The sequence below is a fragment of the Roseateles sp. GW821-FHT03B02 genome, assembly GCF_059421025.1.
The window spans coordinates 220,055-275,032 of record NZ_JBWKUV010000003.1 but is presented as its reverse complement, the minus strand read 5'-3'; the positions used below and the strand labels follow the sequence as shown (position 1 = coordinate 275,032).

At 70.9% G+C, this 54,978-nt stretch carries 48 protein-coding genes, 1 pseudogene and 1 riboswitch (2 of these 50 only partly in view); of the genes and pseudogenes, 29 read left to right on the top strand and 20 right to left on the bottom strand.

What is annotated here, in order from left to right:
* The 3 genes in view from AC07VX_RS11025 to AC07VX_RS11015 are tightly spaced (at most 10 nt apart) and all read right to left on the bottom strand, a layout consistent with a single transcriptional unit that may run on beyond the window.
* Positions 1 to 1,389, bottom strand: the 5' portion of a protein-coding gene (locus AC07VX_RS11025) for a CoA-acylating methylmalonate-semialdehyde dehydrogenase (protein WP_493164769.1). The gene continues 111 nt to the left of window position 1, outside the view; 1,389 of the gene's 1,500 nt are visible here — the first part of the coding sequence; it begins with the start codon at positions 1,387 to 1,389; its stop codon lies off the left edge, out of view.
* 10 nt (positions 1,390 to 1,399) lie between these two features.
* Entirely contained in the window at positions 1,400 to 2,707 is a 1,308-nt protein-coding gene (preA, locus tag AC07VX_RS11020; RefSeq protein ID WP_493164768.1) for an NAD-dependent dihydropyrimidine dehydrogenase subunit PreA, read from the bottom strand.
* Positions 2,700 to 4,043: an NAD(P)-dependent oxidoreductase gene (locus AC07VX_RS11015; RefSeq protein ID WP_493164767.1), complete on the bottom strand. Its 1,344-nt coding sequence runs from the start codon at positions 4,041 to 4,043 to the stop codon at positions 2,700 to 2,702. Before AC07VX_RS11015 ends, preA begins: the two co-directional genes overlap by 8 nt.
* A gap of 106 nt (positions 4,044 to 4,149) precedes the next feature.
* Between AC07VX_RS11015 and AC07VX_RS11010 the strand changes: the two genes are divergently transcribed.
* Positions 4,150 to 4,785, top strand: coding sequence for a TetR/AcrR family transcriptional regulator (locus AC07VX_RS11010; protein WP_493164766.1), 636 nt, complete (start codon positions 4,150 to 4,152; stop codon positions 4,783 to 4,785).
* The gene (locus tag AC07VX_RS11005; RefSeq protein ID WP_493164765.1) at positions 4,782 to 5,228 is read left to right on the top strand and encodes a nuclear transport factor 2 family protein; all 447 of its coding nucleotides are present in this window, start codon (positions 4,782 to 4,784) and stop codon (positions 5,226 to 5,228) included. The genes AC07VX_RS11010 and AC07VX_RS11005 overlap by 4 nt, the downstream gene beginning before the upstream one ends.
* Here AC07VX_RS11005 and AC07VX_RS11000 read toward each other — a convergent pair whose 3' ends face one another.
* Complete coding sequence (locus AC07VX_RS11000) at positions 5,229 to 5,840, bottom strand: hypothetical protein (RefSeq protein WP_493164764.1); 612 nt, start codon at positions 5,838 to 5,840, stop codon at positions 5,229 to 5,231.
* Complete coding sequence (locus AC07VX_RS10995) at positions 5,837 to 6,334, bottom strand: RNA polymerase sigma factor (protein WP_493164763.1); 498 nt, start codon at positions 6,332 to 6,334, stop codon at positions 5,837 to 5,839. The genes AC07VX_RS11000 and AC07VX_RS10995 overlap by 4 nt, the downstream gene beginning before the upstream one ends.
* 69 nt (positions 6,335 to 6,403) lie before the next feature.
* On the opposite strand from AC07VX_RS10995, the gene AC07VX_RS10990 reads away from it, so the two are divergent.
* Together AC07VX_RS10990 and AC07VX_RS10985 are read left to right on the top strand one after the other, a co-directional pair.
* On the top strand, positions 6,404 to 7,699 hold the full coding sequence (locus tag AC07VX_RS10990) for a S8 family serine peptidase (RefSeq protein WP_493164762.1): 1,296 nt from the start codon (positions 6,404 to 6,406) through the stop codon (positions 7,697 to 7,699).
* A gap of 110 nt (positions 7,700 to 7,809) precedes the next feature.
* A complete protein-coding gene (locus tag AC07VX_RS10985) occupies positions 7,810 to 8,517 on the top strand; it encodes a hypothetical protein (protein WP_493164761.1) in 708 nt (235 codons plus the stop codon).
* Between the two features lie 81 nt (positions 8,518 to 8,598).
* Here AC07VX_RS10985 and AC07VX_RS10980 read toward each other — a convergent pair whose 3' ends face one another.
* Complete coding sequence (locus AC07VX_RS10980; RefSeq protein ID WP_493164760.1) at positions 8,599 to 9,801, bottom strand: HD-GYP domain-containing protein; 1,203 nt, start codon at positions 9,799 to 9,801, stop codon at positions 8,599 to 8,601.
* A gap of 85 nt (positions 9,802 to 9,886) precedes the next feature.
* Positions 9,887 to 9,952: riboswitch (S-adenosyl-L-homocysteine riboswitch) on the top strand.
* 20 nt (positions 9,953 to 9,972) lie between these two features.
* On the opposite strand from AC07VX_RS10980, the gene metH reads away from it, so the two are divergent.
* Positions 9,973 to 12,669, top strand: a complete 2,697-nt coding sequence (gene metH, locus AC07VX_RS10975) for a methionine synthase (RefSeq protein ID WP_493164759.1) — start codon at positions 9,973 to 9,975, stop codon at positions 12,667 to 12,669.
* A gap of 115 nt (positions 12,670 to 12,784) precedes the next feature.
* Positions 12,785 to 13,357: a glycine zipper 2TM domain-containing protein gene (locus tag AC07VX_RS10970; protein ID WP_493164758.1), complete on the top strand. Its 573-nt coding sequence runs from the start codon at positions 12,785 to 12,787 to the stop codon at positions 13,355 to 13,357.
* 11 nt (positions 13,358 to 13,368) lie between these two features.
* On the opposite strand, the pseudogene AC07VX_RS10965 reads toward AC07VX_RS10970, so the two are convergent.
* Positions 13,369 to 14,853, bottom strand: a pseudogene (locus tag AC07VX_RS10965) (YifB family Mg chelatase-like AAA ATPase).
* 258 nt (positions 14,854 to 15,111) lie between these two features.
* On the opposite strand from AC07VX_RS10965, the gene AC07VX_RS10960 reads away from it, so the two are divergent.
* From AC07VX_RS10960 to AC07VX_RS10935, 6 genes are all read left to right on the top strand, one after another.
* Entirely contained in the window at positions 15,112 to 15,840 is a 729-nt protein-coding gene (locus AC07VX_RS10960) for a TorF family putative porin (RefSeq protein ID WP_493164757.1), read from the top strand.
* A gap of 19 nt (positions 15,841 to 15,859) precedes the next feature.
* Positions 15,860 to 16,198 carry a P-II family nitrogen regulator gene (gene glnK, locus AC07VX_RS10955; protein ID WP_056192325.1) on the top strand — a complete coding sequence of 113 codons (339 nt, stop codon included), beginning with the start codon at positions 15,860 to 15,862 and terminating at the stop codon, positions 16,196 to 16,198.
* Positions 16,199 to 16,233: 35 nt separating this feature from the next.
* The gene (gene amt / locus AC07VX_RS10950) at positions 16,234 to 17,772 is read left to right on the top strand and encodes an ammonium transporter (protein WP_493164756.1); all 1,539 of its coding nucleotides are present in this window, start codon (positions 16,234 to 16,236) and stop codon (positions 17,770 to 17,772) included.
* Between the two features lie 86 nt (positions 17,773 to 17,858).
* Positions 17,859 to 18,983, top strand: a complete 1,125-nt coding sequence (locus tag AC07VX_RS10945; protein ID WP_493164755.1) for a GGDEF domain-containing protein — start codon at positions 17,859 to 17,861, stop codon at positions 18,981 to 18,983.
* A gap of 53 nt (positions 18,984 to 19,036) precedes the next feature.
* The gene (gshA, locus tag AC07VX_RS10940; RefSeq protein WP_493164754.1) at positions 19,037 to 20,302 is read left to right on the top strand and encodes a glutamate--cysteine ligase; all 1,266 of its coding nucleotides are present in this window, start codon (positions 19,037 to 19,039) and stop codon (positions 20,300 to 20,302) included.
* Positions 20,303 to 20,446: 144 nt separating this feature from the next.
* Positions 20,447 to 22,330 carry a potassium transporter Kup gene (locus tag AC07VX_RS10935; RefSeq protein ID WP_493164753.1) on the top strand — a complete coding sequence of 628 codons (1,884 nt, stop codon included), beginning with the start codon at positions 20,447 to 20,449 and terminating at the stop codon, positions 22,328 to 22,330.
* Between the two features lie 27 nt (positions 22,331 to 22,357).
* Here AC07VX_RS10935 and AC07VX_RS10930 read toward each other — a convergent pair whose 3' ends face one another.
* A complete protein-coding gene (locus AC07VX_RS10930; protein ID WP_493164752.1) occupies positions 22,358 to 23,125 on the bottom strand; it encodes a class II glutamine amidotransferase in 768 nt (255 codons plus the stop codon).
* A 172-nt stretch (positions 23,126 to 23,297) separates the two neighbouring features.
* On the opposite strand from AC07VX_RS10930, the gene AC07VX_RS10925 reads away from it, so the two are divergent.
* From AC07VX_RS10925 to AC07VX_RS10915, 3 genes are read left to right on the top strand one after another with little or no spacing between them, the layout of a single operon-like run.
* Entirely contained in the window at positions 23,298 to 24,476 is a 1,179-nt protein-coding gene (locus AC07VX_RS10925; RefSeq protein WP_493164751.1) for a benzoate/H(+) symporter BenE family transporter, read from the top strand.
* 57 nt (positions 24,477 to 24,533) lie between these two features.
* Positions 24,534 to 25,481, top strand: a complete 948-nt coding sequence (gene gshB, locus AC07VX_RS10920) for a glutathione synthase (protein ID WP_493164750.1) — start codon at positions 24,534 to 24,536, stop codon at positions 25,479 to 25,481.
* Positions 25,478 to 27,175, top strand: coding sequence for a DUF885 domain-containing protein (locus AC07VX_RS10915; protein ID WP_493164749.1), 1,698 nt, complete (start codon positions 25,478 to 25,480; stop codon positions 27,173 to 27,175). The genes gshB and AC07VX_RS10915 overlap by 4 nt, the downstream gene beginning before the upstream one ends.
* Here AC07VX_RS10915 and AC07VX_RS10910 read toward each other — a convergent pair whose 3' ends face one another.
* Complete coding sequence (locus AC07VX_RS10910; protein ID WP_493164748.1) at positions 27,176 to 28,390, bottom strand: flavin-dependent oxidoreductase; 1,215 nt, start codon at positions 28,388 to 28,390, stop codon at positions 27,176 to 27,178.
* Between the two features lie 54 nt (positions 28,391 to 28,444).
* On the opposite strand from AC07VX_RS10910, the gene AC07VX_RS10905 reads away from it, so the two are divergent.
* Genes AC07VX_RS10905 through AC07VX_RS10885 form a run of 5 tightly spaced genes read left to right on the top strand, consistent with a single transcriptional unit; the run spans position 28,445 to position 35,612 of the window.
* A complete protein-coding gene (locus AC07VX_RS10905; RefSeq protein ID WP_493164747.1) occupies positions 28,445 to 28,969 on the top strand; it encodes a MarR family winged helix-turn-helix transcriptional regulator in 525 nt (174 codons plus the stop codon).
* The gene (locus AC07VX_RS10900) at positions 28,966 to 29,928 is read left to right on the top strand and encodes a Bug family tripartite tricarboxylate transporter substrate binding protein (protein WP_493164746.1); all 963 of its coding nucleotides are present in this window, start codon (positions 28,966 to 28,968) and stop codon (positions 29,926 to 29,928) included. Before AC07VX_RS10905 ends, AC07VX_RS10900 begins: the two co-directional genes overlap by 4 nt.
* 28 nt (positions 29,929 to 29,956) lie before the next feature.
* The gene (locus AC07VX_RS10895) at positions 29,957 to 32,377 is read left to right on the top strand and encodes a tetratricopeptide repeat protein (protein WP_493164745.1); all 2,421 of its coding nucleotides are present in this window, start codon (positions 29,957 to 29,959) and stop codon (positions 32,375 to 32,377) included.
* Positions 32,374 to 34,509, top strand: coding sequence for an FUSC family protein (locus tag AC07VX_RS10890; RefSeq protein WP_493164744.1), 2,136 nt, complete (start codon positions 32,374 to 32,376; stop codon positions 34,507 to 34,509). Before AC07VX_RS10895 ends, AC07VX_RS10890 begins: the two co-directional genes overlap by 4 nt.
* A gap of 2 nt (positions 34,510 to 34,511) precedes the next feature.
* Positions 34,512 to 35,612, top strand: coding sequence for an S-(hydroxymethyl)glutathione dehydrogenase/class III alcohol dehydrogenase (locus AC07VX_RS10885; RefSeq protein WP_493165025.1), 1,101 nt, complete (start codon positions 34,512 to 34,514; stop codon positions 35,610 to 35,612).
* 76 nt (positions 35,613 to 35,688) lie between these two features.
* Here the strand turns inward: AC07VX_RS10885 and AC07VX_RS10880 are convergent, their stop codons facing one another.
* Together AC07VX_RS10880 and AC07VX_RS10875 are read right to left on the bottom strand one after the other, a co-directional pair.
* Positions 35,689 to 35,997: a DUF1272 domain-containing protein gene (locus tag AC07VX_RS10880; RefSeq protein WP_493164743.1), complete on the bottom strand. Its 309-nt coding sequence runs from the start codon at positions 35,995 to 35,997 to the stop codon at positions 35,689 to 35,691.
* Between the two features lie 2 nt (positions 35,998 to 35,999).
* Positions 36,000 to 36,680 carry a glutathione S-transferase gene (locus AC07VX_RS10875; RefSeq protein WP_493164742.1) on the bottom strand — a complete coding sequence of 227 codons (681 nt, stop codon included), beginning with the start codon at positions 36,678 to 36,680 and terminating at the stop codon, positions 36,000 to 36,002.
* 202 nt (positions 36,681 to 36,882) lie between these two features.
* Between AC07VX_RS10875 and AC07VX_RS10870 the strand changes: the two genes are divergently transcribed.
* On the top strand, positions 36,883 to 37,239 hold the full coding sequence (locus AC07VX_RS10870) for an energy transducer TonB (protein WP_493164741.1): 357 nt from the start codon (positions 36,883 to 36,885) through the stop codon (positions 37,237 to 37,239).
* A gap of 37 nt (positions 37,240 to 37,276) precedes the next feature.
* On the opposite strand, the gene AC07VX_RS10865 is transcribed toward AC07VX_RS10870, so the two are convergent.
* The 3 genes from AC07VX_RS10865 to AC07VX_RS10855 form a co-directional block, all read right to left on the bottom strand.
* A complete protein-coding gene (locus AC07VX_RS10865) occupies positions 37,277 to 38,230 on the bottom strand; it encodes a complex I NDUFA9 subunit family protein (protein WP_493164740.1) in 954 nt (317 codons plus the stop codon).
* Positions 38,227 to 40,251 (bottom strand): lytic transglycosylase domain-containing protein, encoded by a 2,025-nt coding sequence (locus tag AC07VX_RS10860; protein ID WP_493164739.1) that lies wholly within the window; start codon positions 40,249 to 40,251, stop codon positions 38,227 to 38,229. Before AC07VX_RS10860 ends, AC07VX_RS10865 begins: the two co-directional genes overlap by 4 nt.
* 75 nt (positions 40,252 to 40,326) lie before the next feature.
* The gene (locus AC07VX_RS10855; RefSeq protein WP_493164738.1) at positions 40,327 to 41,952 is read right to left on the bottom strand and encodes an esterase/lipase family protein; all 1,626 of its coding nucleotides are present in this window, start codon (positions 41,950 to 41,952) and stop codon (positions 40,327 to 40,329) included.
* Positions 41,953 to 42,077: 125 nt separating this feature from the next.
* Between AC07VX_RS10855 and AC07VX_RS10850 the strand changes: the two genes are divergently transcribed.
* A complete protein-coding gene (locus AC07VX_RS10850) occupies positions 42,078 to 42,620 on the top strand; it encodes a 5-formyltetrahydrofolate cyclo-ligase (protein WP_493164737.1) in 543 nt (180 codons plus the stop codon).
* Positions 42,621 to 42,627: 7 nt separating this feature from the next.
* On the top strand, positions 42,628 to 44,310 hold the full coding sequence (locus AC07VX_RS10845) for a cation:proton antiporter (RefSeq protein WP_493164736.1): 1,683 nt from the start codon (positions 42,628 to 42,630) through the stop codon (positions 44,308 to 44,310).
* A 34-nt stretch (positions 44,311 to 44,344) separates the two neighbouring features.
* Here AC07VX_RS10845 and AC07VX_RS10840 read toward each other — a convergent pair whose 3' ends face one another.
* A complete protein-coding gene (locus AC07VX_RS10840; RefSeq protein WP_493164735.1) occupies positions 44,345 to 45,280 on the bottom strand; it encodes a LysR substrate-binding domain-containing protein in 936 nt (311 codons plus the stop codon).
* 102 nt (positions 45,281 to 45,382) lie between these two features.
* Here AC07VX_RS10840 and AC07VX_RS10835 point away from each other — a divergent pair, with 102 nt between their 5' ends.
* Positions 45,383 to 45,694 (top strand): DUF2917 domain-containing protein, encoded by a 312-nt coding sequence (locus AC07VX_RS10835; protein ID WP_493164734.1) that lies wholly within the window; start codon positions 45,383 to 45,385, stop codon positions 45,692 to 45,694.
* On the opposite strand, the gene AC07VX_RS10830 is transcribed toward AC07VX_RS10835, so the two are convergent.
* Entirely contained in the window at positions 45,629 to 46,081 is a 453-nt protein-coding gene (locus tag AC07VX_RS10830) for a TfoX/Sxy family protein (RefSeq protein ID WP_493164733.1), read from the bottom strand. The two genes, AC07VX_RS10835 and AC07VX_RS10830, sit on opposite strands and share 66 nt — an antisense overlap.
* A 24-nt stretch (positions 46,082 to 46,105) precedes the next feature.
* Here AC07VX_RS10830 and AC07VX_RS10825 point away from each other — a divergent pair, with 24 nt between their 5' ends.
* Positions 46,106 to 46,675: a 5-formyltetrahydrofolate cyclo-ligase gene (locus tag AC07VX_RS10825; protein WP_493164732.1), complete on the top strand. Its 570-nt coding sequence runs from the start codon at positions 46,106 to 46,108 to the stop codon at positions 46,673 to 46,675.
* A 4-nt stretch (positions 46,676 to 46,679) separates the two neighbouring features.
* On the opposite strand, the gene AC07VX_RS10820 is transcribed toward AC07VX_RS10825, so the two are convergent.
* The gene (locus tag AC07VX_RS10820) at positions 46,680 to 47,411 is read right to left on the bottom strand and encodes an SIR2 family NAD-dependent protein deacylase (RefSeq protein WP_493164731.1); all 732 of its coding nucleotides are present in this window, start codon (positions 47,409 to 47,411) and stop codon (positions 46,680 to 46,682) included.
* Between the two features lie 87 nt (positions 47,412 to 47,498).
* Between AC07VX_RS10820 and AC07VX_RS10815 the strand changes: the two genes are divergently transcribed.
* On the top strand, positions 47,499 to 47,732 hold the full coding sequence (locus AC07VX_RS10815) for a DUF1161 domain-containing protein (RefSeq protein WP_493164730.1): 234 nt from the start codon (positions 47,499 to 47,501) through the stop codon (positions 47,730 to 47,732).
* A gap of 10 nt (positions 47,733 to 47,742) precedes the next feature.
* Positions 47,743 to 49,062, top strand: a complete 1,320-nt coding sequence (gene pepQ / locus AC07VX_RS10810; protein WP_493164729.1) for a Xaa-Pro dipeptidase — start codon at positions 47,743 to 47,745, stop codon at positions 49,060 to 49,062.
* On the opposite strand, the gene AC07VX_RS10805 is transcribed toward pepQ, so the two are convergent.
* Positions 49,052 to 51,307 carry a WD40/YVTN/BNR-like repeat-containing protein gene (locus AC07VX_RS10805; RefSeq protein WP_493164728.1) on the bottom strand — a complete coding sequence of 752 codons (2,256 nt, stop codon included), beginning with the start codon at positions 51,305 to 51,307 and terminating at the stop codon, positions 49,052 to 49,054. The two genes, pepQ and AC07VX_RS10805, sit on opposite strands and share 11 nt — an antisense overlap.
* A 211-nt stretch (positions 51,308 to 51,518) precedes the next feature.
* Between AC07VX_RS10805 and AC07VX_RS10800 the strand changes: the two genes are divergently transcribed.
* On the top strand, positions 51,519 to 52,481 hold the full coding sequence (locus AC07VX_RS10800; RefSeq protein ID WP_493164727.1) for a tripartite tricarboxylate transporter substrate binding protein: 963 nt from the start codon (positions 51,519 to 51,521) through the stop codon (positions 52,479 to 52,481).
* Between the two features lie 10 nt (positions 52,482 to 52,491).
* On the opposite strand, the gene AC07VX_RS10795 is transcribed toward AC07VX_RS10800, so the two are convergent.
* Positions 52,492 to 53,499: a LysR family transcriptional regulator gene (locus tag AC07VX_RS10795; protein ID WP_493164726.1), complete on the bottom strand. Its 1,008-nt coding sequence runs from the start codon at positions 53,497 to 53,499 to the stop codon at positions 52,492 to 52,494.
* Between the two features lie 23 nt (positions 53,500 to 53,522).
* Here AC07VX_RS10795 and AC07VX_RS10790 point away from each other — a divergent pair, with 23 nt between their 5' ends.
* Positions 53,523 to 54,563, top strand: coding sequence for a methyltransferase (locus AC07VX_RS10790; protein ID WP_493164725.1), 1,041 nt, complete (start codon positions 53,523 to 53,525; stop codon positions 54,561 to 54,563).
* A 7-nt stretch (positions 54,564 to 54,570) separates the two neighbouring features.
* Here AC07VX_RS10790 and AC07VX_RS10785 read toward each other — a convergent pair whose 3' ends face one another.
* Positions 54,571 to 54,978, bottom strand: the 3' portion of a protein-coding gene (locus AC07VX_RS10785) for a low molecular weight protein-tyrosine-phosphatase (RefSeq protein WP_493164724.1). It continues 54 nt past the right edge of the window; the window shows 408 of its 462 coding nt (coding positions 55-462); its start codon lies off the right edge, out of view; it ends in the stop codon at positions 54,571 to 54,573.

Below are 54,978 nucleotides of genomic sequence, written 5' to 3'. Positions count from 1 at the left end.
ATGGTGGTCGCCGAACAGGCTGCGCTTCCAGCCGCCGAAGCTGTTGAAGGCCATGGGCACCGGCAGGGGCACGTTCACGCCCACCATGCCGACCTGGATGTGGTGCACGAACTCGCGTGCCACGTGGCCGTCGCGGGTGAAGATGGCCACGCCGTTGGCGTACTCGTTGGCCTCGATCAGCGCGATGGCCGCAGCCAGGTCCGGCACGCGCACGACGCACAGCACGGGGCCGAAGATCTCCTCGGCGTAGCAGCTCATGTCGGCGCTGACGCCATCCAGGATGGTGCCGCCGACGAAGAAGCCGTCCTCATGACCCGGCACGCGCAGGCCGCGGCCGTCCACCACGGCGGTGGCACCGGCTTCCACGCCTTCGCCGATCAGCCGCTCCACGCGCTGCTGCGAGGCGCGCGTGATCAGCGGGCCCATCTCGGCGCCGGCCTGGTGGCCCTCACCGATCTTGAGGGCCTTGACCTTGGGCGCGAGCGCGGCGACGAGCTTGTCGCCCACGTCGCCCACCGCCACGGCCACCGAGATCGCCATGCAGCGTTCGCCGGCCGAGCCGTAGGCCGCGCCCATCAATGCGTCCACGGCGCCGTCGAGGTCGGCATCGGGCATGACGACCATGTGGTTCTTCGCGCCACCCAGCGCCTGCACGCGCTTGCCGTGGGCGCTGCCGACCTTGTAGATGTGCTCGGCCACCGGCGTGGAGCCGACGAAGCTGACCGCGGCGATGCCAGGGTGGGCCAGGATGGCGTCGACGATGTCCTTGTCGCCCTGGACGACGCTGAACACGCCGTCGGGCAGGCCGGCTTCCTTCAGCCAGGCGGCCATCAGCAGCGCGGCCGACGGATCGCGCTCGCTGGGCTTGAGGATGAAGGCATTGCCGCAGCCGATGGCGATGGGGTACATCCACATCGGAACCATGGCCGGGAAGTTGAACGGCGTGATGCCGGCCACCACGCCCAGCGGCTGGCGCATGCTCCAGGCGTCCATGCCACGGGCGATCTGCTCGGTGTACTCGCCCTTGAGCAGCTGCGGCATGGCGGTGGCGAACTCCACCACTTCGATGCCGCGCGCCACCTCGCCGACGGCGTCGGGCAGCGTCTTGCCATGCTCGCGCACGATGGCGTCGGCCAGCTGCTCGCGGCGCTCCTGCAGCAGCGTGAGGAACTTGAACAGCACGCGGGCGCGCGCCAGCGGCGGGGTCTGGCTCCAGGCCTTGGCGGCATGGGTCGCGCCGCCCACTGCGGCGTCCAAGTCGGCCACGCTGCCCAGCAGCAGGCGGCCCTGCACGGCGCCGGTGGCGGGGTTGTAGATATCCTGCTGGCGATCACCGCTGCCGCGCGTGGCAGCGCCGTTGATCCAGTGGCCGACTTCGTACTGACTCATCTCGATTCCTTCAGGCGCACCCGGCGCGCAGGGGGTTGTTGGGGTGCGTGGTCCAGCTGGCATGGCTGCCGTCGATGACGCGACCGGTGCGCGCATCGGTCTCGCCCGGCTGGAGGGCACGCATCGTGATGGTGCCAGGGACCGGGCAGATCGACACGCACAAGTTGCAGCCGACACACTCGGCTTCGTTGACGTGGAAGTGGCGCTTGCCGTCTTTCGTCGCAAAGATGGCCTGGTGCGAGGTGTCTTCGCAGACCACGTGGCAGCGGCCGCACTGGATGCAACTGTCCTGGTGGATGACGGCCTTCTCGACGTGGTTGAGGTTGAGCTGGTTCCAGTTCTTGACCGTGGGAACCGCCCGGCCCTGAAAGGACTTCAGGTTGGCGTAACCCTTTTCGTCCATGAAGTTGGCGAGGCCCGAGCACATGTCCTGCACGATCTTGAAGCCGTAGACCATGGCGGCCGTGCAGACCTGCACCGTGCCGCAGCCCATGGCAATGAATTCGGCCGCGTCGCGCCAGGTGGTGATGCCGCCGATGCCGCTGATGGGCAGGCCGGCGGTCGCCTGGTCACGCGCGATCTCGGCCACCATGTTCAGCGCGATGGGCTTCACCGCCTGGCCGCAGTAGCCGCCGTGCGAGCCCAGGCCGTCGGTGGACGGGCTCATGATCATCGTTTCCAGGTCCACGCCCATCACCGAGTTGATGGTGTTGATGAGGCTGACCGCATCCGCACCACCCGCCTTGGCCGCGCGGGCCGGGAAGCGCACATCGGTGATGTTGGGCGTGAGCTTCACGATGACGGGCATCTTCGTGTGCTTCTTGCACCACTCGGTGACCTGCTGGATGTACTCCGGCACCTGGCCCACGGCCGAGCCCATGCCGCGCTCGCTCATGCCGTGCGGGCAGCCGAAGTTCAGCTCCACGCCGTCGGCGCCGGTGTCGGCCACGCGCTCCAGGATGGCCTTCCAGCTCGCCTCGTTGACCGGCACCATCAGGCTCACCACCATGGCCCGGTCGGGGAAGTCGCGCTTCACGCGCTTGATCTCGTCGAGGTTGACCTGCAGCGGCCGGTCGGAGATCAGCTCGATGTTGTTGAAGCCGATGACGCGGCGGTCCTGGCTCCACAGTGTCGCGTAGCGGGGGCCGTTGACGTTGACCACCGGCGGGTCCTCGCCCAGCGTCTTCCACACCACGCCGCCCCAGCCGGCCTCGAAGGCGCGGCGCACGTTCACCTCCTTGTCGGTCGGCGGGGCCGACGCGAGCCAGAAGGGGTTGGGGCTCTTGATGCCCAGGAAATCGGTGCTCAGGTCAGCCATGGGCCACCCCCGTCAATGCTGCGTGAATGGACTCGGCGGCGCGCTTGCCGTGCTCGACGGCGTCCACCGTCAGATCGCGCCCGCCGTGGCGGCAGTCGCCGCCGGCCCAGACGCGGGCCAGGCTGGTGCGGAATTGCGCGTCGGTCTTGATGCGGCCACCCTGCAGCTCGATGCCGGCGCCAGCGGGGGCCGCCTCGTAGGTCTGGCCGATGGCGCGCAGCACCATGTCGGCTTCCAGGAAGAACTGCTCGCCCGTGTCCACCAGCTGGCCGCCTTCGAGCCGCGTGGCCGCGAAGCGCATGCCGCGCAGCGCACCGCCCTCGGCCTCGACGGCCAGCGGCCGCGCCCAGCAGCGGATCGTCACGCCATGCGTCTGCGCCCAGTGCTGCTCGTGCGTGGAGGCCGACAGCCCCTCGGGCCCACGGCGGTAGACCATGGTGACTGCTTCAGCGCCCAGCAGCCGGCTCTGCACGGCCGCGTCCACCGCCGTCATGCCGCCGCCGATGACGACCACCCTGCGGCCCACCGGCACGATCTCGGGCGCGCTCTGGCGCAACTCGGCGATGAAGTCCACCGCGTCGCGCAGGCCCGTGATCTGGGGCTCGGCAATGCCCAGCGCATTCACGCCCGCCAGGCCCAGGCCCAGGAAGACAGCGTCGTGCCCGGCCAGCAGGCCGTCCAGCGTGACGTCGCGGCCGAGGCGGCAGTTCGCCTTGGTCGTGATGCCGCCGATGCTCAGCAGCCAGTCGATCTCCTGCTGGGCAAAGCCGCCGGCGACCTTGTAGGTGGCCAGGCCGTATTCGTTGAGTCCGCCCAGCTTGCCATTGGCGTCGAACAGCGTCACCTCATGCCCGCGGCGTGCCAGGCCATGGGCCGCCGCCAGCCCCGCCGGGCCGGCGCCGACGACGGCAACGCGCTTGCCGGTCGCGACCGCACGCTCGAACAGCGGCCTGCCCGGCCGGGCCAGATGCCCTTCCACGGCGTAGCGCTGCAGCATGCCGATCTCCACCGGCTTGCTCTCGTTGGTGTTGCGCACGCAGGCCTGCTCGCACAGCACCTCGGTCGGGCAGACGCGGGCGCACATGCCGCCCAGCGGATTGGCCGTCAGGATGGCCTCGGCTGCGCCGCGCACGTTGTCCTGGGCCACGCGCTGGATGAAGCTCGGGATGTCGATGCCGGTCGGGCAGGCCGTCTGGCAGGGCGCATCGAAGCAGTAGTAGCAGCGCTCGGCCTCGATCAGCGCCTGCGTGCGGTTCAGCGGCGGATGGGCGTCGGCGAAATTGCGCTCGTAGTCGGACGGCGCCAGGCGCCCGGATTTCAGATCGGCAAGGTCCACGGGAGTCTCCCAGGCGAAAACAGGCAAACATTACTACCCTGTAAAACTTGACCGAAGCGTAAAAACCCGCAGGGCCGGCATGGTGCAGCCCGTCAAAATGCGGTGCATGACCGAGACCGCCACCGTGACGCGCATCCCGCGCGCCGCCACCCTGCGCAAGCAGGAGGCCATCCTTGCCGAGGCCGAGCGCCAGTTTGCGCGCTTCGGCTTCGAGGGCGTCAGCCTGGACAGCATCGCCGCGGTGCTGGACCTGTCGCGCCAGAACCTGCTCTACCACTGGCCCAGCAAGGAAGATCTCTACCGCGCCGTGCTGGACAGCGTCATGGGCGAATGGATGGCCAGCATGAACGCCATCACCGAGGCCGACGAGCCCGAGGCGGCCATCCAGAACTACGTGGCCGTCAAGCTGCGCTTCAGCCGCGAGCGGCCCAGCGGCAACGCGGTCTTCACGCGCGAGATCATGGCCGGCGCGCCGCGCTACCAGGACGTGCTCAAGGCCCAGGTCATGCCGCTGCTGCATGCCGACGTCGAGCGCTTCGAGCGCTGGGCGGCCGAGGGCCGCATCCAGCGCCTGGACTTCACGCACCTGATGTTCCTGATCTGGTCGTCCACCCAGGCCTACGCGGACCTGGCGCCGCAGTTCGCCCTCTACATGGGCAAGCCGCGCCTGGAGGAAGCCGACTTCGAGGCCGCGCGCGAGCTGATCACCAGCCTGATCTGGCGGAGTCTGAAGATCGGATGAGGCGAAGGCTTGCCCTCGCGGCACTGGCCTGGACGGGCTGGGCCGGCGCCGCGCCACCGGCCGACCCCGCCGCCCGGCTCAAGGCGCAACTGAAGGCCCAGGCCGACGCCTGGGACCGTGCCATCGTCGCCAGGGACCGCGCTGCCATCGAGGCCAACATGGCCGCCGACTTCCGCCAGATCGACGGCCGCGGCAACGTCGAGACCAAGGCCAGCTTCGTCGACGGCCTCGTCTCGCCCGACCTCGCCCTGGACCCCTACACCGTCGAGGACTTCGAGGTGCGTGTCTATGGCGACACGGCCCTGCTCAGCGGCCGCACCCACATGACGGGCAGCTACCAGGGCCAGGCCTTCAAGAGCCATTACCGCTACATCGATGTCTACGTGAAGCGCGGCGGCGCCTGGCGGATCGTCAGCGTGCAGATCAGCCCGGTCAAGGACTGATCAGGGCTTCTTCCAGCCCGCGTCGCGCGCCGCCTTCTCCTGCTCGGCGTTCAGCGCCTCGCCGGCCATGCTGGCGTCGACGGCGGCAAGCACCGAAGGCGGCAGCGCGCTGGCGGCCTGGCGCATGCCGGCGGCCGGCGCAGCGACCGCGGCCACCTGCTGCAAGGCCCACACGCCGTCGCCCTCGCGGCAGGCCAGGCCCGCCGTCGCGGCCGTCGAGAAGCTGCGGCACCAGCGGCCGTCCCGGGCCCTGAAGCTGATCTGCACGGCCACCGCGCCGGCGTCGTCGCGGGCCAGCTGGCGTTCCAGCGCCTTCGCGACGCTGCCGGTCGCCACCAGCCGGCCGCGGTCCAGCGCATCACCATCCGACGGCGCCAGCCGCGTGCCCAGCACGGTGCCCAGCACCAGCGTCGCCGCCATGCCGCCCCAGGCGGCCCAGCTCGACATGGCCCGGCGCTGTGAGCGCGCGGCGCCGAGGTCGACGACCTGCGCGGCCGGCTCGGCCAGCAGGGCCTTCAGCCGGTCCGGCACGGGCTCGTCCAGCACCGCACCGAAGGCGGCGGCCATGCGGCGGCGCTCGGCCTTCAGCAGTTCATCGTCATCGCGGCTCATGGCCACTCTCCCAACAGTTGCTGCAGCGCCTCGCGGGCGCGGGCGAGGCGGCTCGTCACGGTGCCCACCGGCACGCCCAGCGTCTCGGCGGCCTCCTGGTAGCTCAGGCCCTCCACGAGCACGAGGCCCACGACGACGCGGTGCTCTTCGCTCAGCCTGGCCACGGCTTTGCGAACGAGGGCGGCGTCGAGCTGCGAGCCCGCGGCCGTGCCGTCGCCGACCTGCTCGCCCGCTTCCTCGGGCAGGAAGGTCTGGCCGCGCCGCTCTCGGGCGCGCAGTTCGTCGATCCAGGCGTTCTGCATGATTCTGAACATCCAGCTGTCCAGACGCGTTCCAGGCGTCCACTGGTCGGTGCGGGTCAGCGCCTTCTCGATGGCGGCCTGCACGAGGTCGTCGGCGTCCTCGCGCGAGTGCGCCAGCGTGCGGCCGAAGCGGCGCAGCCGTGGCAGCAGCTCGGCGATGGCCTGGCGCAGGTCTGGAAGGGATTCGGGCATCGATGCAGAGACAACGGGCGAGACATGGATTTTCTTCCGGGCCTCGCTCGTTATCCTCGCAAAAGTCCCATGAAAGCCGTCTTCGCACTGTCCATCGCCACTGCGCTGAGCGCGCCGGCCCAGGCCCAGTTGCGCCTGCCGCAGCTGCCGGGCGTGTCGCGCCTGCCCGGTGTGGTGGACCGCGTCGTCGACCGCGTGGTGCAACCCCTGCCCGAGCTGCTGCCTGCCGGTACCCAGCTCGCGGACCTGCGGCTGACGACGGTGCGCGACCTGCTGCGCCGCCATCCGGACGTCATCGAGGCCGACCCGCGCGGCGAGCCGATCCGCCGGCGCGAGCTGGTGCTGCTGTCGCCCGGGGAGGCGGCGATGGCGGCGGCGACCGCTCTGGGCCTCGTCAAGCTGCGCGAGGAGGTCTGGCCCGAGCTGGCGCTGAGCGCGGTCGTGCTGCGCGTGCCGCCGGGCCTGGACACGGCCGAGGCGCTGGAGAAGCTGCGCGCCGCCCAGCCCGATCTGCAGGTCGATTTCAACCATCTGTATTCGCGCAGCGGCGAGGTGGCGGCGGGCGGCGCTGGGGCGTCCGCCCCGCCGCGAGGCGCGCTGCGCATCGGCCTCATCGACGGCGGCGTGGACCGCCGCCACGCGGCGCTGCGCCACGCGGCCGGCGCCAGCTTTGGCTGTGGCGGCAGCGCCCTGCCCAGCGAGCACGGCACGGCGGTCGCCTCGTTGCTCGTCGGCCGTGACCGCGGCTTTGCCGGCGCGGCCGTGAAGGCCGAACTCTTCGCGGCCGACGTCTATTGCGACCAGCCCTACGGCGGCTCGGCCGAGGAGGTCGTGCGCGCCCTGGCCTGGATGGCGCGCGAGCGCGTCGCCGTCGTCAACCTGAGCCTGGTCGGGCCGCACAACCGGCTGCTGGAGCAAGGCGTCGCGGCCCTGGTCAGGCGCGGGCATCTGCTGGTGGCGGCGGTGGGCAATGACGGGCCGGCCGCGCCGCCGCTGTTTCCGGCCGCCTACCCGGGCGTCGTCGGCGTGACGGGCGTGAACTCGTCGCGGCGCGCGCTGCCCGAGGCGGCCCAGGGTCCGCAGGTGCTGCTGGCGGCGCCCGGGGCGGAACTCGGCGTGGCGCGCAGTGGTGGGGGTTACGGCGTCGCTCGCGGCACCTCGTTCGCGGCACCGCTGGTGGCCGGGTTGCTGGCCGCGGATTTGCGCGAGCCTGATCCGGCGCGGGCTGCGGCCGCCGTCGAGCGCCTGGCGGCTTCGGCCGTCGATCTCGGCGCGCCCGGCCGCGATCCCGTCTACGGCCGCGGCCTCGTCGCCGAGGACCTGCGCGTCGTGCCCGAGCAATTGCAGGCCCGCCAGGCGCGCTGACACACAAAGCGTTGCATCTGGGCCGGGAAGGAAGTAGGGGCGGCGGGCGTTGTACTCGGTGAAAGGGCCGGAATGGCTGGCTCTTCCGCAACGACACCCGGAGATCCATCATGTTTGCAACCCGTCGCACCCCTGTTCTTCGCACCACGCTGCGCATCGCCGCCGTCGCCATCGGCCTGCTCGCCTCCCATGCCCATGCTCATGCCGGCCTGCTCGGTGGCGGCGCCGGGGGGCTGACCGGCGGACTCACCGGCGGCCTGAACGGCGCGCTGTCGCCGCGCCAGCTCGATGTCGGCGGCAAGGCCAACGGCTCGGCCAATGCGGAGGGTTCCCTCGTCAAGGGCTCGGTCGACAAGACCAAGGGCGCCGTCGGCGGCGTCAAGGACGCGGCGGCGGCCAAGGTCGGCGAGGTGAAGTCCACGGCGGCCGACAAGGGGGGTGAGCTGAAGACGGCCGGCGAGGGCGCCAAGGACTCGCTGGGCAATGCCTCGGGCAGCGCCGACGGCAGCGTCAGCGGCGCGCTGAAGCAAGGCGACAAGCCGGCAGCGGCGACGCCGGCCACCCCGGCCACCGCGCCGGCCACTCCTGCGGCGCCCACTGCGCCCACGGCTTCCATGACGCCCGCCAAGTCGGCTTCGCCACTTGCGCTTGGCGGCACCGCGAGCGGCAGCGCCAGCAAGCAGGACCTCGGCGGCAGCGCCGGCGGCCAGGCCAGCGGCCGCAATGGCCAGGTTGCCGGCAGCACCTCGGCCAAGGCCTCGCGCACCGACAACGGCGTCGCGCTGAACGCTGCGGCCGACGGCTCGGCCAAGCGCTGACCGGCGCGAGGGCCCGGGCGCCAGCAGCCATCCGCTGGCGACCCGTGGGCCGCCCGGCCTGATCGAGTGTTCAGCCTGTGCTCAGAGCTTGAGCAGCGCTTCCAGGTTGACGCGCAGCTTCAGCTCGGCTGGCGCGAGGCTGGCGGCGATGGCCTGCGAGGCCAGGCGGGTGTCACGCGGTACCGGATTGCTCAGTGGGCTGCCGCTCTTGCCGAGCAGCGCGGCCACCAGCGGTTCGTTGGCGCTGAAGCCGCGCTTGAAGACGATGCCGACCTCGCCGTTGGCCAGGCGCACGATGCTGCCTGGCGGGTAGAGGCCCACCACCTTGATTAGCGCCGCGCCGGCTTCGTCGGGCTGCTGGCGCTCGTCGAGGAAGACGGCGCGCGCCGCGGCGGCGCCGCTGAGGGCCTGGCGGCTGCGGCGCGGCGACAGGCGGGCGCCGAAGATGTCGATGCGCCGCAGCAGGCGGGCGAGCTTCTCGCCGTCGCTGCGGCCGGCGAGGGGGCCGGGGCCGGCCTCGTGGTGCAGGCGCACTGCGGTCAGCCAGGCCTCGTTCGCGATGCCGATCTGGGCCAGCCGTTGCGCCGCGCGGTCGCCGTGGGCGACCAGGGCCTGGCGCTGGGCGGACGTGGCGGCGTCGACCTGTGCCGCGAGGCGGTCGTGCACGGCGCCGGCGCCGTAGTTCATCGTCAGCGCGGCGCCCTGCAGGGGCTCGCGCAGCGCGGGCGGCAGCTGCAGCTGCTGGGCGACGAGGTCGGCCAGCAGCAGCGTCAGGAGCGCGTGGCGGGCGCTGTAGTCGCCGAACTCCTGGCTGCTCTCGAAGATCAGCAGCATCAGCGTCGCGTCGGGGTGGGCGTGCAGGCGCTTGAGCGCCGCGTCGCGCAGTCCGGCCAGGCGGCCGGCGAAGTCGACCGGCTCGGCCTCGCGCAGCAGGGTGTGGGTGCGCAGCAGCAGGTCCGACCAGGCCTCGCGCGGGCCCGGCTCGATCCGGGTTGCCGCGGGCTGGTCCAGGCGGAAGCTGGAGTCGGCCTTGGCGATGTCTGACAGGGGCACGTCCTGCATGACCAGGGTGTCGAGCCGGTGGGCCCGGGCGCGCTGGTACTCCATCGTGTCCTCGGAATTCACCCAGGCGCCGCCGTCGACGAGGCTGCGAACCAGCGGCGAGTCGCGCAGCACCTGGCCGCGCGCGAACAGCAGCTTGCCGCCGGCGTCGAATAGGTCGTAGGGCAGGGTCATGCCCAGACGCAGCGTGCGGGCAGGGAGGGGGATGAGGTCGGAGGCCATGGACCGCAGCATTCTGATGGGCCTTCGGCGGGAGCAAGCCAAACTTGAGCGACGGCGAAGGAGGCGCTGCGTAGAATTCCCGCCTTCATCCGAGGAGCGCTGCGAGGTTTTCCCCAGGCTCGGATCGTTTTTCCAACGGCGCTCATCGATCTCCCCGCGCGGACTGCCTCGATGACCCTCTCGCCTCCCCCTCTCAAGCTCTCCGGCCTCGAACCCGTCGCCATCGACGCCGACAGCCTGTTCGTCAACATCGGCGAGCGCACCAACGTCACCGGCTCCAAGGCCTTCGCCCGCATGATCCTGGCCGGCCAGTTCGAGGAGGCGCTGGCCGTGGCCCGCCAGCAGGTCGAGAACGGCGCCCAGGTCATCGACATCAACATGGACGAGGCCATGCTGGACAGCCAGGCGGCCATGGTGCGCTTCCTGAACCTGATCGCCGGCGAGCCCGAGATCGCCCGCGTGCCGATCATGATCGACTCGTCCAAGTGGAGCGTCATCGAGGCCGGCCTGAAGTGCATCCAGGGCAAGGGCATCGTCAACTCGATCTCGCTGAAGGAAGGCGAGGCGGAGTTCAAGCGCCAGGCCAGGCTGGTGAAGCGCTACGGCGCCGCGGCCGTAGTGATGGCCTTCGATGAACAAGGCCAGGCCGACACCTTCGCCCGCAAGACCGAGATCTGCGCGCGGGCCTACCGCATCCTGGTGGACGAGGTGGACTTCCCGGCCGAGGACATCATCTTCGATCCCAACATCTTCGCCATCGCCACGGGCATCGAGGAGCACGACAACTACGCGGTGGACTTCATCGAGGCCACGCGCTGGATCAAGACCAACCTGCCGGGCGCCAAGGTGTCGGGCGGCGTGAGCAACGTGTCGTTCAGCTTCCGCGGCAACGAGCCGGTGCGCGAGGCCATCCACACCGTGTTCCTGTACCACGCCATCCAGGCGGGCATGGACATGGGCATCGTCAACGCCGGCATGGTGGGCGTGTATGACGACCTCGACGCCGAACTGCGCGAGCGCGTGGAAGACGTGGTGCTGAACCGCCGCCCCGATGCCGGTGAACGCCTGATCGAGATCGCCGACCGCGCCAAGAGCGCCGGCAAGGACGACTCCGCCCGCCTGGCGTGGCGAGCAGGCGACGTGAACGCGCGGCTGTCGCACGCGCTGGTGCATGGCATCACCGACTTCATCACGGCCGACACCGAGGAGGCCTGGCAGGCCATCAGGGCCGCGGGCGGCCGGCCGCTGCACGTCATCGAAGGGCCGCTGATGGCGGGCATGAACGTCGTCGGCGACCTGTTCGGCGCCGGCAAGATGTTCCTGCCCCAGGTGGTGAAGAGCGCGCGTGTGATGAAGAGCGCCGTGGCCCACCTGCTGCCCTACATCGAGGAGGAGAAGCGCCTGCTGATCGAAGGCGGCGGCGACGCCAAGCCCAAGGGCAAGATTGTCATCGCCACCGTCAAGGGCGACGTGCACGACATCGGCAAGAACATCGTCACCGTCGTCCTGCAGTGCAACAACTACGAGGTCGTCAACATGGGCGTCATGGTGCCGGCCCAGGACATTCTCAGGAAGGCCAAGGAAGAAGGCGCGGACATCATCGGCCTGTCGGGCCTGATCACGCCCAGCCTCGAAGAGATGCAGCACGTGGCGGCCGAGATGCAGCGCGACGACTACTTCGCCTCGCGCAGGATGCCACTGCTGATCGGGGGTGCGACGACCAGCCGCGTGCACACGGCCGTCAAGATCTCGCCGCACTACGAAGGCCCGGTCGTCTACGTGCCGGACGCGTCGCGCGCCGTGGGCGTCTGCACCGAGCTGCTCAGCGACGAGCGCGCCGCGGCCTACGTCGCGGAGTTGAAGGCCGACATCGAGAAGACCCGCGCGCTGCATGCCGGCAAGAAGCAGACGCCGCTGGTCACGCTGGCCGAAGCGCGCGCCAACAAGGCGCCGCTTGATCTGGGCCGCGTCGCGCCGGCGCCCAAGTTCACAGGCCGCCGCGTGCTGAAGAACCTGGACCTCGCCGAGCTCGCCCGCTACATCGACTGGGGGCCTTTTTTCCAGACCTGGGACCTGGCCGGGCCTTACCCCGCCATCCTCGACGACGAGGTGGTCGGCTCGGAGGCGCGCAAGGTGTTCGCCGACGCCCAGGCCATGCTGAAGAAGATCATCGACGGCCGCTGGCTGCAGGCGCACGCCGTCTTCGGCCTCTACCCGGCCGCGCGCGTCAACGACGACGACATCGCAGTCCGCAGCGAGCCGCCGCTGACCTGGCACGGCCTGCGCATGCAGTCGGAGCGGCCGGTCGTTGACGGCGTGAAGCGGCCCAATCGCTGCCTGTCCGACTTCGTGGCGGAGCAGGGCGATCACGTCGGCCTGTTCGCCGTGACGGCGGGGCTCGGTGTGGACAAGAAGGAGGCCGAGTTCCTGGCCACGCACGACGACTACTCGGCCATCCTGCTCAAGGCCCTGGCCGACCGCCTGGCCGAAGCCGCCGCCGAATGGCTGCACGAGCGCGTGCGCCGCGAGTTCTGGGGCTATGCCGCGGCCGAGGGCCTCAGCAACGAAGAGCTGATCGCCGAGAAGTACCAGGGCATCCGCCCCGCGCCCGGCTACCCCGCCTGCCCGGACCACCTCGCCAAGCGTGACCTGTTCAAGGTGCTGGCGCCCGGGGAGATCGGCATGGGCCTGACCGACAGCATGGCCATGACGCCGGCCGCCAGCGTCAGCGGCTTCTACCTGGCCCATCCGGACGCGGCCTATTTCAATGTCGGTCGCATCGGCGACGACCAGCTCACCGACTGGGCTGCGCGCTGTGGCCTGAGCGACGCCGATGCGCGCCGCGCACTGGCGCCGCTGCTCGGCTGACACGAACGGATACAGATCCGGCCGTTCGGTCGCGCCGCGTTGCGGCCCTGTCCTACAGGGCGCCGCGAGGCGCGGCCGCATGCTTGTCCTATCTCTCAACAACATCGGAGGCCCCATGTCGACCCCCACGCTCCCCATCAAGTCCACTCAGATCGTTGCCGGCGTCGCCGTCGTGATCGCACTGCTGGGCGGTGCCTACGCGGTCGGGCGGTCGCAGGGCAGCGAGCCGGTTGCCGAGGCCGCGCCCCCGGCGGCCACCCAGCGGCTGGCCAGCGCCGACGCCGCGCGCGAGCCGGCGCGTGATGCCCACCGGGCACCGGTCGCCGAGCCGCAGCAGCAGGCCCAGCCAGCCCTGTGCCAGAGCTGCGGCCGCGTGACCGATGTGCACACCGAAGCCCGTCATGGCAAGGCCAGCGGCGTGGGTGCGGTGGGTGGCGCCGTCGTGGGCGGCCTGCTGGGCAACATGGTGGGCGGCGGCAATGGCCGCAAGCTCGCCACCGTGGCGGGTGCCGTTGGCGGCGGCTACGCCGGCAACGAGATCGAGAAGAACCAGAAGACCTACACCGTCTGGGTGGTGCAGGTGAAGGAAGCCGATGGCCGCCTGCGCCGTTTCGAGCGCAGCGCCGACCCGGGCCTGCGCGTCGGCGACGAAGTCCGCCTGACCGAAAACGGCTTCGCGCGCGTCTGACCTGACGGCGCTCAGGCGCCCACGGCCGCGGGCAGGCCGCGCCTGAGCTGGATGGCCTCGGCCACGTGGGCCGGCGCGATGACCTCGGCGCCGGCCAGGTCCGCCACCGTGCGGGCCACCCGCAGCGCGCGGTGGAAGCTGCGCGCGGACCAGCCCAGCTTCTCCGCCGAGCAGTCCAGCAAGGCCTTGGCCGCGGGCTCCAGCACCGCATGCGTCGCCAGATCCTGGGCCTGCAGCAGTGCATTTGACACGCCCTGCCGCTCATTGGCGCGGGCCCGCGCCGCGGCCATGCGGGCGGCGACCACTGCGCTGCTCTCGGCGGGTGCCAGCGCCTGCAGCTCGCGCGGCGGAATCACCGGCACCTCGATGAGCAGGTCCAGACTGTAAAGGAAGTGGCCGCTGAGCCGCCCCTGGTAGCGCGCCACCTGGTCGGGCGTGCAGCGGCAGGCCTTCAGCGGGTTGCCGAGATGGCCGCACGGGCAGGGGGTCATGGCCGCGACGAGTTGGAAGCGTGCCGGGAACTCGGCCTGGCGCGCGGCGCGCGAAATGAGGATGCGGCCGGTCTCCAGCGGCTCGCGCAGCGCTTCCAGGGCGGCACAGGGAAACTAGTGGTTCGTCCAGGAAGAGCACGCCATGCTGGGCCAGCGAGATTTCGCCCGGTCGCGGCGGTGAGCCGCCGCCGACGAGTGCCACGCTGGACGCCGAGTGGTGCGGCGAGCGCATCGGCCGCTGCCCCCAGCGCGCGATGTCGAACTGGCCGGCCAGGCTGAGCACGGCGGCGGACTCCGGCGCGGCGTCGTCGTCCAGTGGCTGCAGCAGCCCGGCCAGGCGCTGGGCCAGCATGGACTTGCCGGTGCCCGGCGGGCCGCTCATCAGCAGCGAATGACCGCCGGCCGCGGCGATCTCCAGCGCCCGCTTGGGCGCAGCCTGGCCCTTGATGTCGGCCAGGTCGTGCAGGCTGGCATGGCGTTCGCGCGGCAGGGCCTCGGCACGGGGCAGAGCCTCGCCTTCGGGCTGGAGTGCGGCGACGACGTCGAGCAGATGCCCGGCCTGGCGCACCACCAGGCCGTCGACAAGGGCCGCTTCGGCTGCGCTGGCCTGAGGCAGCAGCAGTTCGTGCCCAGCACCGGCCCGGCGCAGCGCCAGTGCCATGGCGAGGGCGCCACGCACCGGACGCAACTCGCCCGCCAGCGACAGTTCGCCCGCGCACTCGAAGCGCGAGGCGGCCCGCGTCGATCTGGCCGTTGGCGGCCAGCAGGCCTAAAGCCATGGGCAGGTCGGCCGGGGCCAGGTTCACCGTATAGCTTGTTGGCTGGAAACGAGAGCCCGCTGTTCTGCAGCGCCGCCCGTACCCGCTCGCGGGCTTCCTTGACCTCGGCGTCTGCGAGGCTCACGACGGTGAAGCTCGGCAGGCCGTTGGCCAGGCGGACCTCCACCGTGACCGGCGCGGCGGTGAGGCCGTCGAGGGCGCGGCTGTGGACGGTGGCGAGGCTCATAGGGGGACGGATGGCGGCTTGTGGGGCGGCGACGGGGCAGTCCAGCCCCCGGTTTCGCACGGCCCGGCGGTGCTTTTCCCGTGGACGCACGTTCAAGGTGCAATGCCGCGCCTGATCTGGTCCAGTTTGGTGCGTGAATCTGGGTTGTGGGCGTGTGCGGCCCAGATTTGTGCGGTCGGCCAAGGGGTGGCGCTTGGCACGGAAGCTGCAAATACCCGCCGGACTGCCTTTTCCCCAACCTGAATTAGGAGCCCCGCCATGAAGTTGTCCCCTTCGCTGCTCGTCCTGGCCATGTCCGCGGTCGTCCTGCCCGCGTTCGCCGATGAGCCGGCACCGGACCCGCTGTCGTTCAACGTCGGCGCGGTCACCGAGTACCGCTACCGCGGCATCTCCCAGACCCGCCTGAAGCCGGCCCTGCAGGGCGGCATCGACTACGCCGACCCGAGCGGCTTCTACGTCGGCACCTGGGCTTCGACGATCAAGTGGATCAAGGACGCGGGTGGCGATGCGGGCGTGGAGATCGACCTCTACGGCGGCTACAAGACCGAGGTGGCCAAGGGCCTGACGCTGGACGTCGGCCTGCTGCAGTACTACTACCCGAGCAACAAGCTCAACCCCAGCGCCAACACGCTGGAGGTCTATGGCGCGCTGAGTTTTGGCCCGGTGACGGCCAAGTACTCGCACAGCACGACCAACCTGTTCGGCTTCGCCGACAGCAAGGGCTCGGGCTATTTCGACGTGACGGCCAACTTCGACCTCGGCGACGGCATGACCCTGTCGCCCCACGTCGGCCACCAGACCGTCAAGCACCTGTCGGCCGCCTCGTACACCGACTACTCGCTGACGCTGGCCAAGGACTTCTCGGGCCTGGTGCTCAGCGGCGCCGTCATCGGCACGGACGCCAACAAGACGGCCTATGCCAGCCCGGTCAACGGCAAGTTCATGGGCAAGACCATGCTGGTCGTCGGCCTGAAGAAGACCTTCTAAGAACTCACTGGAGCGCGACATGAAACTGATCACTGCCGTCATCAAGCCCTTCAAGCTCGACGAGGTGCGTGAGGCCCTGAGCGCCATCGGCGTGCAGGGGCTGACGGTCACCGAGGTCAAGGGCTTCGGCCGCCAGAAGGGCCACACCGAGCTGTACCGCGGTGCCGAGTACGTCGTGGACTTCCTGCCCAAGGTGAAGATCGAGGCCGCCGTGAACGACGACGTCGTCGAACGCGTCATCGAGGCCATCGAGTCCTCCGCCCGCACCGGCAAGATCGGCGACGGCAAGATTTTCGTGTCGCCGCTGGATCAGGTCGTTCGCATCCGCACCGGCGAAACCGGCAACGACGCGCTCTGAAGCGCGCTCATAACAACCGTTTGGAGAACACTCAAATGAAGAAACTCCTCGCCGGCCTCGCGCTTGCCGCCGGCCTGCTCGCGCCAGCCGCCTGGGCTCAGGACCCGGCCTCGGCGCCCGCTTCCGCAGCCGTTGCGACGGCCACGGCGGCCACGGCGGCTCCGGCGGCCGATGCGGCCTCCGCTCCCGCCGCCGCTGCGGCCTCGGCGCCGGCCGATGCCGCCTCGGCCCCCGCACCCGTGCCCAACAAGGGCGACACTGCCTGGATGATGCTGTCCACGCTGCTAGTCATCCTGATGACGGTGCCGGGCCTGGCCCTGTTCTACGGTGGCCTGGTGCGCAGCAAGAACATGCTGTCGGTGCTGATGCAGGTGATGGTGGGCTTCTCGCTGATCGTCGTGCTGTGGTGCCTGTACGGCTACAGCTTCGCGTTCACCGAGGGCAACAAGTTCATCGGCGGTACGGATCGCCTGTTCATGAAGGGCCTGTGGGACAACGTCGCCGGCACCTTCGCCACCGGTGCCACCTTCAGCAAGGGTGTGCCGATGTACGAGATGGTGTTCGCCGCCTTCCAGGCCACCTTCGCCGGCATCACCGCCTGCTTGATCATTGGCGCCTTCGCCGAGCGCATCAAGTTCTCGGCCGTGCTCGCCTTCCTGACGCTGTGGTTCACGTTCAGCTACCTGCCGATCGCCCACATGGTCTGGTTCTGGGCCGGCCCGGATGCCTACACGGCCGCTGCCGTGGTGGATGAAACCAACGCCAAGGCCGGCATGATCTGGCAGTGGGGCGCGCTGGACTTCGCCGGCGGTACCGTGGTGCACATCAACGCCGCCGTTGCCGGCCTGGTGGGTGCCTTCATGGTCGGCAAACGTGTCGGCTACGGCAAGGAAGCCTTCACGCCGCACAGCCTGACGCTGACCATGGTCGGTGCCTCGCTGCTGTGGGTGGGCTGGTTCGGCTTCAACGCCGGCTCCGCACTGGAAGCCAACGGGTTCGCGGCTCTCGCCTTCATCAACACCTTCGCCGCCACGGCCGCCGCCGTGCTGGCCTGGTGCATCGGTGAGGCGCTGCTGAAGGGCAAGGCCTCCATGCTGGGCGCCGCCTCTGGCGCCGTCGCCGGCCTGGTGGCCATCACCCCGGCCGCCGGTAACGTCGGCATCGGTGGCGGCCTGGTCATCGGCTTCGTCGCCGGCTTCGCCTGCCTGTGGGGCGTGTCGGGCCTGAAGAAGATCCTCGGCGCGGACGACTCGCTGGACGTCTTCGGCGTCCACGGCGTGGGCGGCATTGTCGGTGCGCTGCTGACCGGCGTGTTCAACAGTCCCAACCTGGGCGGCCCGAGCGCCGTCGGCGACTGGGTCACCGCCGCGATGATCGCGCCGGACGCCTACTCCATCGCCAGCCAGGTCTGGGTGCAGACCAAGGCCGTGCTCGTGACCATCGTCTGGTCGGGCGTCGTCTCCATCGTCGCCTACAAGCTGGTGGACCTGACCATCGGCCTGCGCGTCACAGAAGAGGAAGAGCGCGAAGGCCTGGACATCTCGTCGCACGGCGAGACGGCCTACCACAAGTAAACCGCTGCCCCGCGCAGTGCCGAGCCGCCCTCAGGGGCGGCTCTTTCGTTCCGGGCGGGCTCAAGCCGCGGCTATGCTGCCCCGCCATGGACGTGATCACCCTGCTGGCCGCGGTGCTGGTGAATGCGCTGCTGATGATGCTGGCCTTGGCCGTCAGCGTCGGCATGCGCGTGCGCAGCGGCCTGCAGGCCTGGCAGTTCACGCTGCTGGGCCAGGCGGCCGGCTTCGGCCTGCTGATCGCGTCGACGCAGACGCTGCCGCGCCTGCTGGCGACGCTGGGCGTCATGGCGCTGAGCGGTTCGGCCTCGACCATGGTGCTGACGGCCGGGCGCTTCCTCGGCCTGCCGACGGCGCGGCCCGGCCTGCTGCTGCCGCCCCTGCTGCTCGGCGCCGTGCATGTCTTCATCTTCCAGGACCAGCGGCTGGCCACCGGGCTGACCAACCTGACCATCGGGCTGCAGATCGTCTGGGCCAGCGGGCTGCTGCTGGCCGGCGCGGGCCGCGTGCGCTGGCGCTGGCTGTGCGGCGTGGCCGCGGCGGCCAATGCGCTGTTCACGCTGGGGCGGGCGGTGCTGGTGCTGGGCTGGCCCGAGGTCTACCCGCGCTTCATCGCGCCGCACCCGCTGAACTTCGCGTCGCTGATGCTGCTCAATGCCAGCCTGGTGCTGGGCACGATGGGCTTCCTGCTCGCCCACCGCGACGCCGCCGAGCAGGCCCTGGTGCGACTGGCCTCGCTGGACCCCCTGACCGGCCTGCTGAACCGCCGCGAATGGATGCAGCGCGCCAGCCGGGCGCTGGGGGCGGCCGACGATGGCGCGGTGCTGCTGATGCTGGACCTGGACCATTTCAAGCGCGTCAACGACGAGCGCGGCCACCCGGTCGGCGACGAGGTGCTCAAGCTGGCCGGCGAGGTGCTGCGTGGCGAGCTGCGCGCCAGCGACCTCGTCGGCCGCTACGGCGGCGAGGAGTTTTGCCTGCTGCTGCGCCACTGCGAGCCCGAGGCCTTCGGCCGGCTGGACGCGCGCCTGCACCAGGCGCTGCGCCGGCGCTGCGAGGCCAGCCTGGGCTTCGTCGCCGACTTCAGCGCCGGCGCCGTGCGCGTGCAGGCGGGCGAGACCCTGGCTGCCGCCATCAAGCGGGCCGACGACCAGCTCTACCGTGCCAAGGCCGCCGGCCGCGGCCGCACCTGCTGCGACGACGGCGTCTTGTGATCCCGTCCGCTGCCCCCACGTGTGCCGCCCGCCGGTTCTGACATCATTCCGCCATGGTTCCCCATCTGATCACTGCCCTGAACGGCCCCATCAATGAGCTGGAGGCCCGCATCCTGGAATCCATGCCGGCGACGGAACGCTGGTTCAGGCTGGAATGGATGGAGCACACGCCCACCTTCTACGCGTCGGTGGACCTGCGCAATGCCGGCTTCAAGCTGGCGCCGGTGGACACCAACCTCTTCCCCGGCGGCTTCAACCACCTGACGGCGCAGATGCTGCCCCAGGCCGTGCAGGCGGCCATGGCGGCCATCGAGAAGATCTGCCCCGAGGCGCGCAACCTGCTGGTCATCCCCGAGACTGGCGCACGCTGCAGCTTCTACCTGGACAACCTCGCCACGCTGGCGCGCATCTTCACGCAGGCCGGCCTGAACGTGCGTTTCGGCACGCTGGACACGGCCATCACCGAGCCCACCGAGCTGAAGATCGCCAACGGCGGCAGCATCACCATCGAGCCCCTGGTGCGCAAGCGCGGCCGCCTCACGCTCAAGGGCTTCGACCCCTGCACCATCCTGCTCAACAACGACCTCTCCGCCGGCACGCCGCCGCAGCTGATGGGGCTGCACGAGCAATACCTGCTGCCGCCGCTGCACGCCGGCTGGAGCGTGCGGCGCAAGAGCCAGCACTTCCGCGCCTACGAGGAGGTGGCCAAGCGCTTCGGCAAGCTGCTGGGCATGGACCCCTGGCTGATCACGCCGATGTTCCAGGGCGTCGACATGCACGGCAAGAAGGGGCTGGAAGCGCTGCAGACCGCGGCCGACGCCCAGCTGACCAAGGTGCGCCGCAAGTACAAGGAATACGGCATCAACGAGAAGCCCTTCGTCATCATCAAGAGCGACGTGGGCAGCTATGGCCGCGGCGTGATGACGGTGCGCGACGCCAAGGACATCGAGACCCTGGCCGAACGCCTGCCCGAGAACCTGGGCCAGGAGGTCATCGTGCAGGAGGGCGTGCCCACGCACGAGCGCGTGCACGAGGCAGTCGCCGAGCCGGTCGTCTACACGATGGACCGCTACGTGGTGGGCGGCTACTACCGCGTGCATGCCCACCGCGGCATCGACGAGAACCTCAACGCGCCCGGCGCCAGCTATGTGCCGCTGGCCTTCGCCGACTCGCCCCACCTGCCGCGCCCGGGCGAGAAGCCGGGTGTCAGTGCGCCCAACCGCTTCTACATGTACGGCGTCATCGGTCGCCTGGCCATGCTGGCGGCCAGCTACGAGCTCGAAGCGACCGACCCGCAGGCGGAAGCCGAGGCCGCCTGACCGGCCCGGTCAATACGCCGCTGCCCCGGGGGCGTCAAGCCTCGTTTGTGCGGTTTTGCTGCACTGCACAAAACACCAAAAGCGAGCGCAGAATCCCCACTTTCGAACAAACGCCACCCGCCCCAAGCCGGTGGCCCTCGTGAAGTGAGTTCTTCCCACGCGGCTCGCAGCCCCTCGGCGCTGGCGGGCCTGACCCTCGGCGCCCTCGGGGTCGTCTACGGCGACATCGGCACCAGCCCGCTGTACGCCCTCAAAGAAGTCTTCCATGGCGGCCACGTCGTCACGACGCCGGACAACATCCTCGGCGTGCTCTCCCTGCTGTTCTGGACCCTGACCGTCGTTGTCTCGATCAAGTACGTGCTGCTGATCCTGCGCGCCGACAACAACGGCGAGGGCGGCCTCATCGCCATGCTGGCCCTGGCCACCAACGCGGTGAACGACAAGCCCGCGCTGCGCCGCTCGCTGATGCTGGTGGGCCTGTTCGGCACGGCCATCTTCTTTGGCGATGCCGTCATCACGCCGGCCATGACGGTGCTGGGTGCCGTCGAGGGCATCGACGTCTACGAGCCGCAGCTGCACGACGCCATCCTGCCGATCACCCTCATCGTCATGACCGGCCTGTTCGCCGTGCAGCGCTTCGGCACCGGCGGCATCGGCAAGGCCTTCGGGCCGGTCATGCTGGTGTGGTTCCTGGTGCTGGCCGCGCTGGGCCTGCCCCACATCTTCGAGAACCCCCATGTGCTGGCGGCCGTCAACCCGCTGTACGCGCTGCACTTCTGCCTGGAATACCGCTGGGTGGCCTTCGTGGCGCTGGGCGCCGTCGTGCTGGTGGTGACCGGCGGCGAAGCGCTGTATGCCGACCTCGGCCACTTCGGCAAGAAACCCATCCGCATCGCCTGGTACGGCGTCGTCATGCCGGCCCTGGTCATCAACTACTTCGGCCAGGGCGCCATGCTGCTGGACGACCCCAGCGGCGTGAAGAACCCCTTCTTCCTGCTGGCACCGTCCTGGGCCGAGATCCCGCTGTTCCTGCTGGCCACGCTGGCGGCCATCGTCGCGTCGCAGGCCCTCATCACGGCCGCCTTCTCGGTCACCAAGCAGGCCATCCAGCTCGGCATCCTGCCGCGCCTGCGCATCCTGCACACCAGCGTGCGCGACATCGGCCAGATCTACGTGCCCTTCGTGAACTGGGGCCTGTACGTGCTGGTCCTCGTGGCGGTGGTGTTCTTCGGCTCGTCGAGCAAGCTGGCCGGCGCCTACGGCGTGGCCGTCACCATCGACATGACCATCACGACGGTGATGACCTTCTTCGTCATCCGCTTCGGCTGGCGCTACCCGCTGGCGCTTTGCGTGGCGGCCACCGGCATCTTCTTCCTCATCGACGTGACATTCCTCGCGTCCAACCTGCTGAAGATCGCCGCCGGTGGCTGGTTCCCGCTGCTGATCGGCATCGGCATGTTCACGCTGATGCTGACCTGGAAGCAGGGCCGCAAGCAGCTCTCCGACAAGCTGCGCGAGGACGCCATCGAGCTGACCACCTTTCTCGAAGCCGTCTTCATCAACCCGCCCACGCGCGTGGCGGGCACGGCGGTCTTCCTGTCCGCCGAGAAGGGCTCCACGCCCAACGCGCTGCTGCACAACCTCAAGCACAACAAGGTGCTGCACGAGCAGAACGTGTTCGTCACCGTCAAGCACCACGAGGTGCCCTGGGTCAGCCGCGAGGAGCGCTGCGAGGTCGAGCCCCTGGGCAACCACTGCTGGCAGGTGGCGCTGCACTTCGGCTTCAAAAACGAGCCCGACGTGCCCTATGCGCTGGAGCTGCTGAAGAAGCATGGCGTCCAGCTGGAGGACATGGAGACCAGCTACTTCCTCAGCCGCGACATCGTCATCCCGACCATCGGCTCCGGAATGGCGCTGTGGCGCGAGAAGCTTTTCGCCAGCATGCACCGCAACGCGGCCGCGGCGGCTGACTTCCTGCACCTGCCGACCAACCGCATCGTCGAGCTGGGTAGCAAGGTCGAGATTTAGGGCCTGCTGCCGTCGTGTTAGCACGCCCTAACCCAGCGGGCGCCGCTCCAGGCGCCCGTCGTGCACGTGCACGACCTCGTTGCGGCACAGCGGCTGCCAGGACTCGGCGTCATCGCCCAGCGGCTCCGACGCGATCGCCCAGCCGCCTGGCTGGGGCTTGAGGTAGAGGCTGGGCGGTTTGTCGTCGCTGGCCCAGCGCACCGCCCAGAGCTGCTCGCCGTCGGCCAGCGCCGCCGAGAAGCGCAGCGGCGCCTTGATGCCGCGCACCTCCATCTCGTCCACCGTGTCCAGCAGCACCTGGCGCATCGCCGCCTCGACGGTGGCGCCGGCCGTCACGCGGGCCATGATCAGCAGGAAGAGCAGCTCCGAATCCGTCGCGCCGCGGCGCAGGTCGTAGAGCTCGTCGGGCAACTGGGCCTCCATGCCGCGACGCAGCCGCGAGAAGTCGCCGATCTGGCCGTTGTGGATGAAGAGGAAGCGCCCGAGGTGGAAGGGGTGGCAGTTCAGCCGCGACACGCCGCCGCCCGTGGCAGCCCGCACATGGGCCATGAAGAGATGCGAGCGCACGTTGGCGCACAGGGCCAGCAGGTTCTCGTCGCTCCAGGCCGGCATTACCTCGCGGTAGACGCCCGGCGTGTCGCGCTCGCCGTACCAGCCGATGCCGAAGCCGTCGCCGTTGGTGGCCGTCTTGGCCTCCGAGGCCTGCAGGCTCTGGCGCACCAGCGAATGGCGCGGCTTGCAGACCAAGTCCTCCAAAAAGATCGCGTCGCCCGAGTAGGCGAGAAAACGGCACATCGACAGATCTCCTTAGCTGCCCATCATGCCTCGCCTCGGGCCGAGCGCCGGCCCGCCTGCCGTGGCGTGCGGCCCGATGCCGCGCGCAGCGGCGTCCCCTCGGGGGACCGACCGGGCGCGCCCGCGTCCAGTGGCGCGGGCTTGGGCGAGGGGCTCAAAGTATGCTGGCCGCATGAGGCGCTTGCTGCAAGACTTTTCGCCGTCCACCGTCGTCGCCGGCTTCGTGGCGGTGCTGGTGGGCTACACCAGTTCGGTCGCCATCATCTTCCAGGCCACCGTGGCCCTCGGCGCCACACCGGCGCAGACGGCCTCCTGGCTTTGGGCGCTCGGCCTGGGCATGGGCCTGACCAGCCTGGCCTTGAGCCTTTGGACCCGCCAGCCGGTACTGACCGCCTGGTCCACGCCGGGCGCGGCCCTGCTGGCCTCCACCTCGGGCGTGGAGATGCCCGAGGCCATCGGCGCCTTCATCGTCTGCGGGCTGCTGATCGCCTGGGCCGGCGCCAGCGGCTGGTTCGAACGTCTGATGGACCGCATTCCCGTGGCCATCGCCTCGGCGCTGCTGGCCGGCGTGCTGGCGCGCTTCGGGCTTGACGCGGTCGGCAGTGTGAAGACCGCGCCGGGCCTCGTGCTGGCGATGGCTGCGGCCTTCCTGCTCGGGCGGCGCCTGTGGCCGCGCTATGCCGTGCCGGGCGTGCTCGTCGCCGGCATCGCCGTCGCGGTGGCGCAGGGGCGGCTCAGCTTCCTGGGCATCGACACATCGCAGGTCTTCGCGCTGCCGGTCTGGACGGCGCCCCATTTCACCTGGCATGCCGCCGTCGGCGTGGCGCTGCCCCTCTTCATCGTCACGATGGCCTCGCAGAACCTGCCCGGCGTCGCGGCCCAGCGTGCCAGCGGCTATGCAACGCCGGTGTCCGCTTCCATCGCCGTGACCGGCGCGGCCACCACGCTGCTGGCGCCCTTCGGCGGCTATGCCCTCAACCTCGCCGCCATCACGGCCGCCATCTGCATGGGCCGCGAGGCGCACGAAGACCCGGCGCGGCGCTACACGGCCAGCGTCGCCGCAGGGCTGTTCTATGTCCTCGTCGGCCTGGCCGGCGGTGCCGTGGCGATGGTGCTGGCGGCCTTCCCGCGCGAGCTCGTCGCGGCGATCGCCGGCCTGGCCCTGCTCGGCACCATCGCCGGCGCGCTGGCCACGGCGCTGAAGGACGAGGGCCACCGCGACGCGGCCATCCTGACCTTCCTGGTCTGCCTGTCCGGCATCAGCCTGTTCGGCATCGGCGCGGCCTTCTGGGGCGTCGTGGCGGGCGGAGTCGCGACCGTCGTGGTCGGCCTGCGGCGCCCTCAGCCCTAGGCAGGGCAGGGGCGGCGGCCCTGTGCAACACTGGCCGGATTGCATAGGCGCCCCATCATGAAGCTGCTCTTCGTTGCCGACCCCCTCGACACCTTCAAGACCTACAAGGATTCCACCTTCGCCATGATGCGCGAGGCCGCCCGGCGCGGCCACAGCCTCATCGCCTGCGAGGTGAACCAGCTCGTCTGGCAGCGCGGCGGTCGCGTGACGGCGCGGGCGGCGCGTCACATCCGGCTGACGGGCGACGCTCACGACTGGTTCCAGGTCGAGGCCACGGCCGATGTGGCGCTCGCCGATGTCGACGCCGTGCTGATGCGCAAGGACCCGCCCTTCGACTCCGAGTTCTTCTACGCCACCCACCTGCTCAGCCAGGCCGAGCGCGAGGGCGCCCGAGTCTTCAACAAGGCCAGCGCGCTGCGCGAGCACCCCGAGAAGCTCGCCATTCTCGAGTTTCCGCAGTTCATCTCGCCGACCCTCGTCACGCGTGACCCGGCCGAGATCCGCGCCTTCCACGCCGAGCAGCGCGACATCATCTTGAAGCCCCTGGACGGCATGGGCGGCATGGGCATCTTCCGCGTCAGGGACGACGGCCTCAACCTCGGCGCCATCATCGAGACGCTGAACAAGGACGGCGCGCAGACGGTCATGGTGCAGCGCTTCATTCCGGCCATCGCCGAGGGCGACAAGCGCATCCTCATCATCGGCGGCAAGCCGGTGCCGCACTGCCTGGCCCGCATCCCGCAGGGCGGCGAGGTGCGTGGCAACCTGGCGGCCGGCGGCAAGGGCGTGGCCCGCCCGCTCACCGCGCGCGATCGGGAGATCGCCGAATACCTCGGCCCCATCCTGGCCGCCCGCGGCCTGCTGCTGGTGGGCCTGGACGTCATCGGCGAGAACGTCACCGAGATCAACGTGACCAGCCCGACCTGCTTCCAGGAGATCACCGACCAGAGCGGCTTCGACGTGGCGAAGATGTTCGTCGACGCTCTGGAAGAGGCCCTGGCATGAAGCGTCGCGACTTTGCGGCCCTCGGTCTTGCCAGCCTCGGCCTGCCCGCACTGGCCAAGGACGACTCCTTCGTCGGCCTGATGAGCGACAGCTTCCTCGAAGCCCTGTGGAAACTTGATCCCGATGCCGCCGTCGCGGCCGGTCGTTTCGAGTTCGCCGGCCGCATGACGCTGCCCAGCGACGCCCAGCGCCAGCGCATGCGCGCTTTCCTGAAAGACAGGCTGAACGTCTTCGAATGCCTGCCGGCGGATCGCCTGACCACGAGCGATCGCATCGACTGCGCGCTGCTCACGGCCAAGATCAAGAGCGACCTCTGGCGGCTGGACGTGCTACGCGAATGGTCGTGGAACCCGGCCGAGCACAACCCCGCCGCGCCGCTGGACCTGCTGCTCAACACCGACTACGCGTCGCTGCCGGCACGGCTCAAGGCCCTCAGGCCGCGCATCGCCGCGCTGCCGGCCTACTACCGCGCGGCGCAGGCCAGCCTGGCTGGCGTCACGCGTGAGCACACCGAGCTGGCCATCCAGCAGGCGCCCGGCGTGCTGGGCGTGCTGGACGACATCGCCAAGCGCGCCGCCGAGGGCCGCGTGGATCTCGCCAAGCCGCTGGCCCAGGCCCGTGCCGCGGTGAACGGCTACGTCGCCCATCTGAAGCGCCTCAAGCCCGCGCGCAGCTTCCGCCTCGGCGCCGAGCTCTACGAGCCCAAGTTCGCGCACGACATCCAGTCCGCCCGCAGCGCCAGGGAAACCTACGAGCTGGCGCAGCAGCGCCGCGAGGAAGTGCTGGCCAGCATGCAGACCCAGGCCGCCGCGCTGTGGCCGACCGTCATCGGCAGCGAGACGCCGCCCGCTGACCGCTTCGCGCTGATCGGCCGCGTCATCGCCAAGCTCAGCGAGAGGCATGTGAAGCGCGAACGCTTCGTCGACGAGATCCGCGCCCAGATTCCCCAGCTCGAAGCCTGGGTGCGCGACCACGACCTGCTCAGCCAGGACGCCAGCAAGCCCCTGGCCGTGCGCGAGACGCCCGAGTACCAGCGCGGCGTGGCCGGTGCCAGCATCGAGGCGCCGGGCGTTTACCGCCCCCAGGACAAGACCTACTACAACGTCACGCCGCTGGACGACCTGACGCCCGAGCAGGCCGAGAGCAGCCTGCGCGAATACAACCACTGGATCCTGCAGATCCTCAACATCCACGAGGCCATCCCCGGGCACTACACCCAGCTCGTGCACGCCAACCGCGCACCGAGCAAAGTCAAGGCCCTGTTCGGCAACGGCGCGATGGTGGAAGGCTGGGCTGTGTACGGCGAGCGCATGATGATCGAGAGCGGCTATGGCGCCCAGAACGGGGAAGGCGCGGAGATGACGCTCATGTACGGCAAGTGGCATCTGCGCTCGGTCACCAACACCGTGCTCGACTACAGCGTCCATGTGCTGGGCATGGCCGAGGCCGACGCCATCGACCTGCTGGTGCGCCAGGCCTTCCAGACCGAACGCGAGGCCAGGGAAAAATGGCGCCGCGTGCAGCTCACCTCGGTACAGCTGACCAGCTACTTCAGCGGCTACAGCGAGATCTTCGCGTTGCGCGAGGCGCTCAAGTCACGCCCCGGCTTCAACCTCAAGGCCTTCCACGAGCAGTTCCTCAGCTACGGCAACGCGCCGGTGCGGCTGATCGCTGCGGAGATGCTCAAGGCCTGATCAGGGCCCGCGCGTGCGGTGGCCGGCGGCGGCCTTGTAGCTGTTGATCTCGCGCGCCACTTCGGCCGGGTCGATGACGTCGGCGAGATTGGCGAAGCCCTGCGGCGCCAGCGCCTCGACACGGTCCAGGATGGCGTCCAGCCCCTCGCGCCGGTTCATCTCGACGATGCGGGCGCACAGCGGGCGGCGTTCGTCCTCGTAGGCCGCGAGCGCCCTGTCCAGGTCCGCATGGTTGGACAGCGCTTCGGCCAGCGCCTGCGCGTCCATGATGGCCTGCGTCGCGCCGTTGGAGCCTATCGGGTACATCGGGTGCGCCGCATCGCCCAGCAGCGTCGTGGGCCCCAGCCGCCAGCATGGCAGCGGGTCGCGGTCCACCATGGGCCATTCCAGCATCTGCTCGGCGCGGGTGATGAGGCCGGGCACGTCCAGCCAGTCGAAGCGCCAGCCGCCGAAGGTGGGCAACAGGTCGTCGAGCCTGCCAGCGCGGCTCCAGTCGGCGCGGTCGGGGGCGGTCAGGCCGGGCACGGGCTCGCGCACGCGGCGGTCGGCAATCCAGTTGATCAACTGCAGGCCGTTGGCGCGCGGCGCGCTGATCGGGTAGACGACGAACTTGGCCTGGCTGTAGCCGGCCTGCACCATGGTGCGGCCGTCCAGGAAGGGCGGCGCCCAGGTCGTGCCGCGCCACATCATGACGCCGCGCCAGCAGGGCGCTCCCTCGTCGGGCGCGAGCCGGCGCCGCAGCGCGGAGTGGATGCCCTCGGCGCCGACGATGAGGTCGGCCGCCAGCTCGCGCGGGCCGTCGGGCGTCTCGATCAGCGCGACGTTGCCGTCGCGCACGCCAACGACGCGCTGGCCGCCCAGCACCGTGACCCGGGCCGAGGCCTCGCGCCACAGCCGCATCTGCAGCTCGCCGCGGTGGATGCTGAACTGCGGATGGCTGTAGCCGCCGTCCAGGCCGCGCGGGTCGCGGTAGATGGGCTGGCCGTGGCGGTTGGCGAACACCAGGGCCGAAGTCTCGACGGCCATCTCGCGCAGTGCCGGCAGCAGGCCCAGGCCCTCCAGAACACCCACCGCATGCGGCAGCAGGTTGATGCCCACGCCGAGCGGCCTGGGTTCGAGCACGGCTTCGAGCACGGTGACGCGATGGCCGCGCGCGTGCAGCGCGAGCGCCGCCGTCAACCCACCGATGCCGCCGCCTGCAATGATGATCTGCATCAACTCAGGGTATGCGAGATTGTTGCAGTAAGCAACCAAAACTAACCTGGATCGGTGACCAAGACCGACAGCCCCGATCCCGAAGGCCTGATGCTGCCCGTGCCGGGCGTGGACTACGGTCCGCTGGACGGCCTGCTGGGCTATGCGCTGCGCCGCGCGCAGAACGCCCTCTATCTCGACTTCTACCGGGCGACGGCCGAATGGGACGTCAGCCCGCAGCGCTTCGCGGCCCTGGTGCTGATCGCGCGCAACCCCGGCCTGCGCCAGGGCCTGCTGGGCCAGGCCATGGGCCTGCACCGCAGCGGCGCGCTGCGGCTGACCGACTGGCTCACCGCCAACGGCTGGGCCGAGCGTCGCGACGCGCCCGACGACGCCCGCGCCTGGGGCCTGTACCTGACGGCGGCCGGCAGGCGCCGGCTGGTCAAGCTGGAAGCAACCGTCGCGGCACATGACCGCGCCCTGATCGCCGCCCTGGGCGAGCAGGGTGCCACCCTCAAGGCCGGGCTGGAGCGCCTGGCCTGGGTGGCCACCGCACAGAGCACCGCCCCCGACAACAAGCCCAGGAGACCTCAGCCATGATCCAGCGTCGCCATGCCCTGTTAACCCTTGCCGCCTTGCCGCTCGCCGCGCGCGCCCAGGGCCAGCCGCCACGCGTTCTCGTCGGCTTCCCGGCCGGCGGCTCGGTGGACACCACCGCACGCCGCTTCGCCGAGTTCGCCCGCGGCAAGCTGGCCGAGACGGTCATCGTCGAGCAGAAGGTCGGCGCCGGCGGCCGCATCGCCATCGCCGGGCTGAAGGACGCCGCACCCGACGGCCAGACGCTGCTGATCAGCCCGTCGTCCATGTTCACCATCTACCCGCATGCCTACCGCAAGCTGGCCTATAACCCGGCGACCGATGCCATCCCCGTCGCGCCGCTGGCGCTTTCCACCTGCGGCTTCGGCGTTGGCCCCATGGTGCCGGCCACGGTGAAGACGCTGGCCCAGTTCGCCGACTGGGCCAAGGCCAACCCCGACAAGGCCGCCTACGCCTCGCCGGCCGCAGGTGCCATGCCGCACTTCCTGGGCAACCAGTTCGAGCATGCCTCCGGCCTCAAGCTCACACACGCGCCCTATCGCGGTGCCGCGCCGGGCATGCAGGACCTGATGGGCGGCCAGATCGCCTCGGGCTGCTTCTCCATCGGCGACTTCCTGCCCCATCTGCCCACCGGCCGCGTGCGCCTGCTGGGCGTGACCGACAAGGCCCGCTCGCGCTTCGCGCCCGACGTGCCCACCTTCGAGGAGCAGGGCTTCAAGGGCATCGTCGGCGTGGAGAGCTACGGCCTCTTCGTGCCGGCCAAGACACCGCAGGCCGTGGTCGACAAGCTGGCCGACATCGCCCGCGCCGCGGTGCGCGATCCGGCCGTCGTCGAGGCGCTGGCCAAGCTCGGCTTCGAGCCGCTGAACCTGCCGCCTTCCGACTACGCGAAGCGCCTGGCTTCGGAACGCGACTACTGGGGGCCGGTCGTCAAGGCCTCGGGCTTCTCCTCGGACGATTAGCATGCCGGCTCCACCACATGGAGCCTGAATGCCCTGGCGTCGACTGGCCCTTCACCTCGCGGCGGCCCTCGCTGTTGGCCTGACCCCGAGCGCCGCGAACGCGGCCACCGACACCGCTCGGCTGCGCACCCTGCTGGTCGAGCAGCAGTACGCGGCCGCGCGTGCGGACCTCGACGCGCTGCTTCGCGCCGGGCGGCCAGACGCCGCTGCGCGCGAGCTCATCTATCAATGGCTGTTCGCCCGCGACGATGGCGCCGCCATCGAGCGCCGCACGCGCGGCGCGTTGGCGGATGGCAGCGCCGAGGCCGTCGACCTGCTCGCCGCAGGGCGCCTGGCGCTGGACCGGCGCGACTTCGATCGCGCCAGGGCCTGCTTCGAGCGCGCGCTGGTGCTGGCCGCGCGGCCGGTCGACAAGGCCCAGGCGCTGCGCGGCCTGGGCCAGCGCCACTACCAGCTGCGCGAGTTCGACGCCTCGCTGGCCCGGCTCGAACAAGGCCTCGCGGCCGAGCGCACCGCCGATGGCCTGTCAGCCCTGGCGGACACGCTGATCCGCCTCGGCCGCACTGAGGACGCCATCGCCGCGGCCGAAGGCGCCGTCGCGCTGAACCCGCACCACGAGGCGGCGCACTACCTGCTCGGCAACGGCTATGTGCGCGAGAACTACAGCCAGCTCGCGGTCCGGCTGGGCGATGGCTTCGCGCCGCTGATGGTCGACGTGAGGCGCGCGTCCGACGCCTTCGAGCGGGGCGACTTCGACGCCGCCCTCGCGATCAGCTTCGCCGTGCTGCAGCGCTGTCCGCAGCTGGGCCGCGCGCACGCCATCGCGGCCAAGGCGCTGGAGTCGCAGCGCTTGCGGCTGGACGTGCACCGTGCCGACTACGAGCGCCGCTTCCAGGCCCTGCCCATGCCCGTGGTACCCGGCATCGAGCGCTATGTGCTGAACTGGAAAGACCTCTCGCCCCGCCACCGCAAGCGCGTGGCGCTGTCGGTCGCGCCGTGGAAGGCCTTCATCCCCGTGCTTGTGGAGGGCGGCGCGACGCACTTCATCAAGCCGATGTGGATGCGCCTGTCCGAGACGCCGCAGGCCCACGCGCTGAAGGACGCGCGCATCGACTACGACTCGCGGCTGTGGGACGACGTGCGCGGCATGGGCGGGCACTTCACCGTCACCGGCATCGAGGACGTCGAGCGCAGCATCTTCGACAAATACAACACCGTGCTGCACGAGCTGACGCACCAGGTCCACGGCGTGCTGACGGCCGACCAGGCCCGCGCCATCGAGGCGCTGTACCAGCAGGCCAAGGCGCGCGACGCGAAGACGCGCCAGGGCTTCCTGTCGCGCTATGCCGGCGGCTCGGTGTGGGAGTACTTCGCCGAGGCCGCCAATGCCGAGGCCTCGCCCCGGCGCGATGCGTTCGACGGCCGCGAGATCGTGCGCGAGCGGCTGATCCGGCTCGACCCCGCGCTGCGCGCCGCCGTCCGCGGCTTCTTCGCCCAGCGCGACACGCGCGCCAGCCTGCCGGTGGCCCTGGTCAATGCCGGCAACCAGAAGCTGGAGGACGGCCAGCTGGCCGCGGCCCGGCCGCTGTTCGCGCGCGCCTTGAAGCTCGCGCCCGGCGACGAGCGCGCGCTGACGGCGCAACTGAATGCGCTTGCCATAGAGGGCGACGGCGCCGCCATCGACGAGCTGGCGGCGCGGGCCCTGCCGGCCCACCCCGGCAGCGGCGCACTGCGCGTGGGCGTGGCCGACGCCCGCTGGCACGGCGGCCGACCGCTGGCCGCCGAGGTCGTGCCCGGCCTGGCCCGCGACGTGGATGCGCTGAAGGGCGAGGACCGCTTTCGCGTCGACCTTGCGCTGGCGGACCACCACCGCCGCCTCGGCGACACCGCTGCCGCGCTCGCGGCCTATGACGCCGTGCTGGCCTACCAGGGCGACCAGCCCGAGGCCTTGTGGGGCCGCGCCGCCACGCTGGCGCTGGCCGGCCGCTGGGACGAGGCCTTCACGCAGTACGAGGCCGTGCTGCGCCTGCGCACGGGCCTGGTGCCGCTGCGCCGCGACTACGCGCTGGACCTGCTGCGCGCCGGTCGCACCGAGCCCGCGCGGGCCCAGGTCAAGGAGGCACTGATCCTCGACCCCGCCGACCCCGACACCTTGGCACTCAAGGCCTGGCTGGCGCTGATCGACGGTGATGCCAACGCCGCACGCCGCGGCGCCGGCGAGGCCCTGGCGCTCGGGCCGTGGAGCGACCTGGCCCTCGTCGTGCAGGCCGCCGCGCTGCAGCAGCTGGGCCAGCCCGACGCCGCGCAGGCCGCGCTGGCGCCGCTGAAGCAGCGCATCGCGGCCGGTGCGCCGCCGCAATACGTCTACCGGCCGGAGAAGTCCGGCTGGTTCTCGGTGCACGAGCTGCCGGCCAGCGAGCGCCGCGTCATGGAGATGCTCGTCAAGTGAAGTTCTTCAAGCGGCTGGAGGCCGCCCACCTCAACGGCCTGAGCGTCGCACTGGGCGTGTCTGCCACGCACCTCGTCATCGGCGCGCTGTTCGGCGAGACGGCCGGCCTGGCCGCCGTGGGCGGCGCCGTCTGCGCCAGCCTGCCCGATCTGCCCAACCCGCCGCAGCGCGTGCTGCGCCGCGTGCTGCCGGCGGCCGGGGCGGCAGCCCTTGTGACGCTGCTGGTGGGCCTCGCGGACGGCTCGCTGGCGCTGACCGTGGCCCTGGTCGCCGTCGTCAGCTTCCTGTCGCTGATGACGCTGGCCTGGGGCCTGCGCGCCGGGCCGCTCTCCTTCACGCCGGTGCTGGCCATGGTCTTCGCGATGGCCTGGGACCGCACGGCCGGCGCGGCCACGCCCGTCGAGCATGCGCTGTGGGTGGGCCTGGGCGGCTGCGTCTATGCGGGCTGGGCGCGCGCCAGCGCGGTCGTGCTGCGCCACCGGCTGCGCGAGCTGGCGCTTGCCAGCGCACTGCGCGCCACCGAGCGCCGCGTGCGCTCGCGTGCGCAGCGCATCGCACTGGCGGTGAATGCCGACGAGGCCCGCATCCGCGCCTCCATCGCCGACGACGTTGTGCTGGCCGAAGCGCTGCAGGCCGCGCGCGATCAGGTCTTCGCTGCGCGCCGCTCGCCGCGCAGCCGCCGCCAGACCGACCTGGTGCTCGGGTTGATCGAGCTGCGCGATCTGCTGCTGGCCAGCCGGCTGGACACCGAGCTGCTGGGCCAGGATTTCCCGGGCCGCCGGTGGCGCGCGGCGTTGGCCGACACGCTGCGCCACCTGGCCGACACGCTGGCCGCGCTGGCCGACACGCTGGCCTACGGCACGCCGCTGCCCGAGGTGTCGGCTGACGCCTGGGCAAAGCAGCTGGCCGCCCGGCTGGCCGAGGTCGTTGCGCCGGCCGGCGACTCGCGCACCCACCTCGTGTCGGCGCTGCAGTCGCGCCTGGGGCACATGCTGGGCGACGTGGCTGCCATGGTGGCCCGCCAGGCGCGGCCCGATGAGCTGGACGATGCCGACAGCCCCTGGACACCCGAGCGCCTGGCGCCCTTTGTGTCGCCGGAGGGCTGGCCTTTTGCCGCGCTCAAGCCCCACCTGACGCTACAGTCCGGCGTCATGCGCCACGCGCTGCGCTCGGCGCTGGCCCTGTCGCTAGCCTACGCGCTGGGCGCCTTCCTGCCCTGGGCGGCCCACCCGTTCTGGCTGATGCTCAGCGTGGCCGTGGTGCTGCGCGGCAACCTTGAGCAGACGCTGTCGCGCCGCAACGAACGCATCATCGGCACCGTGCAGGGCTGCTTGCTGGTGCTGCTGCTGGCCCATGTGCATTGGGTGCCGTTGCTGAGCCTGTGCTTCATCGCGGCCGTGGGCACTGCCCATGCCTACGTCAACCGACGCTACCGCGTGGCCGCCACGGCCGCCACGCTGATGGCCCTGCTGCAGCCGCTGATGCTGGCGCCGGGTAGCGACCCGGCCATCGTCGAGCGCCTGGCCGACACCGTCATCGGCGCCGGCCTGGCCTGGCTGTTCAGCTTCGTGCTGCCGTCCTGGGAGCGCGCGGCCGTGCCGCGCTTGGCCGTGCAGCTGCGCGGCGCGCTGGCCCGGCATGCAGCCAACATGCTGCGCTGGATGCCGGGCGCCGACGAGCAGCTGGCCCAGCGCCTGAGCCGCCAGCAGGCCTACGCCGCCCTGGCGGCGCTCGCCGCCGCGGCCCAGCGCACGCGCGTGGAGCCGGAGAGCGTGCGCCTGCCCGAGGCGGTCATCGAGTCGGCGTTGAGCCACGGCTACCGGCTGATGGCCCTGCTGGGCGCCGTGCAGCACCAGGTGCAGCGCCGCACCGAGCGTCTGGACGCCGCCCAGGCCGAGCCCACGCTGGCGCAAACGCGCGAGGTCTGCGTCGCCGCGCTCAAGGGCGAGCCCGCCGCGGGCAGCGACGGCGCCGAGCTCCCCGACGCCGATGCCGGCGCCTGGCCCGAGCACCTCGGCCAGCAGGACCTGACGCCCTGGCTGCTGCGCCGCCTGCGGCTGTGCCGCCACGAGGCGCGCGAATTCGCCGCCGCGCTGAACCAACTTCAACCCTCTGCAGGAGAACCGAAATGAGCATCCAGACCCGAGCCGCCGTTGCCTGGAAGGCCGGCGCGCCGCTGACCATCGAGACGCTGGACCTGGAAGGCCCCAAGGACGGCGAGGTGCTCGTCGAGGTCAAGGCCACCGGCATCTGCCACACCGATGACTTCACGCTGTCGGGCGCCGACCCCGAAGGCCTCTTCCCCGCCGTGCTGGGCCACGAGGGCGCGGGCGTCGTGCTGGAGAGCAAGGTGCCCTGGCTCAAGCCCGGCGACCACGTCATTCCGCTCTACACGCCCGAGTGCCGCGAGTGCAAGTTCTGCCTTAGCCGCAAGACCAACCTGTGCCAGGCCATCCGCGCCACCCAGGGCAAGGGGCTGATGCCCAACGGCACCTCGCGCTTCTCGCTGAACGGCGAGCCCATCTTCCACTACATGGGCACCAGCACCTTCGCCAACCACATCGTCGTGCCCGGCATCGCGCTGGCCAAGATCCGGCCCGACGCGCCCTTCGACAAGGTCTGCTACATCGGCTGCGGCGTGACGACGGGCGTGGGCGCCGTGCTGTTCACGGCCAAGGTGGAGGCAGGGGCCAACGTCGTGGTCTTCGGCTTGGGCGGCATCGGTCTGAACGTCATCCAGGGCGCCAGGATGGTGGGTGCCAACAAGATCATCGGCGTGGACATCAACCCCGCGCGCGAGGCGATGGCGCGGCGCTTCGGCATGACGGACTTCGTGAACCCGAGGGACGTGGGCAATGTGGTGGACCACCTCGTGCAGATGACCGACGGCGGCGCCGACTACTCGTTCGAGTGCGTCGGCAACGTGCAGCTGATGCGCCAGGCGCTGGAATGCACGCACAAGGGCTGGGGGCGCAGCATCATCATCGGTGTGGCGCCGGCCGGGGCCGAGATCTCGACGCGGCCGTTCCAGCTGGTGACGGGGCGCAAGTGGGAAGGCTCGGCCTTCGGCGGCGCGAGGGGCCGCACCGACGTGCCCAAGATCGTCGACTGGTACATGGACGGCAAGGTCAGGATCGACGAGCTGATCACGCACAAGCTGAAGCTGGAGCAGATCAACGAGGGGTTCGAGCTGATGCGGCGGGGGGAATCGATCCGGTCGGTGGTGGAGTTTTAAAGGGCGCTTTGCTGCTGTCCTTCTGGACCCGGTGCCGAGTTGCCGGAGTCCGTAAGACACCAGCACCTCGAAAACGCTACCGCTGCTCAGGCGGCAGGCCCTTCAAAGAAGCAACCAACGCCGCATGGCCTTCCAGGTCCACCGGTCTCAATTTGGGCACCGGCCGCGCCGGATGGTCGCCGAGGTAGTTGCCGCCCTTCCAGTTCCGCGCCGGCCGCACCGGCCGCGGCACGAAGCCGCCGCCGCAGTTGGGGCAGACATTGCTCAGCAGGCCCTCCGCGCAATCCACGCAGAAGGTGCACTCAAAGCTGCAGATGCGCGCGGCCAGGGACTCCGGCGGCAGCGCCACCGCGCAATGCTCGCAGCTGGGGCGAAGCTCCAACATGATCAGCGGCTCTTCCGGTACGGCTCGTCCTCGACGATGAAGTCCTGCTCGCGCATCGCGTCGGCGATCCAGTCCTCCACGGCCGGGTGCGCCAGCAGGGCATCGCGGTAGGCCGCGGCGGCCTCCGACACCGGCAGCCCGAAGCGGCTCAGCCGCACGGCCACGGGCGCGAAGTAGGCGTCCGCCGCGCTGAAGGCCCCGAACAGGAAGGGGCCGCCGCTACCCGCCAGCGCCTCGCACCAGGCCGCGTCCAGGCGTGCCACGTCGGCGCGCAGGGCCTCGTCCTCGGCCCAGAGGCTGGCGCCGATGTCGGCGAAGAACACCTCGATGTTCATCGGGCAGACCGTGCGCAGCCGCATGAAGCCGGCGTGCATCTCGGCGCAGAGGCTGCGCGCCCGGGCGCGGGCCCTGGCGTCGCGCGGCCAGACGGCATGCTCGGGGTGGCGGTCGGCGACGTACTCGGCGATGGCCAGCGTGTCCCACACCGCGAAGCCGTCGTCCTCGACGATGACTGGCACGCGCTTGGTTGGCGTGATGCCGGCGATGACGCGGCTCCACTCCGAACCCTCGCTGAAGTCGAAGCGCAGCTTGACCTCCTCGAAGGGAATGCCGAAGGCCGTCAGCAGCACGCCGCTGCGCATGGACCAGGACGAGTAGTTCTTGTTGCCGATGTAGAGCTTCATTGGGGGCTGCCGTCAAAACGGACAGCTTATGAGCCCTGGGCCCGCGGCGGGATGAGCAATGTGCAAGGGATTGATGCCTGCTGAGCGCTTTTACCCCAGAGGGGCGAAGGCCGAACAGGCTTCGATACTCGATGTCCGACGGAGGCAACGCGAGGGCGAGTCAGGCCTGCGCGATTGCCGGGTTTTGCCAAAAGGGAGTGTCATGCGTCTTCTGATTCTTGCGGCCCTTGGGCTGCCGATGCTTGGTGTGGGTTGCGCCACCGCGCCGGCCCGTTTGCCTGTGGCGCCCGAACCTGCTCTGGTGCTTCAGAGCGTCGAGTGCGCGGAGCTGGGAGAGGTTGATCTCAGTTCCTTCGGAAAACTGAAGTTCGACCGCGTGCCGTATGGCTGGGCGCAGGTTCGTGTTGATGTTGAGCGCGGCGTTGTCGTCAATGCTGAAGTTCTGGACTCCAGTCCCAAAGGGGTGTTCGACGCCGAAACGGTTGCTCTCATCAACAGCATGCGCCATCTTTCACCGGCTTCTGCACGTGGATGCGTCTGGAGCCACAGATGGGACTGAGCTGGACGGCCCCTTCATCGGGGATGCAAGCTTGCCGCTACCGCCTGGCGCGCCAGGCATCCAGCCGCGCGACACCCATGCCGGGCGCGAGCCAGGTGGGCAGCACGGCCTCCAGCGAGGCCGGCGCAATGCCCAGCTCGGCCAGGCCGGGCAGCTGGCCGCCCGGCACGTTGGGCACCGTCAGCGAGGCGAGGTTGTCGCGCGACAGCAGGGGCTCGCCGGGCAGGGATTCCATGGCCAGGGCCTGCAGCGAGGCCAGCATGGCCGGCAGGGGCAGCACGGGGCGCTCGTGGCCACACGCGCGGCCGGCCAGCCGCACCAGCTCGCCCAGCGTCAGCTCGCGCGGGCCGGCGATTTCGTAGGTCTGGCCCACGGCCTCGCGGCGCAGCAGCACCTCCACCAGCGCGCGCGCCAGGTCCTGCACCCAGACCGGCTGCAGCCGCGCCTGCGCGCCGCCCAGTGGCATCAGCGGGAAGAGGCGCTGCAGCCGCGCGAACAGGTTGACGCTGGCGTCGCCCGCGCCGAAGACGAGGGAGGGGCGCACCAGCGTCAGCTCCAGCCCGTGCGTCTGTGCTGCAACCTGCAGCACGGCCTCGCCGGCTGCCTTGCTGCGCAGGTAGCGCGACGGCGCGTGCTCGGCCACGCCCAGGGCGCTGACGTGCACGAGGCGGCGCACGCCCGCGGCATCCATCGCATGGGCGATGCGCCGGGGCAGCTCCACGTGCACATGCTCGAAGGCGGCCGCGCTGCCCTGCAGGATGGCGACGAGGTTGACGACGGCGTCATGGCCTGGCACGAGGCGCGGCAGGTCATGGAAGACATCGGCCTGCACGACCGTGACGCCGGGCAGGCTCTGCACGGCCTGGGCATGCGGCAGGCGGCGCGTCGGCACGGTGATGCGCGCGTCGGCGCCGAGGCGGCGCGTCAGCTGCTCGCACAGCGCGCGGCCGACGAAACCGCTGCCCCCGAGCACCAGGACCGAAAAGCTCATGACTTGGACTCCCCAGCCGCCGCCGGCGGCACATCGCTGACATCCGCGGCGCGCGCGCCGGCCGGGCCGACGCTGGGCCCCAGGCGCTCGCGCAGCGAGGTGGCCGGCAGGCCCATCACCTGGGCATAGATGGCGCCGCCGAGCAGCACCTTGCGGACATAGTCGCGCGTCTCGTTGAAGGGGATGTTCTCGGCCCAGATGGCGGCGTCGATCACCGGGCCGTCGCGCCAGCGCGCGGGCCGGCTGGGGCCGGCGTTGTAGGCCGCGGCGGCCAGGGCCTGGGCGCCGTCGAAGCGGTCCAGCACCAGCTTGAGGTACTGGGTGCCGATGCGCAGGTTGAAGTCGCGATCGTGCATGCGCTCGGCGTTGTAGTCGAGCCCCACCTTCTTGGCCGTCCACTTCGCCGTGGCGGGCATGACCTGCATCAGCCCGGCGGCGCCGACGTGGGAGCGGGCATCCAGCACGAATCGCGATTCCTGGCGGATCAGGCCGTAGACGTAAGCGGCGTCGACGCCGGCGGCCTGGGCCTCGCGCTGCAGCTCGGCGCGGTGGGGCAGGGGGTAGCGCTGGGCGATGTCGATCTCGGCCTTGGTGCGCTCGCTGGTGTTGATGCAGCGGTCCCACACCTCGCGGTCGCAGGCCTCCTGCGCGGCGGCGAGCAGGGCGCGGTCGCCGCGCTGCGAGATCTCGCGCAGCGAGAAGTTCCACTCGCGCACGCCCTCGCTGCGCAGGCCGAGGTCGATGAGCTGCAGCGCGCGCTGCAGGCCCGCGTGGCTGCGCGCGGCGCGGCGTTCCTCGGGTGTCAGCGGCGCCGGCGCGGGCGGCAGCGGCGTGGGCAGGCCGAGGTCTTCGGCGGCGAGGCGACCGAAGTAGTTCAGCGGCCCGGACTGGGACGCCGACGCCAGCGCGGCGAGCTGGGCGCGGGCGGCGGCCTGGTCGCCCTGCTGGCGGATGGCGCGGGCGCGCCAGTAGACCCAGGCGGGGTCACGCTGCTCGGCGGCGCTCATGCGCTCGATGGCGGCCAGGGCAGCAGCCGGCGCCTTGGCGCGCAGCGCGGCACGGGCGTGCCAGGCCAGCGCGTCGTCGCTCCAGTCCAGGTCGGGGGCGAGCTTGCGGGCACGCTCGAAGGACGCGAGGGCATCGTCCTGCAGGCGCAGCGCCTGCTGGCGGCCGATCTGTACGCCCAGCCAGGCCTGCAGGTCGTCGGGCAGCCGGCTCCACTTGTCGCGCAGCAGGTCCGCGGCCTGGCCAGGGTCGCTGCCGGCCACGCGGGCCAGGGCCAGGGCCGTCAGCTCGGCCTCGGGCCGGGGCGAGTGGCGGGCCTTGCGCGTGAGGTAGCGGCCGGCGTTGTCCTGCAGTTCGGCGAGCTTCTGGTCCAGCAGCTTGCTGCCCAGCAGGGCGACGGCCTGGCGGGCCGCGCGCGGGCGGCTCTGCTCCAGGCCCAGGCGGGCCTTGGCCCACAGCGTGTCGGCCTTGAAGCTGCCGGCGTCGACCATGGCGCTGGCGAGTTGCTGACAGCCGTCGTCGCCGTCCTTCTGCGCCATCCACGCCGCTCGCGCGGTGTCGGCGGCGACCTTCGCTCCGGCGAGGTGGTCGGCCAGCAGGGCGTAGCAGGCGACCTCACGGTCGTCGCGCATCACGTAGCTCGCGTGGTCGCGGCGGAAATTGGCCCAGTCGCGGCGCCGGCCCAGCTCCAGCAGCCAGTCGTTGCGCAGCCGGTCCTCGACGTAGCTGCCGGGGTAGCGTGCGTAGAAGGCGTCCATCTCTGGCTGGCGCACTTCGGCCAGCCGCGCGTTCAGCTCGAAGTACTCGACCCAGCCGGCGAGCGCGTGGTTCTGGCTACGTGCCGCGTCGGCGAGGCCGGCCAGGCGCTTGCGGTCGCGCTTGGCCCAGGCCTCGCGGGCCTGCACGGCGAGGTCGTTGCCGGGCAACGGCGGGGTCTGGGCGGCCGCGCCAAGCGCCGCGCCTGTCAGGGCCCACACCAGACCCTGCCGCAGGAACCACCCCATCACCGCCGTCATGCCAACTACCTCTCGCGTCCGGCGACTCACGCCCACCGGATGAATTTAACCCAGGCAGGCGCCGGGCGAGGGGGCTTACAGGTTCCAGCCCTCGATCTCGAAGCGCAGCCGGCCGCGGATGCCGGGGTTGGTGGGCTTCATCTTGCCGTTGGCGCCGACGGCGCTGCTGTCGAAGGGCACGCTGACCTCGATGCGCCCGGACTTCAGCTGCGTCGCCGCGATCTCGGTGTCGGCCATGGACACGCCGGCGTCCTGCCAGGCGTACTTGACCTTCCAGGCCTCGCCGTCCTTGGCCGGCGGCACCATCTCCAGGATCAGCGCGTTGCGGAACAGGTAGCCGCCCTCGAAGTGCTCGTTGAGCCACAGCCGCTTCTCGATCTCGTAGTCGGGCACGCGAATGCCCAGCGTCATGCCGTAGGCCAGCGAGCGGCGCTGCTTGTTGACCTTTGCCCAGTTGGCGAGGAAGACGGTGCTGAGGTATTGGCTGGCGTCCTTCTTCCAGTTGGCCTGGGTCACGCAGGCGACCGAGTCTTCCTCCGAGGTACGTCGCGTCAGATACCAGAGCTTGCCGCGCGGCGAGGCCAGCACCTCGATCTGGTACAGCGCGTTGACGGCGCGGCCGGCGTCGGCCTCCTGCTGCACGCGGTCGGGCAGGCGGATGTCCTCGATCTCCAGCCACAGGTCCACGCGCACGTCGCCGAACAGGAAGCGCGCCAGGTTCTGGAAGCCCTCCTCGCTGTTGACGATGCCGAAATAGCCCGAGTGCGCGCGGTAGACGAAGGCCTTGGCGCATTGCCCGGTGATGTTGTTCTTGGCGTCCAGGCCGCACAGCGTGGCGTTCTCGATCTTGACGAGGCCGTCGCTGCCGTGGCCGACGAAGGCGCGCGACATGCCGGCCGCGGCCTCGTAGTCCAGCCGGTTGCTGCCCACCAGCGTGAACACGCGCCGCGACGGGAAGCGCGCCTCTGGGATGAGGTCCACGCGCTTGTGCTTCTTGGCCGCGGCCGCCAGGTCCAGGTAGGCCGGCATGCGCTTGTCGCGGTCGAAGTTGGAGATGTCGTTCAGGCTCAGCCAGGAGGGGATGTTCTGGCCCAGCACGTCGATGCCGTTGTGCGGCGTGGCGTAGGTGAAGAACTTGTCGACATGCTGGACGACCTGCTCGGTGTCCAGCGCCGCGTTCTGCAGGAAGGCCCGGCAGACCAGTCCGCCCATGGAATGCGCGACGAGGTAGCAGCGGAAGTCGGCCGGGGCGATCTTGTTGTCGGGGTTCTTGCAGACCAGATCGCGCACGCGGGCGACGAGCTTGGACAGGCCGCGCGCGAAGTCCTCGATCTCCGGCGTCTTGCCGCTGCCCAGCGTGGAGGAGGCGGCGTCGTAGTAGCGGTAGATGACGATGCTGCGGCTGCCGAGCTTGTTGTTGGTCGGCTTGCCCAGGGAGTCGGCCTCCCACTCGGGGTCGACGATGTCGTAGCCGTCCTCGTAGACATCCTGGTAGCCGTACTCCGAGGCCAGGCGCACCACCGGCGACTCGAACACGTATTTGCGCGGGCGCTCGTCCTTGTTCGGCACGGCGCGGTACATGGTCGAGCCGAGGTTGAAGCCGCAGAAGGGGTCGGCCGCGGTCTCGTCGATCTCGCCGCGCGACATCGCGTAGCCGCGCACGTAGATGATGGGATGGAAGGGGGCGTCGGGCGTGGGCATGGCGGCTTCCCGTGGGGTGGAGACGATAGCGACCATAGCCCCGGCCGGGCCTCGGCTGCCATCCCGTCGATGGCGCATATCCCCAGGGCTGAGGAACGACGCAGGCCCTGGGTTTTAATAGGGCGATGACCTCAGCCCACCCCGACCGCCCCGCCCTGCGCCGCGAGTTGCTGGCCGCGCGCCGCGCCTTTGCCGCCGGCCCGGCCTTCCAGACCGCGCAGGCCGCGCTGGCGGCGCCGTTGCGCGGGCTGCTGGACCAGTTGGAGCCCGAGCTGCTGGGCGTGTACTGGCCGCTGGCCGGCGAGTTCGACCTGGACGAGTTGCCCTGGCCGCGTGCCCTGCCGTTCGCGCGGCGCGATCCGGCCGAGATGGTGTTCCGCCGCTGGGATGGCGGCACGCCGACGGCCCAGGACGAATGCGGCATCGCCACGGCCACCGGCGCCGTCGCCGTGCCCGACGTCGTGCTGGTGCCCTGCGTGGGCTTCACGCGCGAAGGCTTTCGCCTCGGCTACGGCGGTGGCTACTTCGACCGCTGGCTGGCCCTGCACCCCGGCGTGACGACCATCGGCTTGGCCTGGTCGGGCGCCGAGACCCATTTCCCCGTCGAGGCGCACGACCGCGCGCTCACTTTGATCCTCACCGAGCGCGAGCTCATTGCACCGGAGTAGTTGGCTGATGCACGACGGCATGACCCTGATCTCGACGCTGGCCGCCGCCTTCGGCCTGGCCCTGGTGCTGGGCCTGCTCGCGCAGTGGGCGCGGCTGCCGGCCCTGGTGGGCTATCTGCTGGCCGGTGTGCTGATCGGGCCGCACACGCCGGGCTTCGTCGGCGACGTGCACCTGGCTCAGCAGCTGTCGGAGGTGGGCGTCATGCTGCTGATGTTCGGCGTGGGTCTGCATTTCTCGGTGCACGATCTGGTGTCGGTGAAGGGCATCGCCCTGCCCGGGGCGCTGGTGCAGATGGGCGCCGCGACGGCCATGGGCGCCGGGCTGGCGCATTTCTGGTGGGGCTGGGATATGGCGGCGTCCCTCGTGTTCGGCCTGGCCCTGTCGGTGGCGAGCACGGTGGTGCTGCTGCGGGCACTGGAGTCGCGCGAGCTGCTGCACACGGGCAATGGCCGCATCGCGGTCGGCTGGCTGGTGGTCGAGGACCTGGCCATGGTGCTGGCCCTGGTGTTGATGCCCGTGCTCAGCGGCCCCGGCGAAGGCGGCAGCGCCTTGTGGCTGACTATCGGCAAGACGCTGCTCGCCGTCGCGGCCTTCATCGCCGTGATGCTCATCGGCGGCCGGCGTCTGCTGCCGTGGCTGCTGTGGCAGGTCAACCGCACCGGCTCGCGCGAGCTGTTCACGCTGGCGACCGTGGCCGCGGCAGTCGGGCTGGCGGTGGGCGCGGCGGCGCTGTTCGGCGTCAGCGTGGCGTTGGGTGCCTTCTTCGCCGGCCTGGTGCTGCGCGAGTCGGCCTTCAGCGAACGCGCGGCGCACGAGAGCCTGCCGCTGCGCGACGCCTTCGCGGTGCTGTTCTTCGTCGCGGTCGGCATGCTGTTCGACCCGCGCATCCTCATCGAGCAGCCGCTGGCTGTGCTGGCCACGGTGGCCGTCATCCTCGTCGGCAAGACGCTCGCGGCCGGGGCGCTGGTGCTGCTGCTGCGCTATCCGCTGAGCACGGCGCTGACGGTGGCCGTGAGCCTGGCGCAGATCGGCGAGTTCAGCTTCATCCTGCTCGGCCTGGGCCAGAGCCTCAACCTCGTGCCGGCCGAGGCGACCAGCCTGGTGGTCGCTGGCGCCATCGTGTCCATCGCATTGAACCCCCTGCTGTTCTCGGGCGTGGAGCCCGTGAGGCGTTGGGTGCTGGCACGCTCGGCCTGGGCGCGCCGGCTGGAGGCGCGCGACGACCCGCTCGCCGAACTGCCGGCCGACACGCCCGAGAGCGCGCTGGCCGGCCAGATCGTGCTGGTGGGCCACGGCTCGCTGGGCACGGCCCTGCACGACGAGCTGGGCAGCCGGCCGCTGGTGGTCATCGACCATGACCGCAACGTCGTCGAGAAGCTGCGTGCGGCCGGCCAGGCGGCAGTGCTCGGCGAGGCGGCCGAAGCGATGACGCTGGTACAGGCTCACATCGCCCAGGCGGCCTGGCTGGTCATCGCCGTCAGCGACGTGCGCGGCGTGCCCGCCATGCTGGCGACGGCCCGCCAGATCAACCCCGGCCTGCGCTGCGCCGTCGTGGCGCACACGCCGGAAGAGGCGCAGTGGCTGGGCGATGCCGGGGTCAACATGGTGCTGCGCTCGCAGCAGGCGCTGGCGCAGGCCCTGGCCAAGGTGGTCGGCGAGCCCGTGGCGGCAGCAAGCTCGGCGCACTGAACCGGGATGAGGGCGGCGCCTGCGAGGCCGCCGCTCATACCCCCGCCAGCTGCTCCCGCGTGATGGCCGCCTGGGCCCGTACCCAGTCCGCGAACTGCTGGACCTCCGGCCGCCGTGCGGCGTTGGGCCCGGTGATCAGCCAGTAGCTGAACGGGCTGCCCAGCCGCCCCTGCTTGCCGAAGGGCTCCACCAGTTCGCCGCGCGTCAGGTGCTCGTGCACCAGCGGCAGCCGTGCCAGCGCCACGCCCTGGCCGGTCAGTGCGGCCTGCACCTGCTGGTAGGTGAAGTTGAGGTAGAGCCAGCGGCGCGGCTGCAGGTCGGGCTCGCCCATCTCGGTCAGCCAGCGCCGCCAGCTCAGGTATTCGGCGCTGGGGCGGGGGTCGTCTTCCTCAGCGAGTGCATGGCCGGCGAGGTCGGCGGGGCGCTTCAAGGGGGCCGGCGGGTTCTGCAGGTACCAGGGGCTGACGCAGGGGGACAGCAACTCCTCGAACAGCTGCTCCGCGTCCGCCGGCACCGACGGGCGGTCGTCGTAGCGCAGCGCCAGGTCGCTTTCGCCGTCTTCCAGGTCCACCTTGCGGTCGTAGGCCGACACGCGGATGTCGATGTCGGCATGCTCGCGCTGGAAGGCCTCCATGCGCGGGATCAGCCACAGCGATGCGAACGACGCGAAGGTGCTGACGTTGACGACGCGCCGGCCGCGCGTGCGGCGGATCTGGCGCACGGCTTGGTCCAGCTTGGACAGCACCGCCACGGCCGTGGGCAGCAACTGGGCGCCGTCGCTGGACAGCTCCACCTTGCGCGTGCCGCGCAGGAACAGCGTGCAGCCGATCTCTTCTTCCAGGGACTGGATCTGCCGGCTGATGGCCGACTGCGTGAGGCTCAGCTCCTCCGCCGCGGCGCGGAAGGACAGCAGCCGGGCCACGGCCTCGAAGGCGCGCAGCGGGCCGACCGAGAGAGGGCGTTGTCGCATCGGCTGATTCATGAGCGAATGGTATCAATCACTGCGGTGCATTCATTGGACTGCCATGGGTGATCTAAGCAGAATCCCTGACATCAACTCAGGAGAGACATCATGAGCGATGCGCAATCAACATGGCATCTGGACGGTGGCCGGGCCCTGACCCTGGCCGGTGGCGCCGAGGCGCGCCGCCTGGCGGTGGCCCGCGGCCGCGTCTGGCTGACGCTGTCGGGCACGGCCAACGAGCCGGCCGAGGATCAGTGGCTGGAGGCCGGCGAGGCCGTGGCGCTGGCCCCGGGCCAGACGGCGGTGCTTGAGGGCTGGCCGGCGGCCGACTTCGAGCTGCTGGTGCCGCCCGCTTCAGGTGCGGCGAGCCGCGGTTTTCTTGGCCGTCGGTTTTTTGGCGGCAGGTCGGTCGGCTTCTGACTTGGCCGCCCGCTTCGCGAAGGGCGCTGACTTTTTGGCCGCTGGCTTCCTGACCTTGGCGTTCGCTGCGCGCAGCGCCGCTTCCAGGGCCAGCCTGGCCCACGGCAGCATCAGCGGCGGCGACTCCAGCGCGTCTTCGGGCGGGCGGCGGTAGCTCGTCACCACCGGCTCGCCGTCCTTGTTCGGGAAGGTGAAGTGGATGCAGCCGGCCGCGTCGAAACGCTCGCGTGTGATGTCGTCGGCCTTCAGGAAGAGCTGGCCGTCGTCGATGATGGCCATGAAGAGGTCGTCCACGTAGAGGCCCTGGCCGCCGAACATGCGGCGCACGCGCACCGGCCCCAGGGGCGACAGCATCTCGACGCAGAGCTCGGTGAAGGGATCGGCCATGCCGCGAATGTAAGCTCGCGCTTCATGGATGCGAACGACCGCGCCGCGATCCGGCACAAGCTGATCGAACAACGCTTGGCCCTGCCCAACCGGCTGGCGCTTGCCGCCGACCTGCAGGAGGTGCTGCGCGTCTGGCTGCTGCGGCGCCGCGAGACGACGATCGGCGCCTACTGGCCCATCAAGGGCGAGTTCGACCCGCTGCCGGCGCTGTACCGCTGGAGCGAGGACCATCCGGAACGCCGCATCGGCCTGCCGGTGGTGGACAAGGTGCACCGCACGCTGCGTTTTCACGTCTGGTACCCCGGCTGCCCGATGGAGGAAGACGCCTTTCACATTCCCAAGCCCAAGGACACGGAAGAGTTCCGGCCTCAGCTGATGCTGGTGCCCTGCCTGGGCTTCGGGCCCTGCGGCCTGCGGCTGGGCTACGGCGGCGGCTTCATGGACAAGACGCTGGCCGAGATGCAGCCGCGGCCCGCGTCGGTGGGCATTGGCTATGCGCATGGCTTCCTGCCGCTGCTCAAGCCCAGCGCGCTCGATGTGCCGCTGGACGCGATGCTGACGGAGGAAGGCGTGGTGTGGGACCGCGAGGGCTGAGGGCTCAGGCCGCCACGCCCAGCAGTCCCGGCAGCAGTTCGCCCGCGCGGCCCAGCAGCGTCTCCTGGAAAGCCGGGTTGGGCGGCGCCATGGGCTCCAGGTTCACGTAGACCGTGCGTGCGCCGGCGTACTCGGCCGAGCGCGCGAAGTTGGACGCCGGCGCCACACTGCCCGACGTGCCGATGGCGATGAACAGGTCGCAGTCGCGCAGCGCGCGCTTGGCCTCCCACATCGCCCGCGCCGGCATCTCCTCGTCGAACAGCACGGCGTCGGGCCGCAGCGCCGCGCCGCAGCTCGGGCAGCTGGGCACGGTGTCCTGGTGGACCTGCTCGTCGTCGAAGGGCGGGAGCTGGCAGGCCGGGTCGCTGCAACGTGTTCTGCCCAGCGTGCCGTGCAGGTCCACGACCCGGCGGCTGCCGGCGCGCTGGTGCAGGCCGTCAACGTTCTGCGTGACGATGAGGAAGTTCTGATCGGACCGCAGCCTGGACTCGGCCCGGGCCAGCGCCAGGTGAGCCGCGTTGGGCTGGGCGCGGCGGATGTCGGCGCGCAGGCCGCCGAACAGCTGCCAGGTCTTGGCGGGGTTCTCGGCCAGTGCGCGGGCATTTCCGTACTCGGCGACCCGGTGTTCGTCCCACACGCCGCCCGGGCCGCGGTAGGTGCGCAGGCCGGACTCGGCCGAGATGCCGGCGCCGGTCAGGATGACGATGTGCTGGTAGCGGGACAGGTCGATCTGCATGGGCGCGCATGATGGCCCGTGCCGAGGGCGGACGGGCCGTGTTGGCCGGCAAAATGACCGCTCTTCTGCCACAAGCAAGCCAACGCCATGTCCAAGCCCTCCCTGCTGATCCTTGCCGCCACCGCAGCGCTCCTCACCCAGGCCGCGCAAGCCGCGCCCAAGCCCTGCGACGAGCTCAAGGCCGAGATCGCCGCCAGGCTCGACGAGAAGGGCGTCAAGGGCTACGAGATCACGGCCGTGGAGAACGACAAGGTGGGCGACGCCAAGGTCATCGGCAGCTGCGACGGCGGCACGAAGAAGCTGACCTACGTGCGCAAGTGAGGCCGCGACGATGAGCCTCTACCTCGACCACCTCGCCATGCTGCAGCGCCAGGCCGAAGCCGCGCTGGAGCGCACCGGGCACGACACGCTGCTGATCGCCGCAGGCATCGAGAAGTACGCCTTCCTCGACGACCGGCCCTATCTCTTCCAGGCCAACCCGCATTTCAAGCACTGGCTGCCGCTGACCAACCACCCGCACTCGTGGATTGCCGTGCGGCCGGGGCGCGAGCCGCGCGTCGTCTACTACCAGCCCGACGACTACTGGCATGTGCCGCCCAGCGCGCCGAGCGGCGAGTGGGTGGAGGCTGTCGAGCTGGTCGTCATCCGCGAGCCCGAAGAAGCCGCCAAGGCCCTGGCCGATTGCGTCACGCCGCGCACCGCCATCCTCGGAGAAGCGGACGCCGCACTGCCAGGGCTGACGCCCAACAACCCCGAGCCGCTGCTCAACCTGCTGCAATGGGCCCGCGGCGTGAAGAGCCCTTACGAGCTCGAACAGATGCGTGCCGCCCAGCGCCGCGCCGTGCCGGGGCACAACGCCGCGCGCGCCGCCTTCCTGCGTGGCGAGAGCGAGGCGGGCATCCACCGCGCCTACCTGCTCGCCACCGGCCACACCGACCGCGACCTGCCCTACACCAACATCGTCGGCCTCAACGAACACGCGGCGGTGCTGCACTACCAGTACCAGGACGAAGTCCCGCCGGTCGAATCGCGCAGCTTCCTCATCGATGCCGGCGCCCAGGTCAACGGCTACGCCAGCGACATCACCCGCACCTGGGTCGCGCCGGGCCACGACGAGTTCGCTGCACTGATCGCGGCGATGGAGCGCGAGCAGCTGGGCCTGGTGGCCGAGGTGCGCGAGGGCGTGGACTACCGCGACATTCACCTCGGCACCCACCACCGCGTGGCCCGCGTGCTGCGCGAGGCCAGCATCGTGCAGATGAGCGACGAGGCCATGGTGGCCGAGGGCGTGACCAAGCCCTTCTTCCCGCACGGCATCGGCCATCTGCTGGGCCTGCAGGTGCACGACGTGGGCGGCTTCATGGCCAGCGAAACTGGTGGCGTGGCGGACAAGCCCGAGGGCCACCGCTACCTGCGCCTCACGCGCCCGCTGCAAGCCGGCATGGTGGTCACCATCGAGCCGGGGCTGTACTTCATCCCGATGCTGTTGCGCGAGCTGCGGGCGTCGAAGAACGCAGCCCAGGTGGACTGGGCAGCCGTGGAGCGCCTGTCGCGCTACGGCGGCATCCGCATCGAGGACGACGTGGCCTGCCGCGCGGGCGGCGCGGCGCCAGAGAACCTCACGCGCGATGCGTTCGCGGCTACGGCCTGACGGCCGGGTCGCCGTACAGCACGCCGCGGCCGTGCGTGCCGACGTAGACGCGGCCCAACACTTTCGGGTCGCCGCTGACCTGCAGGATCAGGCCCCACTGGTGGGCGTCGTCGTTGATGCGCCGCCAGCTCGCGGCGCCGTCGGTGGAGCGGAACAGGCCGTAGCGGCCTGAGACGGTGCCGACCAGGTAGAGGGCCGGGTCGCTGGCGCCGGGCGCGGCGCGGCCGAAGCCGAAGGCGTGGATCTCTCCGACGGCGGGCAGGCGTCGGAAGGCTTGGCCGTCGCCCTTGCGGTACAGGCCGTGGAAGGCCGCCAGCCACAGCGCGCCCTCGCGGCCGGGCGTGGCGTAGAGGCGGTCCTGGCCGCCGCGGTCGTCGCCGCGGTTGCTGTGGTTGTTGCTGCCGGCCGCGGCGCGGGTGACGGCGCCCTCGGGCAGTGCCAGCGGGCGGGCGCTGAAGGTCCTGCCGCCGTCGTCACTGCTGAACAGCTGGTCGTCGAACAGCGCCATCGCATGGAAGCGCCGCGGGTTCACGCGGTCGGCGACGACGCGGGTGCCGGCGGGCAGGCCCTGCACCGGCGTCCAGGTGTCGCCGCGGTCATGGCTGACGTGGGGCAGGCCGCCCTTCGGTGTCCAGACCCAGGCCTTGCCGTCGGCCGACACGGCGATGAAGCCGTCGCCCGTCTTCACGGGCGGGGTGGTCTTGGGTTCATGCCAGGTAGTGCCGCCGTCGAGCGAGTAGCCGAGGTTCTTGCCGCCGTCGCGCGCATGGCCGATGCGCACGATGACCTCGGGCGCGGCTTCAGCGCCCGTCACGTCGTGGGTGTTGCCGAAGAACGGCGGCTTGGGGTTGCCGGGCGCGGGGCGGTCGAGGTCGGCGTGCACGAAGCCCGAGTAGTCGCCGATGGCCGTCACCAGCGGCACGCCCTGCGTCGGGCTGTGCAGGGCCAGGGCCACGGTCTCCTCGATGCCGGTACTCATGACCTGCCAGTGCGTGGGCCTGGCGGCGTCGGCCTGGGTCAGGTCGCGCGTCTCCCAGCCGCCGTAGCCGGTGGTGAAGAGGGCGTGGTCGGGATCGGCGGGGTTGATCTTGACGTCGTAGAGCCAGTGCAGATGGGTATCGGCGACGTAGGGTGCGCCGGCGGCGTCGAACTTCGCGGTGGTGAACAGCGGGGTCCAGGTGGTGCCGCCGTCGGTGCTGCGGAACAGCTCGTCGCCCTTGCCGCGGCCGGCGGTGCTGGCGAGCAGGCGCTGGGGATGATTGGGGTCAACCGCGACAGTGGCATAGCCGAAGGGCTGCGCGGCGCTGGGGCGCTCGGGCGTGATGTCAGCCCAGGTGCCGCGCGGCGGGTCCAGGCGCCACACCGAGCCGTCGGTCATGCGGTGCGGACCGGGCTCGCTCGCATACGCGATGTAGAGCCGGCCGTCGCCGGCCAGCGCGGCGCGCATGGGGCGGTGCTGCGTGGGGCCGCCTGGCACGGGCTGCCAGCTCGTGCCGGCATCGCGGCTGACCCACAGGCTGGGGCGGCCGACGACGGACACGCCCGCGTAGATCGTGCGGCTGGGCTGGCCGCGGGTGCCGCTGGCCGGGTCGAAGAGGATGAAGTTGATCGTGGCCTTGCCGTCGCTGCCGCCCCAACTGGGGGGCGGGCCGTCGGAGGCGTCGCGGCGCCAGGCCGCGTCGGGGAAGGTGTCGACGCGTTGGAAGCTGGCGGCGGCATCCGCGCTGCGCCACAGGCCGGCGAGGCGGCTGCCCAGGTAGAGCACGCGGCCGTCGTTGGGGTCCACGGCCAGCCGCTCGCCGTTGCCTCGCCCACCCTCGTTGCCGCCCAGCTTGAAGGGTAAATCGGTGCGCTGCCAGCTGCGGCCGCGGTCGTGCGAGCGCAGCAGGGCGCCGTTCGGCACGGCGGGGTTGGTGTAGGTGCCGCAGGCGAGGTAGATCGCGTCGGGATCGTTCGGGTCCACCGCCAGGCTCTCGACGCCCATCAGGTTCACGTCTGCCAGCGGCAGGTGGTCCAGCAGCGGCTGCCAGGGGCCGGTGGCGCTGTCGCGGCGGTAGGCGCCGCCCATGTCGGTGCGGGCATAGGCCAGGCCGGGCACGGCGGGGTGGAAGGCGATGCCGTCGACGAAGCCGCCGCCGATGATGGCAACCGGGCGCCAGGTGTATGGCGCGTCCGCGGGCGGCGCGGCCAGCGCCGACGCGGCGGCCAGCGCGAGCGCGCCCAGCCAGGGTTTGATGGAGGTCATGTCTCCGGCTCTTCTTGTTGACAGCGTTGGACATCGTAGTTTGTTCATCGGGCGAACAAATAGAGGCTGACCCGTGGAAACCGGATGTGGCGCGTCGGGCGGGCGTGTGCGACTGAACCGCAGGTTCAGGCCAGCCACAACAGGCCCGGCCTTCCGACGGGCCTCGCCTCCCGTCAGACTGCGCCTCATTCGTTCAGCCAGGAGAACCGACATGATTCGTTTGAACACAGCCCTCGTCGTCGGCGCGCTGGCGCTGCTGGCGGACTCGGCGGCGGCGCAGCCCGCCTACCCGAGCCGGCCGATCCGGCTGGTCGTGCCGATTGCCGCCGGCGGCCCGAGCGATGCCGCGGCGCGCGCGCTGGCCAAGGGCCTGACGGCCGGTCTCGGCCAGGAGGTGCTGGTGGACAACCGCCCGGGCGGCAACACCGGCATCGGCGCGGGCGCCGTGCTGAACGCCGCCCCCGACGGCTACACCCTGCTGTTCGCGCTGGCGTCCAACGCCGGGCTGCCGCACCTCAGCAAGATGTCGCCCTACAAGTCGCTCGTCGAGTTCTCGCCGGTGTCGGCCATCGGCGGCAACACGCAATGCCTGGTGGTGCCATCGAGCGTGCCGGCCAGGACGCTGGCCGAGTTCGCCAGCTACGCCAAGGCCAGTGCGCTGCCGCTGATGCGCGGCGCCAACAACGTCTCGGAGGACATGGTGGCCGGCCAGATCACCAGCGCGCTCGGCTTCACGCTCGAGCGCGTGCCCTACAAGGGCGTGCCCCAGCTGCTGCCGGACCTGCTGGAGAGCCGCGTGCAGGCGGCAGTGCTGCCGGTGGGTGCCAGCGCCCCGCACGTGCGCTCAGGGCGGCTGGTGATGCTCGGCTGCAGCACCGGCGAGCGCATCGCTGCACTGCCCGCGGTGCCCACGCTGGGCGAGGCCGGCGTGGCCGCAGCGCCGCTGATCACGGCGCACTTCGTGCTCGGGCCGCCGCGGCTGCCGGCGGAGATCGTCGAGCGCCTGGCTGCGGCGGTGCGCCAGGCTGCGGCGACTGACGACTTCAAGCAGGCGATGGAGCGGCTGCTGATCGTCGGCGCCGTGCGCTCGCCGGCCCAGACCCGCGAGCTGATGCTGCAGGCGGAGGCTCAGTACGTGCAGTACGTCCGCGAGACGGGCGCCAGCATCGACTGACCCGAGGAGCTCAGCGATGGGTCAGCCAACTCGACGCCCGCCGGCTGCTGCCGTGGTGCCATGCCGGCCGGCCGTCGACGCTGGACTGTCCCTTGGCGCTAGTCAGCCGGGCCTGCTCGGCGCAGCAGGCGGCGACGAAATCCGCGAAGACGCGCAGGCGCAGCGTGCGACGCAGCTCCGGCCGGAAGTACAGCGCCAGCGGCGGCGGGTCCATCACCTCCCAGTCGAGCAGGGCCGGCACCAGGCGGCCGCTCGCCAGATGGGGCTGCTCGTTGGTCTGGAAGACCCGCACCACGCCGCCGTCCCCGAGCGCCAGTTCGAGCAGGTTGTCGCGGTGGTTGGAATGGAGCCAGCCGCGCACGACCACCTGCTCGATGGCCTCGCCCTGCGAGCCCGTCTGGCGATAGCGCCACAGATCGAGCAGCTTGCCGTAGGGGTTGCGGTAGCACAGGCAGTTGTGGTCGGCCAGCTCGCGCGGATGGCGCGGGATGCCGTGGCGCTGCCAGTAGGCGGGCGTGGCCACGGTGAGCTGCGGCGTCACCGGCAGTTCGCGCCGCACCCAGCTGCCGGCCTCGAACCAGCCGTACAGCGCCAGCAGGTCGCAGTCCCGCGCGGCCGCGTCGTCCAAGTGCAGCACGCTGCGCAGGTCGAGCGTCAGGTCCGGGTAGCTGTCGTGAAACGCGGCCAGCGCCGGCACGATGCAGTGCTGCAGGAAGAACGGCGTGCCGCCCACCACCAGCGTGCCCTGCGGGCGCTGCCGGGCCTGGCGCAGCCCGTCGTCGGCCGCCTGAAGCTGCGCCAGCAGCGGCGCGCAGGCCTCCGCGTATTGCAGGCCGTCGGCGGTGAGCTTGAGCCCGCGGCTGCCGCGCTGGAACAGCTTGGCGCCGAGCTGCGCCTCCAGCGCCCCGACCAGCTTGGCCACGGCCTGCAGGCTCACGTCCTGCTGGCGTGCGGCGGCCGACAGGCTGCCGGTCTGCGCTGCGGCGAGGAAGTATTGCAGTGCCTTGAGTTTGTCCATCGTGCAAGGAGTGTCCCGTGAGCATGCAGACTTTGACAACCTCGGAGCAGCGTGCCGCCGCACGCCAGCTGGTCGAGTTGATCGGCGGCAACTGGGCTACCCAGGCCATCGGCGTGGCGGCGCGGCTGGGCCTGGCCGACCTCGTGGCGTCCGGCGTGACGCGGGCCGATGCCCTGGCCGGGGCCTGCGGCTGCGACGCATCGGCCTTGCATCGGCTGCTGCGCGGCCTGACGGCGCTGGGCGCACTGCGGCTCGACGACGACGGTTGCTGCAGCCTGACCGCGACCGGTGAGCTGCTGCGCCGCGATGCCGCGTTGAGCCTGAACGCGCATGCGCAGTGGTGGTCCCAGCAGGCCTGGGGCGTGTGGTCGGACCTGATGGGCAGCGTGCGCACCGGGCAGAGCACGCGCCAGCGTCAACGCGGGCAGCAGGGCTTCGATCACCTGGACGCCGACGCGCAGGCCGCGCAGCTGTTTCACCGTTCGATGGCGGAGCTGACGCGGCTGGTGGCGGCCGACCTGGCGGACTCGCCCGCCTTGCCGGATTCGGGCGTGGTGATGGACCTGGGCGGCGGCCATGGCGAACTGCTGGCCGAGGTGCTGCGCGCGCGGCCCGGCCTGCGCGGCGTGCTGTTCGATCTCGACCACGCGGTCGCAGGCGCCCAGGTTCATCTGCAGCAGGCCGGCGTGGCCGGGCGCGTGGCGGTGACGGCGGGCGACTTCTTCGCGGCCCTGCCGCGGCCGGTGGACGTGGTGCTGCTCAAGAGCGTGCTGCACGACTGGAACGACGACGATGCGGCGCGCATCCTGCGGCGCGCCCATGACGCGCTGGCGCCTGCAGGGCGGGTGCTGGTGATCGAGCGCGTCATGCCGGCCCGGGTGGAGGACCGGCCCGAGCACCGCACCACCACGCGCAGCGACCTCAACATGCTGGTCGGCCTGGGCGGCCGCGAGCGCACGGCCGGGGACTACGACGCGCTGCTGCGGTCGGCGGGTTTGGCGACGCGCCGCCTGCTGCCCGCCGCGGCGGCCTTCTCGGTGATCGAGGCGGTGGCGCGGTGTTAGCCGGCGCTCAGCGCCGCAGCGTCTCGACGAGGCCGTCGCAGGCGGCTTCCACCAGGTCCAGCACGGCCTCGAAGCCCGCCTCGCCGCCGTAGTAGGGGTCGGGGACATGCCGCCGGCCGGCCTGCGGGGCGTAGTCCAGCAGCAGCTTCAGCCGGTGGCGTTCGCGCGGCGGGCACAGCTGCTCGGCGCGGGCGATGTTGTCGCCGTCCATGGCCAGCACGAGGTCGAAGCGGCTGAAGTCCTCCGCCACCAGCTGCCGCGCCCGCAGCGGGCTCAGGTCGTAGCCGCGGCGGGCCGCGTGTTCCTGGGTGCGTTCGTCGGGCGGGGCGCCGACGTGGTAGTCGTGCGTGCCTGCCGAGTCCACGGCCACGTCCAGCCCGGCCGCGGCCAGCTTGGCGCGCATGACGCCCTCGGC

What these genes read in the sequence shown, in the direction of transcription:
- AC07VX_RS10970 (WP_493164758.1), top strand. Translation starts at nt 12,785, where the DNA reads ATGTCGACCCCCACGCTCCCCATCAAGTCCACTCAGATCGTTGCCGGC.
- AC07VX_RS10895 (WP_493164745.1), top strand. Translation starts at nt 29,957, where the DNA reads ATGCCCTGGCGTCGACTGGCCCTTCACCTCGCGGCGGCCCTCGCTGTT.
- AC07VX_RS10985 (WP_493164761.1), top strand. Translation starts at nt 7,810, where the DNA reads ATGTTTGCAACCCGTCGCACCCCTGTTCTTCGCACCACGCTGCGCATC.
- AC07VX_RS11005 (WP_493164765.1), top strand. Translation starts at nt 4,782, where the DNA reads ATGAGGCGAAGGCTTGCCCTCGCGGCACTGGCCTGGACGGGCTGGGCC.
- gshB (WP_493164750.1), top strand. Translation starts at nt 24,534, where the DNA reads ATGAAGCTGCTCTTCGTTGCCGACCCCCTCGACACCTTCAAGACCTAC.
- AC07VX_RS10790 (WP_493164725.1), top strand. Translation starts at nt 53,523, where the DNA reads ATGCAGACTTTGACAACCTCGGAGCAGCGTGCCGCCGCACGCCAGCTG.
- AC07VX_RS10990 (WP_493164762.1), top strand. Translation starts at nt 6,404, where the DNA reads ATGAAAGCCGTCTTCGCACTGTCCATCGCCACTGCGCTGAGCGCGCCG.
- AC07VX_RS10870 (WP_493164741.1), top strand. Translation starts at nt 36,883, where the DNA reads ATGCGTCTTCTGATTCTTGCGGCCCTTGGGCTGCCGATGCTTGGTGTG.
- AC07VX_RS10900 (WP_493164746.1), top strand. Translation starts at nt 28,966, where the DNA reads ATGATCCAGCGTCGCCATGCCCTGTTAACCCTTGCCGCCTTGCCGCTC.
- AC07VX_RS11010 (WP_493164766.1), top strand. Translation starts at nt 4,150, where the DNA reads ATGACCGAGACCGCCACCGTGACGCGCATCCCGCGCGCCGCCACCCTG.
- amt (WP_493164756.1), top strand. Translation starts at nt 16,234, where the DNA reads ATGAAGAAACTCCTCGCCGGCCTCGCGCTTGCCGCCGGCCTGCTCGCG.
- AC07VX_RS10875 (WP_493164742.1), bottom strand. Translation starts at nt 36,680, where the DNA reads ATGAAGCTCTACATCGGCAACAAGAACTACTCGTCCTGGTCCATGCGC.
- AC07VX_RS10995 (WP_493164763.1), bottom strand. Translation starts at nt 6,334, where the DNA reads ATGCCCGAATCCCTTCCAGACCTGCGCCAGGCCATCGCCGAGCTGCTG.
- AC07VX_RS11000 (WP_493164764.1), bottom strand. Translation starts at nt 5,840, where the DNA reads ATGAGCCGCGATGACGATGAACTGCTGAAGGCCGAGCGCCGCCGCATG.
- AC07VX_RS10880 (WP_493164743.1), bottom strand. Translation starts at nt 35,997, where the DNA reads ATGTTGGAGCTTCGCCCCAGCTGCGAGCATTGCGCGGTGGCGCTGCCG.
- AC07VX_RS10910 (WP_493164748.1), bottom strand. Translation starts at nt 28,390, where the DNA reads ATGCAGATCATCATTGCAGGCGGCGGCATCGGTGGGTTGACGGCGGCG.
- AC07VX_RS10850 (WP_493164737.1), top strand. Translation starts at nt 42,078, where the DNA reads ATGACCTCAGCCCACCCCGACCGCCCCGCCCTGCGCCGCGAGTTGCTG.
- AC07VX_RS10855 (WP_493164738.1), bottom strand. Translation starts at nt 41,952, where the DNA reads ATGCCCACGCCCGACGCCCCCTTCCATCCCATCATCTACGTGCGCGGC.
- AC07VX_RS10795 (WP_493164726.1), bottom strand. Translation starts at nt 53,499, where the DNA reads ATGGACAAACTCAAGGCACTGCAATACTTCCTCGCCGCAGCGCAGACC.
- AC07VX_RS10845 (WP_493164736.1), top strand. Translation starts at nt 42,628, where the DNA reads ATGCACGACGGCATGACCCTGATCTCGACGCTGGCCGCCGCCTTCGGC.
- AC07VX_RS10915 (WP_493164749.1), top strand. Translation starts at nt 25,478, where the DNA reads ATGAAGCGTCGCGACTTTGCGGCCCTCGGTCTTGCCAGCCTCGGCCTG.
- AC07VX_RS10830 (WP_493164733.1), bottom strand. Translation starts at nt 46,081, where the DNA reads ATGGCCGATCCCTTCACCGAGCTCTGCGTCGAGATGCTGTCGCCCCTG.
- AC07VX_RS10930 (WP_493164752.1), bottom strand. Translation starts at nt 23,125, where the DNA reads ATGTGCCGTTTTCTCGCCTACTCGGGCGACGCGATCTTTTTGGAGGAC.
- AC07VX_RS10800 (WP_493164727.1), top strand. Translation starts at nt 51,519, where the DNA reads ATGATTCGTTTGAACACAGCCCTCGTCGTCGGCGCGCTGGCGCTGCTG.
- AC07VX_RS10825 (WP_493164732.1), top strand. Translation starts at nt 46,106, where the DNA reads ATGGATGCGAACGACCGCGCCGCGATCCGGCACAAGCTGATCGAACAA.
- gshA (WP_493164754.1), top strand. Translation starts at nt 19,037, where the DNA reads ATGGTTCCCCATCTGATCACTGCCCTGAACGGCCCCATCAATGAGCTG.
- AC07VX_RS10815 (WP_493164730.1), top strand. Translation starts at nt 47,499, where the DNA reads ATGTCCAAGCCCTCCCTGCTGATCCTTGCCGCCACCGCAGCGCTCCTC.
- AC07VX_RS10820 (WP_493164731.1), bottom strand. Translation starts at nt 47,411, where the DNA reads ATGCAGATCGACCTGTCCCGCTACCAGCACATCGTCATCCTGACCGGC.
- AC07VX_RS10860 (WP_493164739.1), bottom strand. Translation starts at nt 40,251, where the DNA reads ATGACGGCGGTGATGGGGTGGTTCCTGCGGCAGGGTCTGGTGTGGGCC.
- AC07VX_RS10805 (WP_493164728.1), bottom strand. Translation starts at nt 51,307, where the DNA reads ATGACCTCCATCAAACCCTGGCTGGGCGCGCTCGCGCTGGCCGCCGCG.
- AC07VX_RS10980 (WP_493164760.1), bottom strand. Translation starts at nt 9,801, where the DNA reads ATGGCCTCCGACCTCATCCCCCTCCCTGCCCGCACGCTGCGTCTGGGC.
- metH (WP_493164759.1), top strand. Translation starts at nt 9,973, where the DNA reads ATGACCCTCTCGCCTCCCCCTCTCAAGCTCTCCGGCCTCGAACCCGTC.
- preA (WP_493164768.1), bottom strand. Translation starts at nt 2,707, where the DNA reads ATGGCTGACCTGAGCACCGATTTCCTGGGCATCAAGAGCCCCAACCCC.
- AC07VX_RS10925 (WP_493164751.1), top strand. Translation starts at nt 23,298, where the DNA reads ATGAGGCGCTTGCTGCAAGACTTTTCGCCGTCCACCGTCGTCGCCGGC.
- pepQ (WP_493164729.1), top strand. Translation starts at nt 47,743, where the DNA reads ATGAGCCTCTACCTCGACCACCTCGCCATGCTGCAGCGCCAGGCCGAA.
- AC07VX_RS10960 (WP_493164757.1), top strand. Translation starts at nt 15,112, where the DNA reads ATGAAGTTGTCCCCTTCGCTGCTCGTCCTGGCCATGTCCGCGGTCGTC.
- AC07VX_RS10945 (WP_493164755.1), top strand. Translation starts at nt 17,859, where the DNA reads ATGGACGTGATCACCCTGCTGGCCGCGGTGCTGGTGAATGCGCTGCTG.
- AC07VX_RS10835 (WP_493164734.1), top strand. Translation starts at nt 45,383, where the DNA reads ATGAGCGATGCGCAATCAACATGGCATCTGGACGGTGGCCGGGCCCTG.
- glnK (WP_056192325.1), top strand. Translation starts at nt 15,860, where the DNA reads ATGAAACTGATCACTGCCGTCATCAAGCCCTTCAAGCTCGACGAGGTG.
- AC07VX_RS10840 (WP_493164735.1), bottom strand. Translation starts at nt 45,280, where the DNA reads ATGCGACAACGCCCTCTCTCGGTCGGCCCGCTGCGCGCCTTCGAGGCC.
- AC07VX_RS10865 (WP_493164740.1), bottom strand. Translation starts at nt 38,230, where the DNA reads ATGAGCTTTTCGGTCCTGGTGCTCGGGGGCAGCGGTTTCGTCGGCCGC.